General features: G+C 72.7%; 46 protein-coding genes (1 of these 46 running past the window's edge). 17 read left to right on the top strand and 29 right to left on the bottom strand.

Going from position 1 to position 57671, the window contains the following annotated elements:
• Window positions 1-48: the start of a helix-turn-helix domain-containing protein gene (locus ABD331_RS53440; protein ID WP_344494006.1), read on the bottom strand. It extends 912 nt beyond the left edge of the window; the window shows 48 of its 960 coding nt (coding positions 1-48); the start codon lies at window positions 46-48; the stop codon falls past the left edge of the window.
• A gap of 100 nt (window positions 49-148) precedes the next feature.
• Between ABD331_RS53440 and ABD331_RS53435 the strand changes: the two genes are divergently transcribed.
• Window positions 149-1177 (top strand): saccharopine dehydrogenase family protein, encoded by a 1029-nt coding sequence (locus ABD331_RS53435; RefSeq protein WP_344494004.1) that lies wholly within the window; start codon window positions 149-151, stop codon window positions 1175-1177.
• A 34-nt stretch (window positions 1178-1211) separates the two neighbouring features.
• Here ABD331_RS53435 and ABD331_RS53430 read toward each other — a convergent pair whose 3' ends face one another.
• Together ABD331_RS53430 and ABD331_RS53425 are read right to left on the bottom strand one after the other, a co-directional pair.
• Window positions 1212-1859: an NUDIX hydrolase gene (locus tag ABD331_RS53430; RefSeq protein WP_344494002.1), complete on the bottom strand. Its 648-nt coding sequence runs from the start codon at window positions 1857-1859 to the stop codon at window positions 1212-1214.
• 38 nt (window positions 1860-1897) lie between these two features.
• A complete protein-coding gene (locus tag ABD331_RS53425; RefSeq protein WP_344494000.1) occupies window positions 1898-2593 on the bottom strand; it encodes a hypothetical protein in 696 nt (231 codons plus the stop codon).
• Window positions 2594-2734: 141 nt separating this feature from the next.
• Between ABD331_RS53425 and ABD331_RS53420 the strand changes: the two genes are divergently transcribed.
• Complete coding sequence (locus ABD331_RS53420; RefSeq protein WP_344493998.1) at window positions 2735-2989, top strand: hypothetical protein; 255 nt, start codon at window positions 2735-2737, stop codon at window positions 2987-2989.
• 121 nt (window positions 2990-3110) lie between these two features.
• On the opposite strand, the gene ABD331_RS53415 is transcribed toward ABD331_RS53420, so the two are convergent.
• Entirely contained in the window at window positions 3111-4109 is a 999-nt protein-coding gene (locus ABD331_RS53415) for a hypothetical protein (RefSeq protein WP_344493996.1), read from the bottom strand.
• A 208-nt stretch (window positions 4110-4317) separates the two neighbouring features.
• Between ABD331_RS53415 and ABD331_RS53410 the strand changes: the two genes are divergently transcribed.
• Entirely contained in the window at window positions 4318-4725 is a 408-nt protein-coding gene (locus ABD331_RS53410) for a hypothetical protein (RefSeq protein ID WP_344493994.1), read from the top strand.
• Window positions 4726-4792: 67 nt separating this feature from the next.
• Here ABD331_RS53410 and ABD331_RS53405 read toward each other — a convergent pair whose 3' ends face one another.
• Entirely contained in the window at window positions 4793-5635 is an 843-nt protein-coding gene (locus ABD331_RS53405) for an oxidoreductase (RefSeq protein WP_344493992.1), read from the bottom strand.
• Window positions 5636-5782: 147 nt separating this feature from the next.
• Here ABD331_RS53405 and ABD331_RS53400 point away from each other — a divergent pair, with 147 nt between their 5' ends.
• From ABD331_RS53400 to ABD331_RS53375, 6 genes are all read left to right on the top strand, one after another.
• Window positions 5783-6328 (top strand): TetR/AcrR family transcriptional regulator, encoded by a 546-nt coding sequence (locus ABD331_RS53400; RefSeq protein WP_344493990.1) that lies wholly within the window; start codon window positions 5783-5785, stop codon window positions 6326-6328.
• 108 nt (window positions 6329-6436) lie between these two features.
• The gene (locus ABD331_RS53395; RefSeq protein WP_344493988.1) at window positions 6437-6862 is read left to right on the top strand and encodes an organic hydroperoxide resistance protein; all 426 of its coding nucleotides are present in this window, start codon (window positions 6437-6439) and stop codon (window positions 6860-6862) included.
• Between the two features lie 256 nt (window positions 6863-7118).
• Complete coding sequence (locus ABD331_RS53390) at window positions 7119-10010, top strand: ATP-binding protein (RefSeq protein WP_344493986.1); 2892 nt, start codon at window positions 7119-7121, stop codon at window positions 10008-10010.
• Window positions 10011-10059: 49 nt separating this feature from the next.
• Entirely contained in the window at window positions 10060-10224 is a 165-nt protein-coding gene (locus ABD331_RS53385) for a hypothetical protein (protein WP_344493984.1), read from the top strand.
• A gap of 11 nt (window positions 10225-10235) precedes the next feature.
• On the top strand, window positions 10236-13994 hold the full coding sequence (locus ABD331_RS53380) for a carboxypeptidase regulatory-like domain-containing protein (RefSeq protein WP_344493982.1): 3759 nt from the start codon (window positions 10236-10238) through the stop codon (window positions 13992-13994).
• Between the two features lie 249 nt (window positions 13995-14243).
• Window positions 14244-15224: a threo-3-hydroxy-L-aspartate ammonia-lyase gene (locus tag ABD331_RS53375; RefSeq protein ID WP_344493980.1), complete on the top strand. Its 981-nt coding sequence runs from the start codon at window positions 14244-14246 to the stop codon at window positions 15222-15224.
• Here ABD331_RS53375 and ABD331_RS53370 read toward each other — a convergent pair.
• The 6 genes from ABD331_RS53370 to ABD331_RS53345 form a co-directional block, all read right to left on the bottom strand.
• Window positions 15214-16089 (bottom strand): serine hydrolase domain-containing protein, encoded by an 876-nt coding sequence (locus ABD331_RS53370; protein WP_344493978.1) that lies wholly within the window; start codon window positions 16087-16089, stop codon window positions 15214-15216. The genes ABD331_RS53375 and ABD331_RS53370 overlap by 11 nt on opposite strands.
• 34 nt (window positions 16090-16123) lie before the next feature.
• Window positions 16124-16894 (bottom strand): enoyl-CoA hydratase-related protein, encoded by a 771-nt coding sequence (locus tag ABD331_RS53365; protein ID WP_344493976.1) that lies wholly within the window; start codon window positions 16892-16894, stop codon window positions 16124-16126.
• A gap of 67 nt (window positions 16895-16961) precedes the next feature.
• Window positions 16962-17936 carry a YihY/virulence factor BrkB family protein gene (locus tag ABD331_RS53360; RefSeq protein ID WP_344493974.1) on the bottom strand — a complete coding sequence of 325 codons (975 nt, stop codon included), beginning with the start codon at window positions 17934-17936 and terminating at the stop codon, window positions 16962-16964.
• A gap of 53 nt (window positions 17937-17989) precedes the next feature.
• Complete coding sequence (locus ABD331_RS53355; RefSeq protein ID WP_344493972.1) at window positions 17990-19954, bottom strand: S8 family serine peptidase; 1965 nt, start codon at window positions 19952-19954, stop codon at window positions 17990-17992.
• Window positions 19951-20433 carry a hypothetical protein gene (locus ABD331_RS53350; RefSeq protein ID WP_344493970.1) on the bottom strand — a complete coding sequence of 161 codons (483 nt, stop codon included), beginning with the start codon at window positions 20431-20433 and terminating at the stop codon, window positions 19951-19953. Before ABD331_RS53350 ends, ABD331_RS53355 begins: the two co-directional genes overlap by 4 nt.
• A gap of 81 nt (window positions 20434-20514) precedes the next feature.
• Window positions 20515-21534, bottom strand: a complete 1020-nt coding sequence (locus ABD331_RS53345; protein ID WP_344493968.1) for a terpene synthase family protein — start codon at window positions 21532-21534, stop codon at window positions 20515-20517.
• 298 nt (window positions 21535-21832) lie between these two features.
• On the opposite strand from ABD331_RS53345, the gene ABD331_RS53340 reads away from it, so the two are divergent.
• Window positions 21833-22273, top strand: a complete 441-nt coding sequence (locus tag ABD331_RS53340; RefSeq protein WP_344493967.1) for an STAS domain-containing protein — start codon at window positions 21833-21835, stop codon at window positions 22271-22273.
• 14 nt (window positions 22274-22287) lie between these two features.
• Here the strand turns inward: ABD331_RS53340 and ABD331_RS53335 are convergent, their stop codons facing one another.
• The 3 genes from ABD331_RS53335 to ABD331_RS53325 are packed head-to-tail and all read right to left on the bottom strand — an operon-like array spanning window position 22288 to window position 28628.
• Window positions 22288-22938: a tetratricopeptide repeat protein gene (locus ABD331_RS53335; RefSeq protein WP_344493965.1), complete on the bottom strand. Its 651-nt coding sequence runs from the start codon at window positions 22936-22938 to the stop codon at window positions 22288-22290.
• A 42-nt stretch (window positions 22939-22980) separates the two neighbouring features.
• A complete protein-coding gene (locus tag ABD331_RS53330; protein ID WP_344493963.1) occupies window positions 22981-27840 on the bottom strand; it encodes a DUF4132 domain-containing protein in 4860 nt (1619 codons plus the stop codon).
• A 32-nt stretch (window positions 27841-27872) separates the two neighbouring features.
• On the bottom strand, window positions 27873-28628 hold the full coding sequence (locus ABD331_RS53325) for a hypothetical protein (protein ID WP_344493961.1): 756 nt from the start codon (window positions 28626-28628) through the stop codon (window positions 27873-27875).
• Window positions 28629-28714: 86 nt separating this feature from the next.
• Between ABD331_RS53325 and ABD331_RS53320 the strand changes: the two genes are divergently transcribed.
• Window positions 28715-29581 carry an alpha/beta fold hydrolase gene (locus ABD331_RS53320; protein ID WP_344493959.1) on the top strand — a complete coding sequence of 289 codons (867 nt, stop codon included), beginning with the start codon at window positions 28715-28717 and terminating at the stop codon, window positions 29579-29581.
• A 222-nt stretch (window positions 29582-29803) separates the two neighbouring features.
• Here the strand turns inward: ABD331_RS53320 and ABD331_RS53315 are convergent, their stop codons facing one another.
• Window positions 29804-30871, bottom strand: a complete 1068-nt coding sequence (locus ABD331_RS53315; RefSeq protein WP_344493958.1) for a hypothetical protein — start codon at window positions 30869-30871, stop codon at window positions 29804-29806.
• Between the two features lie 298 nt (window positions 30872-31169).
• Window positions 31170-32501 carry a cation:proton antiporter gene (locus ABD331_RS53310; protein ID WP_344493957.1) on the bottom strand — a complete coding sequence of 444 codons (1332 nt, stop codon included), beginning with the start codon at window positions 32499-32501 and terminating at the stop codon, window positions 31170-31172.
• A 215-nt stretch (window positions 32502-32716) separates the two neighbouring features.
• Here ABD331_RS53310 and ABD331_RS53305 point away from each other — a divergent pair, with 215 nt between their 5' ends.
• On the top strand, window positions 32717-33196 hold the full coding sequence (locus ABD331_RS53305; protein WP_344493955.1) for a DUF6229 family protein: 480 nt from the start codon (window positions 32717-32719) through the stop codon (window positions 33194-33196).
• A 49-nt stretch (window positions 33197-33245) separates the two neighbouring features.
• Window positions 33246-36146 carry a type 2 lanthipeptide synthetase LanM family protein gene (locus ABD331_RS53300; RefSeq protein ID WP_344493953.1) on the top strand — a complete coding sequence of 967 codons (2901 nt, stop codon included), beginning with the start codon at window positions 33246-33248 and terminating at the stop codon, window positions 36144-36146.
• On the opposite strand, the gene ABD331_RS53295 is transcribed toward ABD331_RS53300, so the two are convergent.
• Genes ABD331_RS53295 through ABD331_RS53240 form a run of 12 tightly spaced genes read right to left on the bottom strand, consistent with a single transcriptional unit; the run spans window position 36136 to window position 51385 of the window.
• Entirely contained in the window at window positions 36136-36897 is a 762-nt protein-coding gene (locus ABD331_RS53295) for an AfsR/SARP family transcriptional regulator (RefSeq protein ID WP_344493951.1), read from the bottom strand. The genes ABD331_RS53300 and ABD331_RS53295 overlap by 11 nt on opposite strands.
• Complete coding sequence (locus tag ABD331_RS53290) at window positions 36894-38165, bottom strand: MFS transporter (RefSeq protein WP_344493949.1); 1272 nt, start codon at window positions 38163-38165, stop codon at window positions 36894-36896. The genes ABD331_RS53295 and ABD331_RS53290 overlap by 4 nt, the downstream gene beginning before the upstream one ends.
• Entirely contained in the window at window positions 38162-39277 is a 1116-nt protein-coding gene (locus ABD331_RS53285; protein WP_344493947.1) for a ScyD/ScyE family protein, read from the bottom strand. The genes ABD331_RS53290 and ABD331_RS53285 overlap by 4 nt, the downstream gene beginning before the upstream one ends.
• The gene (locus ABD331_RS53280) at window positions 39274-40782 is read right to left on the bottom strand and encodes an AMP-binding protein (protein WP_344493945.1); all 1509 of its coding nucleotides are present in this window, start codon (window positions 40780-40782) and stop codon (window positions 39274-39276) included. Before ABD331_RS53280 ends, ABD331_RS53285 begins: the two co-directional genes overlap by 4 nt.
• Window positions 40779-42875 (bottom strand): aminodeoxychorismate synthase component I, encoded by a 2097-nt coding sequence (gene pabB, locus ABD331_RS53275; RefSeq protein ID WP_344493943.1) that lies wholly within the window; start codon window positions 42873-42875, stop codon window positions 40779-40781. Before pabB ends, ABD331_RS53280 begins: the two co-directional genes overlap by 4 nt.
• Entirely contained in the window at window positions 42872-44242 is a 1371-nt protein-coding gene (locus tag ABD331_RS53270) for an aldehyde dehydrogenase family protein (protein WP_344493941.1), read from the bottom strand. The genes pabB and ABD331_RS53270 overlap by 4 nt, the downstream gene beginning before the upstream one ends.
• A complete protein-coding gene (locus ABD331_RS53265; RefSeq protein ID WP_344493939.1) occupies window positions 44134-45261 on the bottom strand; it encodes a 3-deoxy-7-phosphoheptulonate synthase in 1128 nt (375 codons plus the stop codon). The genes ABD331_RS53270 and ABD331_RS53265 overlap by 109 nt, the downstream gene beginning before the upstream one ends.
• 24 nt (window positions 45262-45285) lie before the next feature.
• Window positions 45286-46083: a DUF3050 domain-containing protein gene (locus ABD331_RS53260; RefSeq protein WP_344493937.1), complete on the bottom strand. Its 798-nt coding sequence runs from the start codon at window positions 46081-46083 to the stop codon at window positions 45286-45288.
• The gene (locus ABD331_RS53255; RefSeq protein WP_344493935.1) at window positions 46064-47764 is read right to left on the bottom strand and encodes a class I adenylate-forming enzyme family protein; all 1701 of its coding nucleotides are present in this window, start codon (window positions 47762-47764) and stop codon (window positions 46064-46066) included. Before ABD331_RS53255 ends, ABD331_RS53260 begins: the two co-directional genes overlap by 20 nt.
• A gap of 28 nt (window positions 47765-47792) precedes the next feature.
• Complete coding sequence (locus ABD331_RS53250; RefSeq protein ID WP_344493933.1) at window positions 47793-48314, bottom strand: flavin reductase family protein; 522 nt, start codon at window positions 48312-48314, stop codon at window positions 47793-47795.
• A 40-nt stretch (window positions 48315-48354) separates the two neighbouring features.
• A complete protein-coding gene (locus ABD331_RS53245; protein WP_344493931.1) occupies window positions 48355-50127 on the bottom strand; it encodes a tryptophan halogenase family protein in 1773 nt (590 codons plus the stop codon).
• 43 nt (window positions 50128-50170) lie between these two features.
• Window positions 50171-51385, bottom strand: coding sequence for an FAD-dependent oxidoreductase (locus ABD331_RS53240; protein ID WP_344493929.1), 1215 nt, complete (start codon window positions 51383-51385; stop codon window positions 50171-50173).
• 304 nt (window positions 51386-51689) lie between these two features.
• Between ABD331_RS53240 and ABD331_RS53235 the strand changes: the two genes are divergently transcribed.
• The 4 genes from ABD331_RS53235 to ABD331_RS53220 all read left to right on the top strand — a co-directional run bounded on the left by ABD331_RS53235 (window position 51690) and on the right by ABD331_RS53220 (window position 56487).
• Window positions 51690-52169 (top strand): carboxymuconolactone decarboxylase family protein, encoded by a 480-nt coding sequence (locus ABD331_RS53235; RefSeq protein WP_344493927.1) that lies wholly within the window; start codon window positions 51690-51692, stop codon window positions 52167-52169.
• Window positions 52170-52275: 106 nt separating this feature from the next.
• Window positions 52276-53337 (top strand): phenazine biosynthesis protein, encoded by a 1062-nt coding sequence (locus tag ABD331_RS53230; protein WP_344493925.1) that lies wholly within the window; start codon window positions 52276-52278, stop codon window positions 53335-53337.
• A gap of 45 nt (window positions 53338-53382) precedes the next feature.
• Complete coding sequence (locus ABD331_RS53225; protein ID WP_344493923.1) at window positions 53383-54156, top strand: aminotransferase class IV; 774 nt, start codon at window positions 53383-53385, stop codon at window positions 54154-54156.
• A gap of 171 nt (window positions 54157-54327) precedes the next feature.
• Complete coding sequence (locus tag ABD331_RS53220) at window positions 54328-56487, top strand: LuxR C-terminal-related transcriptional regulator (protein WP_344493921.1); 2160 nt, start codon at window positions 54328-54330, stop codon at window positions 56485-56487.
• A gap of 50 nt (window positions 56488-56537) precedes the next feature.
• Here ABD331_RS53220 and ABD331_RS53215 read toward each other — a convergent pair whose 3' ends face one another.
• Window positions 56538-56801: a hypothetical protein gene (locus ABD331_RS53215; RefSeq protein WP_344493919.1), complete on the bottom strand. Its 264-nt coding sequence runs from the start codon at window positions 56799-56801 to the stop codon at window positions 56538-56540.
• Window positions 56802-57671 lie beyond the last annotated feature (870 nt).

The following is a 57671-nucleotide window of genomic DNA, read 5'->3' as shown; positions in this document are numbered from 1 at the left end:
CTCGAAGTGCAGCATGCCATCGGTGACGGCCAGCGCGACTGTGTGCATGTCCGGAATTGTATGGGTAATGGCGTTCCGGACGCTCGTGCGCGTGGGAGGGATCTTGCCAGGATGTTCACATCAGAACAGCCGATTGAGGGAGAAACCCATGGCAGCGGGGCAGAAGGTGGCGGTTTTCGGCGCGTACGGGCACACCGGCCGGTTCGTGGTGGCGGAGCTGCGGGAGCGCGGGTTCGTCCCGGTGCTGTCCGGACGTGACGCCGACAAGCTGAAGGCGCAGGCGTACGAGACGGGGCTGGAGGCGCGCCCGGCGTCAGTGGACGACCCGGCCGCGCTCGACCGCGCGCTCGCCGGCACGGCGGCCGTGATCAACGCCGCCGGGCCCTTCGCCGTGACCGGCGCCCCCGTGATCGAGGCGGCCCTGCGCGCCGGCATCCCGTACGTGGACGTGGCGGCCGAGATCGAGGCCAACGCCGACACGTTCGCGCACTTCGCCGACCGCGCCCGCGACGCCGGAGCGGTGGTCGTGCCCGCCATGGCCTTCTACGGCGGCCTCGGCGACCTGCTGGTCACCGCCGCGATGGGCGACTGGACGTCGGCCGACGAGGCGCACATCGCCTACGGCCTGAGCAACTGGCACCCCACCGCAGGGACGCGCGCCTCCGGCGTGATCTCCCGGGAACGGCGCGACGGCCGCCGCGTCCGCTTCTCGGGCGGGCGGCTGGAGTACCGCGACGACAAGGCCCCCACCCTGGAGTGGGCGTTCCCCGAGCCGATGGGCACGCGCGCCGTCATCGGCGAGTTCACCATGGCGGACGTCGTCACCGTGCCCAGCCACCTGCCCATCCCCGAGGTGTGCACGTACATGACGGTCGAGGCCGCCAAGGACGTCGTCGCCCCCGACAGCCCGACGCCCGCGCCGGCCGACGAGTCGGGGCGGTCGGCGCAGACCTTCCTGGTGGACGTCGTCGTGCGCTCCGGCGGGGACGAGCGGCGGGCCGTGGCGACGGGGCAGGACATCTACGCCGTCACCGCGCCGCTGGTGGTGGAGGCGGTCGAGCGCATCCTCACCGGGCGGACCAAGGCGGTGGGGGTGGTCTCCGCCGGTGAGATCTTCGACGCGACCGACTTCCTGCGCGCGCTGTCCGCGCACCTGTCCGTGGACCTGCGCCCGTGACCCCGCTGTGCGCACGCGGGGTCGTGGAGCCCTGTCACGGCGTCCCCTCCTGAAGACGCAGGCGGGCGGCGGACAGCTTCGCCACGAACCGCGACATCTCCGGATCGAACCGCTCCGCCTCCCAGCGGGAACCGTCCCCGAGCCCGAACCAGCGCACCTCGGCGAACTCACGCAGATCAGGCGTGACCGCCGCCCGCTGATCCCCCTCCAGCACGAACCAGAGCGTCACGTCGGTGTGCGAGTCCGCCCCGCGCGTCCGCGTCACGGTGAGGAAGAACGGCTCGCGGCCGAGTGCCGGATGGAAGCGGGCGGCGAGGCCCAGCTCCTCCTCGGCCTCGCGCAGCACCGTCCGGCGCGGATCCTCGCCCGGATCGACGTGCCCGCCCGGCGGCAGCCACGCCCGCGCCTTCCTGTGATCGACGAGCAGCACCGCGTCGCGCCGCTCGTCCACCAGGACGGCGTACACGACGAGGTGGTGAGGCGGCGTCGCGGGCTTGGCCACGCGGAACAGCGGCGCGCCCGAGTCCACCCACTCCAGCGCCCACCGGCGGTCCGCCGCCTCCCGGTCGTCGTGCGGGGAAAGCTCCTCGACCAGGGTGCGGACCAGCCGCTCGGGGCCAGGACGCATCGGAACGGTGTCGCAGGCGACCCTGGGCCGGTGGAAATACTTCGATTCGGTCACGGCCAAGGACGATAGCTCCCAGCACTGACATCGCAGACCTAACTCGTGACGACCTCTTCGTCGCGGCGCTTCATGAAGAAGTGGATGCCCCGGTCGGTCTGCATCGCGGTGTGGAACTTCCTGGCCTTGGACTTCGCCGACGCGTTCGTCGTGACGACCGTGACGACCACGTAGTTCAGGTACGCGCCGGAGTAGACCGCGCCGTAGGCGAAGCTGCTGTGGGCGCTGCTCCTGCGCCAGGCCACCTTCTCGTCGGCGCCGTTCTTGAGCTGGGTCGCGGTCTTCTTGGCGTCCGCCGCCTGCGGGAACCGCAGGATGACCTGCACCGCCTTCAGGTTGCCGCCGTAGGCGGTGTAGGCGAGCTGGACGGCGCTCTCGCAGTCGTTGTCGGCCATCACGCCCTCGGCGTCGAGCGGGTCGCACGAGTCGTACGTCCAGCCGCCGACCTTGCGGGCCGCGTACTTCTCGCCCTTCAGCGAGTAGTTCCAGTTGCCGAACTCCGTGTGGGTGAGCGGGGAATCCGCGCTGCCGCTGGACGTTTCTGACGGCTCGGGGGAGCTGGTCGTGGGGGTGGGGGACGGCTCGGGGGAGGACGACGGCGGGGTGGACGTGGGTGGTGCGGTGGTCGGCTGGGCGATGGGGGTGGGGGGTGCCTCGGTGGAGGAGTTGATGTAGGCGTACGCGCCGAACGCGCCGCCGCCCAGCAGGAGGAGCGCGGTCAGGGCGACGATCATGCCGATGAGCACGGGGTTGTTGCGGTTGCCCGGCGGACGGCCGTAGGGCGGCTGCCCGTAGCTCGGCTGCCCATACCCCGGCTGGCCCGGCTGGCCCGGCTGGCCCGGCTGGCCCGGCTGGCCCGGCTGCCCCGGCTGCCCGTGCGTAGGCGGCTGGCCGTAACCCGGTTGTCCGGGCTGACCGTACGCGGGAGGCGGGCCGTATCCGGGCTGGCCAGGCTGACCATGCCCGGGTGGCTGACCATGCCCGGCGGGCTGGCCATGCCCAGGTGGCTGAGCATGCCCAGGTGGCTGGCCGTGGCCAGGTGGCGGGCCGTAGCCCGGCTGGCCGGGCTGGCCAGGTCCAGATGGGCCGGGGGCCTGTGGGGGGCCGTAGCCGGGGGTGCCCTGGCCTGACGGCGGCCCGTACCCTTGGCTCCCTTGAGGCCCCCAGGGCCCTTGGGGACGGGGCTGCTGAGGGTGTGCCATCACCCCATTGTGGGACACTTTCGTCCCGTCTGCCCCAAGTACCCCCTAACTATGATCCGCACCGCCAGACAGCCGCCGCCGGCAAACTGTTCTGACCACGCGTGGAACCACCCACGGAGTCGTCGTCCCCGACCGTGGTGACGGACTCGGCGCCGTCGAGCTGACCCAGCGACGTCCCGTACCGCCACACCTGGAACGGCGTGCCGGTCAGCGAGGTGACGAGCAGCCCGTTCCGGTTGAGCTGCGTCACCTGCGCGCCCTGGGGCAGCACGTGCGGCACGCCGTCACGGTCCCAGTAGGCGGGCCGGTTGGGGTCGGAGCCCAGCCGCAGCGACCCGCCGACGAGCCCGCCGGCGATCACCAGGGCGTAGCCGTGCTGGGTGTCCGGCGCCTCGGGCAGGCGGGTGACCTGGCCGTCGCGCCACAGGTACGGCCAAGGGTAGGTCGTCCTTGCGCCCACCAGCAGGGTGCCGTCGCCGTCCACGTCGATCAGCGCCATGCCGTCGGGCACGCCCTGCACCTGCTCGACGACGCCGGGCCGGTCGTGCGGCCAGCGCACCACCACGGGCACGAAGCCGGTGCCCCGCCACAGCAGGGCGTTGCCGTAGACGTCGCCGTTGTCGGCGATCCCGGCGGCCCTGCTGGTCGTCTCCGCGCCGGGCAGCGCGGGCAGCATCTCCCGCTGCCCGCTCCGGATGCGGAAGGAGACCACGTGCTCTCCGTAGAGGCCCTTGAGGGACGTCCCGGCGATGGTGCCCGCGCGGTTCTGGCCCACGACGCGGTCGGCGCCCTGGCCGGAGGCGCCGTAGTCGATGACGCGGCCGTCCTTCCAGTACAGGATCCGCCAGCCGGTGGCCGGGAAGTAGGCCCTGCCGGCGTAGCCGCCGCTGTGGTCGGTGGCCTCCACCAGGTGCTGGGTGGTGCCGGCCGGGGCAGGGAGTGGCTGCATCCGCCAGGTGCACGCCGACCGCGCCGCCGCCGCTGCCGGGGGCGTGAGGCCGAGCACGGCGAGGACGAGCACCGCCGCCAACGCGATTCTGCCTGTCATGCCAACAGTCGATCGTGACGGGCGGCGGCGGGCATCTCCCTGAGTGCTCAGGAGCCTGCGATCCGGATCACGGCGCGCCCCGTCAGTCGTGTCAGCGGCCGTGTCAGCACCACGACAGTCCGGTATCAGGCGAGTCGGACATCTTTATGGACATGACGGTGCGGCGCTCGCGGCACCGGAACCGTACACCACCACAGGAGCATCCGATATGTCCCTCAACCTGACCGACCAGGACAAGGCCACCCTCCGCACCGCCGCCTACGGCGCCGTCACGCTGCTGTCCGCCGCCGGTGCCGCCGGCTCGCCGCACAAGATCGCGACCGAGGGCTCGATCGCCCTGGCCTCCGCCACCGGCCCGATCGGGCACGTGCTGGCCGCGAAGTCCAAGGACATCACGCTGGACGGCAAGTCCGTCGCCGACCTGGCCGACCACGTGCTGCCCGCGCTCACGGAGTCGATGAGCCTGCTCAAGCGGCAGGCGCCGGAGGAGGCGGACAACTACCGCAGCACCGTGCTGATCGCGGTCGAGGCGGCCATGCGGGCCCAGAAGGGCGAGCCCGGCCCGACCCTGACCGAGATGGCCCGCAAGATCACCGAGGCCATCGACGCCGCATGATGGGCGGCCCGGCCCGCCACGGGCGTGTCCCGCGCCTCGGCTCTGGGAAGGCTCCGCTCGAAAAGGGTCAGCGCTCGTCGGCGGGAAAGTCGGCGGAGCGGCTGACCTCGGCCCACTTCTCGGTCTCGGCGGCGCGGATCGCGCCCGCCTTCTGGGCGCTGGCGACGGCGTCGCTGCCGAGCAGGAGCCGCCGGGGCGGGTCGTCGTCGCGGACGACGTCGATGATGACCTTGGCGGCGCGGGCGGGGTCGCCGGGCTGGGCGCCGTCGGTCTCGCGGCGGTAGCGGTGGATGGCGCCCACGCTCTGCTCGTAGTCGGGGCCGACGGCGTGCATCTCCATGGACGAGCCCTGCCAGTCGGTACGGAACGCGCCAGGCTCCACGATGATCACCTTGACGCCGAAGGGCGCGACCTCGTTGGCGAGCACCTCGGAGAAGCCTTCGACGGCGAACTTGGCCGTCTGGTAGGCGCCCATGCCCGGGGTGCCGCCGACGCGCCCGCCGATGGAGGAGAACTGCACGAAGACGCCCGACCGCTGGGTGCGCAGGACGGGCAGGGCGGCCCGGGTGACGTTCACGACGCCGAAGAGGTTGGTCTCGATCTGGGCGCGGAAGTCGTCCTCGGCCATCTCCTCGATGGGGGCGCTGTTGCCGTAGCCGGCGTTGTTGACCACCACGTCGAGGCGGCCGAAGGCGTCCACGGCCTCCTGGACGGCGCGGGTGGCCGCCGCGGCGTCGGTGACGTCGAGCGCGACCGCCCGCACCTGGTCGCCGTGGCGGGCGACCAGGTCGTCGAGCTGCTTGGGGCTGCGGGCGGTGGCGACGACGCGGTCGCCCGCTTCGAGGACGGCTTCGGCGAGGCGGCGCCCGAGGCCGCGTGACGCTCCGGTGATGAGCCAGGTCCTTGCCATGACGATCTCCTAGTTCTTAGCTGCCTCATCAATGTAGCACTTATAAAAGTGAAGTGCTCATAAGAGTGACACTATATCTGTGACGTGCCAGACCTATGTAGCGGGTAATGGCGTAACATGCCCATGCGCGGGCGGTACCTTGGGTGCGTGAGAGCAGACGCCGCACGCAACCTCGAACGTGTCCTCAGCACCGGCGCCCGCATGCTGGCGGACGACCCCACGGTGACGATCGCCGCCATAGCCGCGGCGGCGGGCGTGGACCGCCGCACGGTCTACCGCCGCTTCGCCTCCCGTGAGGAGTTGCTGGCCGCCGTCTACAAGGCGCGCTACGACGCGGTCGAGGAGGCCGTCGAGGCGGCGCGGCTGCGCGAGGCGCCGGTCGCGGTCGCGCTGCACCGCTACGTCGAGGGGATCGTCGGCGTCAACCGTAAGTGGCCGGTGGAGACCAGTCGCATGCTGCGCGAGGAGACGCTGCGCGAGCGCCGCCGCCGCCTGATCGATGAGGTGGACGCCTTTCTGGCGCGCGCCACCGACGAGGGCCTGTTGCGCTCCGACCTGCCGCCCGGCTGGGTGGCCACGGTCCTGCCGCCGCTGATGGAGCACGCCGCCGACGGCCTGCCCGAGCTGAGCGCCGCCCAGGCCGCCGACGTGGTGGTGGACACGCTGCTGCGCGGCGCGGGAGCGACGCCATAGCGTCACCGGCTTGACTGGTGACGAGCTGGACTGCCAGAATCGTCACCACTTGAGCCGGTGACGCCCAAAACGGCGCTCCCGGCGTACCGCTCAGAAAGGGAGAAAGCCATGGCTGTCAGCTACACCGGGGTCGTCACCGTCACGGGCGAGGGCCGCAACGGCGGCCGGGTCCAGGCCGACGACGGCCTGCTCGACACGATGCTCGCCATCCCGAAGGAGCTCGGCGGCGCCGGCGGCGCCACCAACCCCGAGCAGCTCTTCGCCGCCGGCTGGGGCGCCTGCTTCCTCGGCGCGGTCAGGCGGGCGGCGGCGCAGCGCAAGGTCAGGCTGACCAGCACCGCCATCACCGTCGAGGCGACCCTGAGCCACGGCGACGACGGCGAGTTCGGCCTCAGCGCGGTGCTCAACCTGGAGCTCGGCGGCGTCGACCAGCGGACGGCCGAGGAGCTCGGCGCGGCGGCCCACCAGCTCTGCCCCTACTCCAAGGCGACCCGCGGCAACATCCCGGTCACCGTCAACGCGAAGGCCGTCTGACATGGCCGTCCCGCCGGAACCGCGCACGCCGGGCCTACGACGAGGACGCGTACTGCCTGTGAGAGCGCTGATGGTGGTCACCATCGCGGTGGCCGTCGCGCTGGCCTGCCTGGCCGGGGTGGTCTGAGACAACGTGGTCCGAACCGGGGGGCCTACCGCGCTGCAACGTTGCAATGGGAAGATCTTCCTGCCGGAACGTTGCTGGTAGGCGGTGCGGGGCCCTCACTCCGCGCACCGCGGAGGGTGAGGCTTGTCGGTGACTGGCGCACGAGAGGAGGCCGTTCCCCTCGTCCGTGTGCCGCGCGTCGTGGGGCGCGACGCGGAGCTGGAGCGGCTGCGCCGCGCGCTGGCGGACCCGTTCGCGCTGGTGCTCGTCGAGGGGGAGGCGGGCATCGGCAAGACCCGGCTGGTGCAGGAAGTGATCAACGGGCGGGAGCGGCTGCTCGTCGCGGTGTGCCCGCCCTTCCAGGACGCCGCCACGCTCGGCCCCGTCGTGGACGCCGTCCGGCAGACCGGCGTGACGCCCGCCGGGCTGGGGCTGAGCGGGCTCGCCGGAGCGCTGCGGCCCCTGTTCCCCGACTGGGCGGGCGAGCTGCCCGCACCGGTCGAGCCGCTGCCGGACGCCACCGCCACCCAGCACCGGCTGCTGCGCGCCCTGGCCGAGCTGCTCGACCGGCTCGGCGTCGGGCTGCTCGTCGTCGAGGACGCGCACTGGGCCGACGAGGCCACCCTCGAACTGTTGCTGCTGCTCACCGCCCGGCGGCCACCGGGCCTCGGCGTGCTGGTGACCTACCGGCCCGAGGACGTGCCCGCCGGGTCGCTGCTGCGCCGCCTGTCCTCCCGGGTCCGCGGCGGCGACGGCCACCTGCGCCTGTCCCTGGGCCCGCTCGGCGTGGCCGACACCGCCGCGCTCGTGTCGTCGATGCTCGACGCCGAGCACGTGTCGGACGCGTTCGCCCGGTTCCTGCACACCCAGACCGACGGGCTGCCGCTCGCCGTCGAGGAGTCCGTGCGGCTGCTGCGCGACCGCGCCGACCTCGTCCGCGTGGACGGGGAGTGGGTGCGGCGCAGCCTCGACGAGATCGCGGTGCCGCCGACCATCCGCGACGCGGTGCTGGAACGCGTCGGCCGCCTCGCGGAACCGGCCAGGACGATCCTGCACGCCGCCGCGGTGCTCGCCGAGCCCGCTGACGAGCCGGTGCTGCGCACGGTCGCCGACCTGCCCGAGCGGCAGGCCCGCGCCGGGATCGTCGAGGCCATCGCCGGCGGCCTGCTGAAGGAGGACGAGCGCGGGCGGCTCGCGTTCGGGCACGTCCTGGCCGCCCGCGCCACCTACGACGCGGTGCCTGGCCCGATCCGCCGGCTGCTGCACGGGCGGGCCGGGCGGGCGCTCGAAGCGGCGGCCCGGCCGTCGGCCTCGCGGCTGGCCCGCCACTTCCGGCAGACCGGCGACACCGGACGCTGGATCGGGTACGCCGAGCAGGCCGCGGACCTCGCGCTCGACGTGGGCGACGACGCCGCCGCCACCGCCCACCTGCTCGACCTGCTCGAAGCGGACCTGCCCGCCGACGCGCTGACCCGCATCGCCGAGAAGATGCCGACCCTCGCCTCCACCGGCTACCTGGACCGCAGCGGCCTGGTGGAGGTGCTGCGCTCGGTGCTCGACAGGACCACGCTGTCCACGCGCCGGCGCGCGGAGCTGCGCACCCAGCTCGGTGCCGCGCTCATCCGCAGGGGCGAGCACGAGGCCGCCGTGGCCGAGCTGGAGCGCGCCGTCCCCGACCTGGAGCACGACCCGCTGCGGCAGGCCCACGCGATGACGGGGCTGGGCATGCCGTACAGCACGGACTGGCCGGCCGGGGAGCACCGCCGCTGGCTCGACAGGGCTGCCGGCGTGGTGGCGCGGGCGTCCCTGCCGCGGCCGGAGGTGCTCGGCCTCCAGGTCAACTGGGCGACCGCCCTGCTGGCGCTCGGTGACCCCGAGGGCTGGGCCGTCGCCGCGCGGCTCCCCGTCGCCGCCGACACCCCGGCCGAGGCCGCCCCGATCGCCCGGGCGGCGCTGAACGTGGGCAATTCGGCCATGCGCTGGGGCCGGTACGACGAGGCGCGCGAGCACCTGACCCACGGCGTCGAGCTCGCCGAGCACCGCGGCTACGTGCGGCTGCACGACATGATCGCCGTGACCTGCGCCCACCTGGACTGGTTCACCGGCCGGTGGGACGGGCTGGCCGAACGCGTTCTCCGGCTCGCCGAGCTCGACGGCGAGCCGGAGATCCGGCTGGACGCGCTCATGGTCGCCGGGCTGCTCGACGCCGCGCGGGGCGACCGCGAGAGCGCGCGGGCCCGGCTGCGGTGGGTGCTGGAGGACTCAGGCAGGCGCGGCCTGGCGCAGGTGCCGCCGGAACCGGCCGCCGCCCTGGCCCGCCTGTGCCTGGCCGAGCAGGACGCCGACGGCGCCCTGCGCCTGACCGACGCGCCGCTGCGGCTGGTCGCCGCCAAGGGCACGTGGTTGTGGGCCACCGAGCTGATGCCGATGCGGGTGGCCGCCCTGCTCGCCGCCGGACGGCACGCGGAGGCCCGCGACGTCGTCGCCCGGTACGAGCACGGCCTGCGCGACTGCCCGGCGGCCGGTGCGCACGCGGCGCTGGCCGACTGCCGCGCCCGGCTCGCCGAGGCGCACGACGGGCCCGCTGCCGCCGCCGGCGTCTACGCCTCGGCCGCCGCGCGGTGGGACGCGCTGCCCAGACCCTACGCGGCGCTGCTCACCCGCGAACGGCAGGCGTCCTGCCTCGTGGCGGCCGGGCGGCGCGACGCCGGGCTGGAGCTGCTGGCCGAGGTGCGGGCCGGGCTGTCCCGGCTTGGCGCCCCCGGTGACGCCGAGCGGGTCGCGGAGGTGCTGCACGACCACGGGGTACGGCGTGGGTGGCGGGGCGGGCGGCGCGGGTACGGCAGCGAGCTGTCGCCCAGGGAACGCGAGGTGGTCCGGCTGGTGATCACCGGGATGGGCAACAAGGCGATCGCCGAGGCGCTGTCCCGGTCGCCGAAGACCGTCGCCGCGCAGCTCAACTCGGCGATGCGGAAGCTGGGGGTGTCGTCGCGGACGGCGCTGGCGGTCGCCGCCGTTCAGGCCGGGCTGGGGGATCTTTAGGTCATCCGCCCAATAGCTAGCGGACGGGCGCGGCTTCGATACTCGCAGCGTGCCCACGACTCCGCAGCCGCCAGACGACCAGCCCGCCGACGAAGAGGGCTCCGCACCAGCCCGGCAACCGTCGGCCCCACCGTCCGATGAGCCGGTGGACACGCCGGCGCAAGGCGACGGCGACACCGGCTCGGAGTCCCGGCCCGGCTACGAACCCCTCTGATCGGAGAACGCATGCGTCTGCGCAGACTCATGTCCCTGGCAGCCGCCGTCAGCCTAGGCATCGGCGTGTTCGCCGCGTCACCGGCCCACGCCACGCCCCGACCCACCCCTTCGCAGACCGCCGAACCGGCACCCGGCATCCCGGCGCCCGACTACACCCCGGTCAGTTGCAACCGCTCGGACCTCCCCGAAGGCCACGCCCGCTGCTTACTCGAGGCCTACACCCCCGCGGACGCGCGGATCGCCCCCAGGGCCGCCGCTCCCCGCCCCACCGCGCTCACCCCTGAGGACATCCGCTCGGCGTACAAGCTGCCCGACGGAGGCGAGGGACAGACCGTCGCCATCGTCGACGCCTACGGCTACGCCGCCGCCGAGAGCGACCTGGCCGTCTTCCGCAAGCAGTACGGCCTGTCCGAATGCACCACGGCCAACGGCTGCTTCCGCAAGGTCGACCAGAGGGGCGGCACCGACTACCCGCCCGACGACCCGGGCTGGGCGGCGGAGACCATGCTCGACCTGGACGCCGTCTCCGCGGTCTGCCCGCGCTGCAAGCTGCTGCTGGTGGAGGCCGACACCGCGTCCGCCGAGAACCTCAGCACGGCGGTGGAGACCGCGGTCGCCCTGGGCGCCAAGTACGTCTCCAACTCCTACGGCATCCCCGGCGAGGCCGACGGCCAGCAGGCGTTCGACAAGCGATACCAGCACCCCGGGGTGGTGGTGACCGCGTCCACCGGCGACACCGGCAACCTCATCAGCTGGCCCGCCAGCAACCCGAGCGTCGTCGCGGTCGGCGGGACGAAGCTGACCCGCGACGCGTCCACCGCCCGCGGCTGGACCGAGAGCCCGTGGACGGGCGGCGGGTCGGGCTGCTCGCGGTTCGAGCCGCGCCCGCTCTACCAGGAGGGCATCGACACCAACTGCCCGAGCGGGCGGGCGACGGCCGACATCTCGGCCGACGCCGACCCGGCCAGCGGCCTGTCGGTCTACCACTCCATCACCGTGGACGGCCGCAACGGCTGGCTGCAGTACGGCGGCACGAGCCTGTCCGCGCCGCTGGTCGCCGCCATGTACGCGCTGGCCGGCACCCCGGCGGCGGGCACCGACCCGGTGACCTACCCCTACGCCTCCGCGGGGTCGGCCGACCTGTTCGACATCACCGAGGGCGGCAACGGCGTCTGCGGCAACGTGCTGTGCGAGGCGCGTCCGGGCTGGGACGGGCCCACCGGCCTCGGCACCCCGAACGGCGTCGCGGCGCTGACGTTCGGCCCGGCGGGAACGGTGACCGGCCGTCTCACCGACCAGGGCACCGGCGCCCCGGTCACTGACGGCACCGTCACGGCCCGCAACCAGGGCAACGGCAAGACGTACTACGCCGACGCCGGCGACCAGGGCGAATACACGCTGCTGGTGCCGGCCGGCGCCTACGACCTGACCGTGTCGCGCTTCGGCTACGCCAAGGCGACCAGGACCGGCGTGGTCGTGCCGGTCGATCAGAAGGTGACCGCCGACGTCGCGCTCCAGACGGTGCCCAGCAGCACCGTGTCGGGCACGATCACCGGCGACGCCGACCACGCCTGGCCGCTGGCGGCCTCGATCAGCATCGACGGCTACCCGCACGGCGAGGTCACCACCGACCCGCGCACCGGCCGCTACACGGTCGAGCTGCCCAGGGACGCCGACTACACCTTCCGCGTCTCCGCCGCCTACCCCGGCTACACCACCAAGGTCCACAAGGTCAGCGTCGGCGGCGAGGACACCACCGTGGACACCGCCCTCACGATCGACCGGGGCTCCTGCCTCGCCCCCGGCTACGCCTACCCGGGCCGCGTCGACTTCGAGGGCTGGACCGGCACCGCGGCCCAGGACGGCTGGACCGTGGCCGGGACGACGCCAGGCTGGGAGTTCCTCGACAAGCCGGCGAACCTCAGCGGCGGCAGCGGCGACTACGGCGCCGCGGCCCCCTTCCTGCACGACGGCGTCGCCCAGGACACCTACCTCACCTCACCGGCGATGGACTTCTCCGGGCAGCGCGCGCCCGAGATCCGCTTCACCGCGGTCTACTTCGCCGGCGCGGACGGCAAGACGGTGGGCGACGTCGAGCTGAGCCTGGACGGCGGCGCCACCTGGACGATCGTCGGCCATCCCGTCAAGGACGGCGTCGGCGCGGCCAGGATCGCGATCCCGCAGGCGGCGGGCAAGCCCGACGTCCGCGTGCGCTTCCACTACGCCGGCGCCGGCGTCTCCGTGTGGGAGCTGGACGACCTGACCATCGGCAGTTGCGCCCCGCTGGCGGGCGGCCTGGTCAGCGGCGTCGTCACCGACGCCAACACCGGCGAGCCGGTGCCCGGCGCGACCGTCGGCGACTCCGTGCCCAGCGCGGCCGACGGCCGGTACTGGCTCTTCGCCGGTCCGGCGGGCAAGCACAAGCTGACCGCGTCGGCCAACCGCTACACGTCCTCGACCGGCACGGTGACCGCCGCGGCCGAGAAGGTGACCGGCCGCGACTGGTCCCTGCGGGCAGGCAAGCTCTCCGTCAGCACCACGGACGTCTCGATCGACGCCACCCTCGGACGCCCGACCGGCACCCGCAGGGTCAGGCTCACCAACACCGGCGGCGCACCACTGAAGGTCACCGTCGGCGAGCACACCGTCCCGGCCGGGTCCGGCGCCGTCCCGCAGGCCACCGCCTGGACCGACATCGCCGACTATCCCCTTCCGGTCGCCTACAACGTGGCGGGCGGCTACGAGGGCAAGATCTACTCGGTCGGCGGCATCACCCCCGGCGCCAAGCTCTCCTCCGGCTATGTCTACGACCCGGCCGCCGGAGCCTGGAGCCCCATCGCCGACCTGCCGCAGCCCCTCTCGAACGCCACAGGGATCTTCCTCGACGGCACCATGTACGTCGTCGGCGGCACGACCGGCCAGGGCGCCGACGACACGGCGGTGTCCACGGTGTACGCCTACCACCCGGACCAGGACGCCTGGACCCGGCTCGCCGACCTGCCGACCACGATCATGAGGGCGAGCGTCGCCGCGCTCGGCAAGCAGCTCTACGTCGTGGGCGGCTGCGTGCGCGACTGCGCCAGGGAGGCGTCGGCGACCGCGTACCGCTACGACGTCAAACGCGACACCTGGACCGCCATCGCCGGCTACCCGGCGCACGCGTACCACCTGGCCTGCGCGGGCGTCAGCGACCGGATCATCTGCGCGGGCGGACGCGACCCGAGCGCGTCCGGCGTCGAGAACCGCGAGCTCATCGCGACCTTCGCCTACAGCCCGCGCCGGAACACCTGGACCCGCCTCGCCGACCTGCCCTACGGCAACCACGGCATGGCCTACAGCGGGGCCAACGGCAAGCTCCAGATCGCCGCCGGCATGAACAGCTCCGCCTCCATCGACCAGGCGGTGGAGTACGACCCGGTCAGCGGCGCCTGGCACGTGCTGCCCAAGGTGAACCACGCCACACACGCCTCCGGCAGCGCGTGCGGCCTGTACAAGATCGGCGGAATGCCGGGCTTCACCGTCACGACCGCCGCCGAGGTGCTTCCCGGCTACGACTCGTGCGGCGGGGACGACGTGTCCTGGCTGAAGGCGGAACGCACCGAGATCGAGCTGGCGCCGGGCCGCTCCACCACCCTCTCCATCAAGGCCGGCGCCCGGGTCAGCGCGCCGGGCCGCTACGGGGCCAGGCTGTCACTCGACACCGACGCGCCGTACGCGCCGGGCGCGATCAACGTCACGATGCAGGTGAAGGCTCCTCACCACAGGTAGCCCATCCCACCTCGGCGCCGGCGCGGCCTCCCGCGCCGGCGCCGTTCTTCATTCGCCGCCCAGATTGCTCACGATGTCGGCCTGACGACCTTCGACCGCTTGCGCGATCACGGTCGCCAGCCCGAGTGCGACTCCGGCGATGACGGCGGTGATGATCACCCATTCGGACGGCCGAGGCGCCTCGGCTGGGGGCGGTGCTTGCGAGCTGAACTGTGCGGTGCCGGATCTTCCTGAAAGTACGCTCTCGGCATGACGATTCCCGCACTGCCGGTCACCCTCGACGACGTCCAGGACGCCGCCGCGCGCCTCAAGGGCGTCGCGCACCGCACCCCCGTGCTGCGCTCACGCACGCTCGACGCCCGGGTGGGCGCGGAGGTCTTCCTCAAGTGTGAGAACTTCCAGCGCATCGGCGCGTTCAAGTTCCGCGGCGCCTACAACGCCATCTCAAGGCTCACACCGGAGCAACTGGACAGGGGCATCGCCGCCTACTCCTCGGGCAACCACGCGCAGGCCGCCGCCCTGGCCGCGCGCGAGCTGGGCTCCGCCGCGGTGATCGTCATGCCGGAGGACGCACCGCGTTCGAAGCGGGAGGCAACGGCAGGGTACGGCGCGGAGGTCGTCACCTACGACCGCTACACCGGCGACCGGGTGGCCATCGGCGAGGCGCTGGCGGCCGAGCGCGGCCTGACGCTGATCCCGCCGTACGAGCATCCGCACGTCATGGCCGGTCAGGGCACCGCGGCGCTGGAGCTGATCGAGGACGCCGGGGATCTCGGCGCGCTGCTCGTCCCGGTCGGCGGCGGCGGGCTCATCGCCGGCAGCGCCACCGCCGCGAAGGGGCTGCTGCCGGGGATCCGGGTGACCGGCGTGGAGCCGGAGGCGGGTGACGACACCAAGCGCTCGCTGGCGGCGGGGGAGCGGGTGTCGATCCCGGTGCCGCGTACGATCGCCGACGGCCAGGCCGCCGAGATCCCGGGCGAGCTGACGTTCTCCGTCAACAAGCACCTGGTGGACGACATCGCGCTGGTGAGCGACGACGACATCCGCGCGGCGATGCAGTTCGCGTTCGAACGCCTGAAGATCGTCATCGAGCCGAGCGGCGCGACGCCGCTGGCCGCGCTGCTGTCCGGGCGGGTGCCTGAGCTGCCGCGCAGGGTCGGCGTGATCGTCTCGGGCGGCAACATCGACGCAGGACGCTTCGCGGAGCTGTGCGCGCCGCTCAAGGAGTGAGCGCGCGGACGATGGGCCAGGCGCCGGGGGAGGTGTTGGACAGGACGGTGCTGGTGGTGCCGGTGCGCGGGTCGTGGGTGGACTTGAACGACGCGCCGGCGTCGTACCCGGCGAGGATCACCGCGTCGGTGCTCTCGTGCAGCCAGAAGCCGAGGCCGTAGCGCAGCGACTCCTCCGGTACGTCGCAGCGCGGACGGACCACCTCGGCCACGTCGGCCACGATGTCCCCGGCGAAGAACGCGCGCCAGAAGGCGGACACGTCGGCGGCCGTGGTGTGGATGCCCCCGTCGCCGGTGGCCAGCACCGGCAGGTGGAAGACGTTGGCGCGATCGACCCCGTCCAGCGGCAGGTAGCCCACGGCCGCGTCGGCGGGCAGCTCGTCGGAGCGCAGGAAGTCGGTCATCGTCATGCCGGCCGGGCGGAGCACCCGTTGCCTGACCAGGTCGTGGTAGCCGACGCCACTGGCCCGCTCCGCCAGCAGGGCGAGCACCACGAACCCGCCGTTGCAGTAGCAGAACCGCTCACCGGCCCTGAACTTGGCGGGATGCCCGTCGAGCAGGGGCAGGAAGGCCTCGGTGGTGGTCAGCTCGTGCGCCGCGCCGATCAGGTACTCGGTGATGTCGGTGTGGACCTCTTCGTCCAGGTAGTCGCCGATGCCGGACGTGTGGGTGAGCAGGTGCTCGACGGTCACGTCCTCCGCGATCAGCGGCAGGTCCTCGCCGAGCAGGGAGCGGGCGGTGGTGCCCAGCTCCAGCACGCCGTCACGGACCAGCGAGAGCACCGCCAGGGCCGTGAAGCCCTTGCCGCCGCTGGCGATGCCGAACCTGGTGTCCGCGGCGATCCCGTCAATGTCACCGTGCGGCATTGGCGCAGACTACGCCCATTCCGAAGCGCGCGCGTCAGTCGCTCCATTTCGGCTGGCGCTTGCTCAGGAACGCCGACATGCCCTCACGGGCCGAGGCCGACTGCGACGACTCGGCCATGACCTTGGTGGCGAGCCGGTAGGCGTCCGTCTGCGGCAGCGAAAGCTGCTCGTACAGGGTGCGCTTGCCGAGCGCCTTGGAGGCGCGGCTGCCGCGCGTGGCCCGCCCGAGCAGGTCGAGGACGGCGGCGTCGAGTTCATCGGCGGGCACCACCCGGTTGACCAGCCCCCAGTCGAGCGCCTGCGCGGCGGTGATGGTGTCGCCGGTGTAGGCCAGCTCGGCGGCGCGCTTGCGGCCGATGTTGCGGGCGATGGCGACCATGGGCGTGTGGCAGAACCAGCCGCCCTTCCCGCCGGGCGCGGCGAACCCTGCCGAGTCGGCGGCGACGGCCAGGTCGCAGGTGGCGACGAGCTGGCAGCCCGCGGCGGTGGCCAGGCCGTGCACCCGGGCGACGACCGGCTGCGGCACCGACTCGATCAGCTCCATGAGCTGGAGGCAGGTGTCCAGGAGGGCGCGCACCGCGTCCTCGTCGGCTTCGGCCACGTCGGCGAAGTCGTGACCGGCGCTGAAGACCGGGCCCGCCCCGGCCAGGACGATCCCGGACGCGTCGCTGTCGCCGGCCGCCTGGAACGCGCCGATCAGGTCACGCAGATGGGCCATGGACAGGGCGTTGCGCCGCTGGGGCCGGTTCATCGTGATCGTCACGAAGTCGGCGTCGCGGTCGACCAGTACATGATCGAGGTTCATGAGCGGGCTCCTGGTGATTGCGCGGGTCGCGTGACCACGATCAGGCCACGTGGCCATTGTTCCCCGCTCAGGGCTTCTCGTCCTCGTCCATCTTCCTGGTGTCACGCGGCTCCAGGTACGGCTCCTTCTCCGGCGGCTGACCGGCGTCGATGGCACGTTCCCTGGCCAGCTCGGCGTCGAACTCCACGCCCAGCAGGACGGCGATGTTCGACAGCCACAGCCAGATGAGGAACACGATGACCCCGCCCATGGCGGCGTACGTGGCGCCGTAGGAGGCGAAGTTCGCCACGTAGAAGCCGAACGCCGCCGACACCACGATCCACAGGATCACGGCCAGCGCGCTGCCCGGCGTGACCCACCGGAACCCGGGCTGGCGCACGTTCGGCGCCGCCCAGTACAGCAGGGCCAGCACGATGATGACGACCGCCACCAGGAGCGGCCACTTGGCGATGCCCCACACGGTCAGCGCCGTCTGCCCGATCCCCAGGAACTCGCCTGCCTGCCTCGCGATGTTCCCGGTGAAGACGACCGAGACGATGCCGACCGCCATCAGCACCACCAGGACGGCGGTGATGCCCAGCCGCAACGGCAGCGTCTTCCAGATCGGACGGCCTTCGGGCATCTCGTAGACGACGTTCGTGACCCGGATGAACGCCGCCACGTACCCGGAGGCGGACCAGAGCGCGACGGCCAGGCTGATCACCAGGGCGACGCCCGCCGCCCGCTGGCTCTGCTCCAGCGCCAGCAGCACCTGCTGGAGGATCTGCTTGGCCGGGCCGGGGGTCATCGGCCCGAGGCTCTCCAGCAGCGGCCGGGTCGCCGACTGCCCGAAGACGCCGAGCAGCGACACCACCGCCAGGAGCGCGGGGAACAGGGACAATGTCGCGTAGTACGTCAGCGCCGCAGCCCAGTCGGTCAGCTTGTCGTCGCCGAACTCCTTGCCGGTCCGCTTCAGCACGCCCCACCATGAGCGGGTGTGCAGCTCGGTCGGCCCTTCCGGTGGCTGCTCGGTGCTGTGCACGGCGCTGGATGTGGCCTTCATGCCTTCTGCGGCTTCCCGGCGCCGGTTGAGGCAAACGACTTCTCGCGCTGGACTTAGGTGATCCGCCACACCAGGGCGTACGGCTGCGGGTGGGTGGTGATTCGGTGGGCGCGGACGGTGACGGTCACCTCCCCCGCGGGCACGCCGCTCCACCAGACCTGCTCGACGTTGTTGTGGCGGTCGTATCCGGGGTCGCCGCCCATGTTGCCGTGGCGTTCCCGCCCGTCGGCGGCGCGGACGACGAGGTCGAGGTCGTTCTGCAGGCCTGCGCCCGGCGGGTCGGTCCACACGAGGGTGACCTTCAAGGTGGCGCCCGGGCTGCGGGGCGGCGCGGGCACGGCGATCGTGGTGGTGTGCTCCTGCCCCTGGCTCAGGGGTTCGCCCTGGTGGAAGCCGGCGTCGCGGGTACGGCCGGGAACGATGATGGCGCGGGCCAGGTCGAGCCGGCCGAAGCCGGAGTCGTGGTTGGGGGAGCTGCCCGCCTCGGTGGGGGAGTACTGGCCGGTCAGCTCGACCGCGCCGTTGACGAGCAGGGCCTTGACCAGCGCGGCGGGAGGGTTCGGGGTGCCGTTGGCGATGAGGCTCTCACGGACGACGGCGGCGCAGCCGGCCGCCAGCGGGCAGGCCATGCTGGTGCCGTGCTTGAACGACAGCAGCGGGTCGCTTGAGGTGCCGGCGTTGGTGCCCGGCTCGGCGACACGGGACTGGGCGGACAGCACGCTGGTGCCGGGGGCGACCAGGTCGGGCTTGTAGCGGCCCTCCTTGGTCGGGCCGCGGTTGCTGAAGGCGGCCATGCCGTGCGCCGCGTCGGCCATCCTGTCGGAGCGGATCGGCTCGGCGGGGAAGGGGTTCTGTTTCAGCTCGCCGTAGGTCCTGGTGAGCTCGGGGCGGGCGTTCTCGCTGGCCCCGACCGTGATGCTGTTCTTGGCCGAGGCGACGCCGCCGATCGTCCCGCGGTCGACGACGCCGTCGCCGTCGCCGTCCGTGGCGTCGTTGCTCGCGGCGAAGCAGATGACCATGTCGGGGTGGTTCCAGACGAAGTCGTCGATCTCCCAGCCGCCGTACTCGTACGGCAGCCCGACCTCGGTCGTGCCCCAGGAGTTGTTGTGCACCCGGACGCCGTCGGCGTCGTAGACGGGGCCGAACAACTGGCGCAGATCTTCGGGCAGGAACCATCCGCCTTGCTCGTCGAGCAGGGACTGCAGCACCAGGCGGGCCTTCGGCGCGGTGCCCTCGATCCTGCCGCCCATCTGCGGGGAGTCGATGCTGCCCAGCAGGGAGCCGGACACGTGGGTGCCGTGACCGTGCGGGTCGTCGGTTTTGTCCGGGCGGCCGAGGGCGTACAGCCTGGCGACCCGCCCGGTGAAGGCCGGATGAACGTCGGTGGTGGAGCCCTTGTCGAAGCCGGTGTCGGCGACGCCGATCACCTGCCCCTCGCCCTGGTAGGTGGTGTCGCCGATGCGGACGTCGGCGTTCAGGATGACCCGGGCGACGTTGTTGGCCGGGCCGTAACGCGGCACCCGCAGCACGGCGCGCACCTCGTCCCAGGAGGCCAGCTCGGCGAGCCGGTCATCGGTCACGGCGAGGCGGGCCTTGCGGGAGCCCGGCCGCGGCCGGCCGGCCGCGGTGCCGGCGACGGCGGCGAGCCGCTCGGCCAGCCCGGACGCGCTGGGGTCGGTGCCGTGCTGGAAGACCACGTCCACGAGCCCGGTCGCCTGCTCCGTGCGCGGCGCGGGCGCGATCTTCAGCTCGGGACGGTAGACGTCCGCCCAGGTCACGTACGGCAGGGCGCGCACGGCCTCCAGGTCGGCGGGACGGTAGCGGCACAGGTACGTGTCGTCCGGGACGTACTCGAGGATCTCGACGCCCATCCCGGCCAGCTCCGTCCTGCACTCGCCGGTCAGCAGGCCGTCGACCTGCACCAGCACGTAGTCCGAACGTGAGGCGTCGGCGGCACGCGACTCGGGGGGCTCCTGGAGCGGGTCGAACGAATGGCCGTTGATGGCGATGCGGGTCATGAGGCGGCGGTGGCGGTCGGGCTCGGGCTCGGGGAGGGCTGCGGGGCCTCCTCCACCGTGAGCTGCTCACGCGACTTGCCGTAGCGCTGCACGATCTTCTTGTTCTCGACCCTGACCAGCTCGGCCTGGACCGCGACCTGGTCGCCGACGTTGAGCACCGCGCCCTTCACGAGCTTGGCGGGGACGTTGGCGTTCTTGCCCTTGCCGTCGCACGTGATGGCGCCGGCGACCGCGGTCGCGTAGTTCGGCCGGTCCTTCAGCGCGATGCCCTGGATGGCGTTCGGGCCGTCCGCGTCGCAGGTGAAGGTGACGTTGATGAGGATCGTGGTGTCGTCCTTCTTCTTCGCGGAGTTGACGGTGATGGTGTTCGCGGCGAGCGCGGGAGCCGCCGGGGTCAGCGCGAGCAGGACCGTTCCGGCCAGCGCCAGGACGCCGGCGCGCAGGCACCGGCGGGTGCGGTGATGGATGGGGGTGGACATGTCCAGCCTTCCTCGGGAGTGCTTTGCTGCGGACAATCCCCATTCCATCACTTTAAGTAGTCAATACACTACATTCTGCGACTACAGGGCAGGGTGTCGGTTTGGCCTACCCGTTCTTACCTGCGCCTTCGCGCCGCCTGGCCGGGGCTGGACGGCGCGCGGGGCGACGTCGGCGCGGACGTCGAGTGTGTCCATGACCGGTTCGTTGCGCGCGGCCCACGCCTCGTACCCGGCGGCGTGGTTGACGCAGTTCGTGGCGCCGACCCTGGCCAGAGCACGATCTTCGGGCCCGAGTTCGAGTAGGTCGCACTCGCGCTCCAGGTGCGCGACGTGCCCGTGGAGCAGGTCGGTGTAGTCGAACAGCAGCCCTTGGACGAGCTCTTCCGCCTCCCGTCTGGTCGTCCCCGCGTGCCTCATGTGCTGGGCGACGGGGTTCCTGTGGTCGCCGTTCCTCTCGTCGCGGACGGCGGAGTGCAGGTCGTTGGTGAGGATGACGCAGTAGGAGGCCAGCCGCCGCATCGCGGTCAGCGAGGACAGCCGGTAGACGTGCGTGGGGATGTAGCGGCCGTTGGCGAGCTCGCCCTGGCTGATGGACAGATGCAGGCCGCCGTTGTCGAGGCGCAGGGACAGGTAGTCGTCGAGGTTCCAGGGATAGTCCGGCTTGCGCATGGCGAGGTAGTGGGTCTGCGTCGCGAAGTAGCCCCGCCAGTGCGCGGCGGTGCGGGTCAGGAACGTCGCGGGGGCGCTCTCCCCGTGCTGCCGCCACAGGTCCTCGAACATGCGGACGGCGGTCGCCTCCGAGCCGGGCTCGCGGCCGTCGAGGACGTCGATCATGGCGTTGGCGAGCGCCCGGCTGGTGGCGAAGTCGGTGCCGTAGGCGTCGTTGAAGTCGTCGTACACGCGGTAGAACACGTAGATGTTCGCCAGGATGGCCTGCCTCTCGGGGACGATGTCGGGGTGCACCCAGGGGACGAGGGTGGCGTAGCGGAGATGGCGGGGGGTGTCGGCGCCGAACCGGCGCGCCCAGTCGCGGCAGGCGGTGAGCGCCTCGGGCGCGAGGGTCGCGGGGGTGACGTTGCGGGCGGGGGAAGTCAGCTTCATCACGATGGTTCTCCCGATCTGTGCGGAGGTGGTTCCGGACGTGCACGGTGAGAGTTCGCAATCACTGAAGTTAGAACAGAACGTTGAGCCCGGCGAGGTAGGAAGGGCCTTGTGTCACGGATTCTTCATTGGTACGGCGATGTGCAGGGCGACTGGTCGAGCCCCATGACGATCGGGTGAAGTCTCCGGCTCCTCATGCGATGGGGAAATGTCGCGCCCCGTCAGCGGGTATGTGGTAAGGAGGATTTCCCGTTCCAGCCACAGCAGCTGCCCCCCGTCGCTCCGACAAGGGAGTCTCATGCCATCGCTGTCCGCACACCACCAGCACCACGCCGGCGCGACCGTGATCACGCTGGCCGGGGAGATCGACCTCGCCGGCGCCCCCGGCCTGCACCACTTCATCGCCCAGGTCCGCCGCCACCCCACCGACCACCTGATCTTCGACATGGCGGGCGTCACCTTCATGGACAGCATGGGCCTGCGCGTCCTGCTCGACGCCTACACCCTCGCCGAGCGGCACGGCGGCGCCGTCCACCTGACCGCCCTGCACGGCGCCCCCGCCCGCCTCCTCTCGATCACCGGGCTCGACCAGCGCTTCCGCCTCCACCCCAGCACCGGCACCGCCCTGGCCGCCGTCGCCGACACGGTCGTGCCGCACCTGCCCGCTCCTGGCGGCGGAGCCGTGGACGTCACGCCTGGCTTCGAGGACGACGACCCCGATCGGGCCGCGTCCGGCTGACACCTGTGGCTTCGTCAGGCCCCATGGTCGTGGCCCGACGCCGTGATCTGCGCTCGCGCCTCCTCGACCTGTGCCATGATGCGCCGGGCTCCGCACGACTCAGCGAGGGCATGCGCCTCGTCCGCCAGCGACAGCGCATCATCCCGCCGGCCTTGCGCCGCGGCGATGTAGATCAGCCCCACCTGGTTGGCGGCCACACCGGCCGGCAGCCCGATCTCCCGCCGCAGCCGTACCGACTCCTCCAGTCGCTGCCTGGCGGCATCCAACCGGCCTGCGGCGTGGTCCGCGATCCCCAGGTGCCGAAGCGCCTCCGCCTGGGTGTGCCGATCTCCGGCCCTCAACGCCAGCTCGTAGGACTGCTCCAGCAGCGGGACGGCCCTGTCGTGATCACTCCGGACCACCTGGTGGAAACAGCCCACCCAGAACACCGACTCGGCCTCGCCCGCCGCATCACCGAGCATCCCGTACAACTCCGCCGCCTGCTCGAACAGCGCCAGCTCACGCGGATCCTCCAACCGGTCATCGAGGAACCGCGCGTGCAGGATGCGGCCCCGGGCCAGAACAAGGTCGGCTTCGACCTCGTCCAGGCCCCTCTCCGCTTCCACCAGTCCATCGATCTCGCCGGCGTACACAGCCCGTTCGTAGGACCGCTTGGCCTCTTCCACGCCGTCCCCTCCTCCTCCACGTCGCGGACGCCGAGTATGCCGCTAACAACACTCGGCCGAACGGAGAAAGCGCAGATCCTCCAGGACCGGAGCGACACCACGACCAAGGGCCGACGCCAGAACGTCCAGGTCAGCCCAGCGGGACGGCCGAAGAAGGACGCGGTAGCCGTCTCCGGCAGGCTCCAGAACCAGAGCAGCGCCGATGGCGAGCCTGCTCTCCGGCAGATGGGTCGCGGTCGCCCCGGCGGCTCGCTCCAGGGCGGAGACCGAGGTGACCCCGGTGGCGATGGCCACGGTCGTGTCCGGGCCTGTCAAGTGTTCGTGCAGGTCACGCAGCCGGGCGGCGACGGTCGTACGAGCAGGGTGATCCTTGGGCAGGCGATCGCCCAGAAGCCTCACGGCACGCGAAACCTGACCCAGCGGCGGCACGGACGGCCGTTCACCGAGCAGAGCGACCAGCGCCCCCAGAACATCCTCCGCACCGGACGCGAGGGTGACCCACTGTTCGGCGCTGAGCGGCGTGAGCCTCGGATGGCGTTCCGTCCAGTACGCGACCGCCCGCCCCACCTCGGGCCCCGTCCGCCAAAGATCCTCCGGTTCGTCCGGCATGAGCAACTCGACGACCTCAACGGCCTCGTCGGCGGTGGTGACCGCCTCCAGCGAGAGCGCGGCGACACGCAGCTCGCGCTCACTCAACCCCGGTTCCCGGACGAGAGCGGCGACGCGCCCCCGCGCCCACCCGTCCGGCCAGCAGAGCGTACGAGCCGAGGTGGACAGCAGGATCAGGCACTGCGCCGGTGACAGCCCGGTGCCCTCGGCGAATGCCCGTAAGATCGCCTCCCGGTCCACAGGCGGCGGCCCGTTCCCGGCGATCAGGTCGAGCGCCCGCCGGAGCCGTCCAGGATCGCCCCAGCCACGACACGTCCGCAGCTCGACGACCCGATTGCGGGTGAACAGCAGCGGATCAGCCCCGTCCGGGGTGTGGAGGAGCGCCGTGACCGCATACCCGTGCCCCACCTCCTCGTGATCGGCGACGGCGGCGATCATGATGGGGCCGCGGCCCGAGCGGATCTGCCCGAGCTCGTGCTCCGGCCGCAGCCGCGCGACGTGCCAGGTGCCGTCGGTACGCAGCAGCCCGGGAGCGGCGGCCATGCTCAGCAGCCGCTCGCGCCCGCCGCCGCCCCACGCGGCCTCCAGGACGGCGGCGCCGAGCCGGCCCAGCGTGTTCTCGACGCCCGCGACGGCGGCGGCGTCGAAGGTCGCGATCTTCTGGTCGTACGGCACCTCGACCGCCGCACGGGCGAAGTGCACGATCCTCTCGTACGCGGACTCGGGCCCCGCATCGTCCGGCTCGAAAGACGTCTCGACCTGGACGGCGGGCACCGCGAAGGCGGGCGCGGGGCGCAGGCCGGCAGGCGGGGTCAGCGCCAGCCGTCTCAGCAGGGCGAACGCGCGCTCGCGGCATTCGACGGCCGTCCACACCAGACTCGCGACGCCCTTCCTCAGCGACTCGTCGGTGATCTCCGGCAGGAGCGGGCGGAGCCGTCCGGCCAACTCGTCGCGGACGGCGTCCTTCTCCGCGTACCCGCTCTCCGGGTCCAGCACCCGCATGAGGTCGGCGGCGAGCTTGGCGTCCACGACGTCGATCAGGGCCTGCGCCTTGCGCACGTCGACGGCGCGCAGCGCCCTGGACCCCGCGGGGTCGCGCGGACGCATCGCCGACCACCAGCCGGGCGGCGCGACCAGCCGGGTCCCGGACGCGTAGCGGTGGTGCTCGACCACGCCGATGTTGTCGGCGCCGTCGTGCTCGGGCACCCTGCCCCAGCCGCGCACGTAGCGGCCGATGGTCCGCCCGGCAGGGTCCCGCAGCTCGATGATGCGGCCCTGGCCGCGCCACACGGTGGCCTCTGCGCCGCCGGGGAAGACGACCCGTTCGCCGTCAAAAGGGACGAAGTGGCGGGCGGCGGGGTGGGCGCTGCCGTGCGGGCAGTGCGGGCCGCCGTGGTCCAGCACGGTCACCCGGCCGTTCACGGCGATCAGGCAGCGGTCGTAGAGGTCGCGCGCCTCGGTCCGTTCGTGGGACCTGCTGGAGACGTGCTCGTACGTGCCGAAGCCGTGCGACGGGCCGACCCCGTCCGGCGTGACGACGGAGGCGCGGAACTGGTGCTCCCAGAGCCGCCCGGACTCGATCAGCAGCAGGTCGGCGCCGCTCTCCTCCAGGTAGTCGATGATGGTGTCGACGTGGCCGGGGACGAACGCGGGCAGCTCCAGCTCGTCGAGGACGCCGCCGCTCAGCGTGGCGGCGAGGGCGCGGGCCGGGTCCGTGCCGGTCGCGATCGCCCGGACGCTGCCCAGCAGCGGGCCGGGAACCCCGGCGACGGTGAACCACCCGGCGTCGCACAGCGCGGCGTGCGCGTCGGGAAGCCCCTGGTCAGGGACGCGCCCGGCATGCTCGGCCAGGATCGCGGCGACGATCCGCGCCGTGCCGGGTGTCGCGGTCAGCGCCCGTACCGTCTCGGGGGCGGTCTGCTTGGGGACGGCGGGCTCGGTGACGTTGAGCTGGTTCGTCACGTTGCCCACGATCGCGTCGTGCAGCAGCGGCGCCCAGTCCGGGTCGGCGGCGACGGCGGCCAGATCGGTGCCCACTCCGGACGCGAGCCGGTCGTACAGCTTGAACGTGTGCAGCAGCCGGGGCCGCGCCAGCGGAACGCCGCACTCCAGGAGCAGATCGAGGAGCGGGAGGTCGGCTGAGGTCTCCTCCCACCGGTTGATCTCGTCCTCGTCCGCGCCCAGCACCGCCTCGTGGCCGTCGCAGGTGAGGCCCTCCGCGCGCAGCCGCGCACCGGCGTCGCGCAGGAGATCGCCGAGACCGGCGACGGGGAGCGCGAGCCCCGCGTACAACTGCAGGAAACGCCCGAGCCAGCTCCGCACCGCCGCCCCTGGGAGCGTGGCGAACGGGGCGGTAAGGCCCGCGCCCGCGAGGTTGGCGAGGAGCAGCGACACCGCCGCGCTCTTCGCCTTGGGGCTGTCGCCGGCGGGCAGCGGCAGGACGCCGAGCAGCGCGCGGCCGACGCCCGCGTCCGCGCGCGCCATCGGGCCGAGGGGCTCGCGGCCGATGCCCGAGTCGGCCCGCGCCATCGGGCCGAGGGGCTCGCGACCGATGCCCAAGTCGGCCCGTGCCATTGCGCCGAGCAGCGGAAGGACGAACGTCCACAGGCCCCGCGGCGCCGACTCCATGCAGCCGCTCCCCAGCAGCGCCCGGACGGCGCGCTCGTCCTCGGGGCCGCCGAGCGCGTGCTTCGCGGACTTCGCCAGCGCCATCCACCCGTCGGCCAGGGCCAGCGCACCGTCCGCGCCGTCCTGGACCTGCTCGCACCACCCGGTGAGCAGGCTGCGCTGCCATCGGTACGCATCCGGGGCGGGATGGCGGGCGGCGAGCCGCTTGGCGTGCTTCTTCAGCGTGGCCGTTCCGGCGGCGTCCGGCCCCGCGACCAGGTGCGCGGCGACGAGCGCGGCCTCGTCCACCGGCAGCGCGTGCGTGTCCTCGGCGGCGCGGGCCTGGTCGAAGAACGCGGCGGCGAAGCGGGCGCTGTCGGCGGCGGCCAGGATCCGCGCGCACTCCTCGTAGAACGGCGGCAGCAGCTCGGGCGCGTGCGCCTCCAGGTCGTCGCCGGTACGGGTGAGCGCCGTGCGCGCGAGGCCGGGCTTGCGGGCGGCCAGGTCGCGGGCGGATCGCAGGTCGGCGTGCGCGGCCAGGATGCGGGGGCGGTGCGATGGGTGGCGGTGCAGGGCGTCCGGGAGGAAGCCGAGGGGGCCCGCGTGCACGGTGCCGACCTCGGTCTCCGCGACCGGCGTCAGGTCGTACAGGGATTTTTCCGCCTTGTCGCCTTCGACGGCCGCGTGCCGGACGAGTTCGATGACCGGTTCGTCCAGGACGGGGTGCTCGTAGCGGACGGCGACGCACGTGTCCTCGTCGGCGCCGGAGGGAGTGCCCGGCAGTACCGCACCGGCGCGCAACAGCACGGCGCGTGCCGGTGTGGTGCCGCTGCTGGAAGGCGCCCCGGTATCGGACTGGCCTTGGTGGGAGCACGCCTCGGCCGCCTCCACCGCCGGCTCCGTCTCATCCACGGTGCGGTCCGCGTACAGAGCCATGAGGATGCGGACGCCCTCGGACCAGGCGATATCACCGATCTCCTCGCCATTCGCCGTGAAGCGCAGCGAAGCCAGGTAGGCCGGGCTCATCGGCCCGCTCCAGTCGAGGTCGATCTCGACGGCCAGCGGCGCGGGCGCGTACACGGTGAACCGCGCCTTCTCCCCCTTGATGCGTCCGCCCAGCTCGTGCACCCGGCGCTCGAACGCGGCGCCGCTCTCATACCGGGCGTAGGCGTCGACCACGCCGACCGTACGGTCCATGCTCGCGGGACGCGTCCAAACCCCGCGCCCCACCTGCTCCACGACCTGCGTGAGATGCCGCCCCCGCCAGACGGCCAGCTCCTTGCCGAGCAACAGCGGGTGCGGGATCGCGAAGGCGTCCGCACCCGTCCACGCCCCCTCGCGGAGGAGCGCGCAGCGGCCGAGGTCGGGCACGCCGCCGACGATCGGCGCGATGACCAGGTCGGTCAGCGTCTCGCGCCACACCGGGTCGTCCCACACGGCGGCGAGCACCGCGGCCGGGACGGGCAGCGACCGCACCATCCAGCACTCGACCTGGTCGTGCACCGCCCGCGCACGCTCACCGAGCCGGTCGCGGAGGGCGGCGAGCCGTACCGCGGCAGGGTCCTTCCTGACGTTGGCGGGCACCTTGGCCAGCGCCCGGCCCGCGGCCGTCCGGCAGGCGAGCACCGGCCGCCGCGTGCCCTCGACGGTGAGCTCGTGGCCTGTCGCGATCACGATCCATCCCATGACACATCACCCCTTCGTGCCTGTAAGGAACGTCAGCACTCGACCTCGAACTCGAGCTCGTCGTAACGCCGCTCCGCGATCTGCTCCCGCGTCCCGGCGATGAAGGTGATGGCGTCGCCCCCGAAGACCTCGCTCTCCGGGATGCCGACGAACAGCACGTCCCCGCGGTCCTCCACCGGGTTGTGCCAGGCGCGGCAGTAACCGCCGAGCTGGATGTCGAACTTCCACCGGACCTCGGGAAGGTCCCCCATCGCCTCCATCAGCTTGGTCACCCGGCCGGCCCGCTCGTCGTCGCCCTCGGCGTAGTCGGCTGCTTCCTGGACGTCGGGCCAGTCGAGAAAGGCGGGCTGGGTCATGCCCGGGACCGCGTACAGCGGGAACGGCTCGCTCGGCTCCGTATCCCTCCGGCAGCGGCGTTCGACGGTCTCGGCTCCCGCCGGCAGGTGGATGACGACGCCTTCCCCCGGGTAGTAGCCCAGCTCGGCGAGGATGACCAGGTGGCCGTCGGCGGGAAAGTCGATGTCGAGGACGCCGGTGGGGATGGCGGCGCAGTCGATGGTCACCACATGCTGCAGCTGCAGGGGCGCTTCCATGTCGGCGGGCAGATGGGCGAGCCCCACGGCCCGAGCGGCCGGACGGGCGTCCTTCTTCAGCTCTTCCGGCAGCTCGTCGTAGGGGGAAAGGTAGACGCAGGGGCGCAGCAGACGGACGAACGCCTCGGCCACCGGCTCGGGCACCCCGAGAGATCGCCCGGCGTCGAGGACGGCTTCACGCACACTCAGACTCATGGACGTCCACAGTGCCATGCGCCACTGACACCTCCGTGCCATTCCTGGGTAGGGCTGCCATCTGACCCCCGGAGGAGACCGAAACCATGCCGGCACCGCTGAGTCACCACACGATCGACGTCGACGGAATCGCGACCTTCTACCGGGAGGCCGGGCCACCGGACGCGCCGGTGTTCCTGCTTCCCCACGGCTACCCCTGCTCCTCCTACGAATTCCGCGACCTCATGCCCGCCCTCGCCGACCGCTGGCGCCTGCTCGCCCCCGACCTGCCGGGCTTCGGCTACAGCGCCACTCCCGACCACTTCTCCTACACCTTCGACGGCTACGCCACCTTCCTCGAACGCTTCACCCACGTCATGGGCCTGCAGCGCTATGCCCTCTACCTGCACGACTACGGCTCCCAATTCGGCCTCCGCCTGGCTCTGCGCGCCCCGGAAAGAATCACCGCACTCGTCATCCAGAACGGCGACATCTACGAGGACGAACTGGGCCCCAAATACGCCTGGCTCAAGGAGTTCTGGGCCAACCCCACGGACGAAGGCCGCGCCAAGATGGCGCAGAACGTCTCCGAGGACGGTTTCCGCGACGAATTCGCCGGCGAACTACCCCCGCACCTTGCCGAGCGCGTACCCCCGGACCTGTGGAAACTCCATTGGGCGCTGATGAACACCCCGCAGCGCCGCCGCAACGTCGTCGGCCTCTTCGAAGACCAGGCCACCACCCTCGGCTGGTTCCCCGAAGAGCAGGCCTACCTGCGCGAACACCAGCCTCCCACGCTGATCGTCTGGGGGCCGCACGACGGCTACATGCCTGAGGGGGCGGCGCGCGCGTACCTGCGCGACCTGCCGGACGCCGAGCTGCACCTGCTCGACGCCGGCCACTGGGCACTGGAGACCAGCCTCGCGGAGATCGTTCCCCTCGTGCGCGACTTCCTCGGCCGCGTCCTGCCCTGACCTCTGACGTCGGTCCGCCTGTACGCGGGCGGCACCCCGGCCAGGGAACGGCCTTCCCAGTCTTCCGCCCGTCCCGGAACCGCACCAGAGTGGGCGAGCGGCCCATAAGGTGCTGAACGTCCCCCGGTTCGGGACGCCTGCAAGATGCACGCCGGGTTTCATCGATGGGCCCGGCCACCTCGCCGAGGTCCAGGAGGCCCATTCCCCGGTCCCGGCTGAGGCTCAGGAACTCCCGGGCGCGGGCCGCCACACGAGAGCGCGCCGCGAGCCGTCGGGAGCCTCGGCCCACCCGGTGATCTCGCCCTGCGCGTTGACGGCGTTGGCCATCGTGGCGGTGCCGGTCGCCGGGTCGGGCAGCAGAGTCGGCGCCGCGCCGGGCCCGGTCCAGACGGCCGCGTGGGCGGTGGTGCCGGCCTCCGTGCAGGTGTGCGTGCCGACGATCACGTCGTCGTCGTTGACGGCCTTGGGCGCGGCCGTACCGCCGGCGTCGGGCAGGCGCCGCATGCCCTCCCCGGCGCTCCAGATGTAGCCGCCCGCGAGCACGCCGTCCGCGCCGAGCGCCGACTGGCCGACGATGTGGCCGTCGCCGTTGATCGCCTCGGCCTGGCTCCACTGGCCGCCGAGCGTGCCGAGCTCGGTGATGACGCCGTCCTCCCAGAGGAACGCCCGGTGCGCCCGCTGGCTCGCCGGGCCGGGCGGCTCGAGGAGGCGCTGGGTGCCGGCGATCTGCCTGGCCGGGTTGACGGCCGCCGCGTTGCTGCCGGAGACGGCGGCGAGGTCGGTCCTGACGCCGTTCTCGATGCGGAACGCCTGGTAGCGGGCCGTGCCGTTGGGCAGCAGGTGCCGGTATTCGCCCACGATGACGCCCGCGCCGACGTCACGGACGCGGGTGGGGATGCTGCCGAAGATGCCGAGGTCGGTCATGGTCCCGGCGCGCCAGTGGAAGGCGTGCCCCTTCTCCGTCGCCGTGTAGCTGTTGCCGACGACGTTGCCGTCCTCGTCCAGGGCGTTGCCGGAGGCGTGGCCGCCGCCCAGACTGCCCAGATCGATCACCTGCGCGCCGTCCCAGACGGTCGCCCGTTGTTCGCCGGTCGCGCTCACGCTGGAGCCGGCGATCTGTCCCAGATCGTTGATGTCGAGCGCGTACCCGGTGACGCCCAGGTCGGTGACCTCCCACTGGTCGGTGGTCGCCGGGCAACCGTCCGCCACGGCCGGCGGCGCGCCCGCCGCCTGCCCGGCCATGAGGAGGATGCTCGCCAGAATGGTCACGTTCGTGCGCGTGGATCTCATGATCACCCCGTGGGTCGGAGAGCCAGCAAACGATCACCAACATAAGCGCGTGATCGCGGGCCGCCAAGGCATGAAGGGGAACGTCACCATCCGTAAGCCGGTGCACGTTCGCGGGCGACGTAGCGCTTCGAGCAGCGGATGATCTTCGCCTTGGACAGGCCGTTCTGGGCGCGACTTCCTCGGCCTGGTGCTCGGCTCGCAGCTCCAGCTTGCCTCTACCAGCGGCTATGCGGCTGAGGACGCTGTCGGTCGCCAAGGCCGTCACCCTGCCCGGCTGATCATCGTCAACACGGCGCGGTCAGGCCGGGCTGCGCGGGGCGGTGGCGGGCCGGGGATCGTCGTCGTTCCTGAGGTTCTCCTCCTCGGTGACGGCGACCCTGGCCATCGCCACCCGCAGGATCGGCGGCGCCATGAGCGAGGTGACGACCGCGACGAGGATGATGATCGTGTACGTCTCCAGGTTCAGGACGCCGAGCCGCAGGCCGACCATGGCGACGATGACCTCTATGACGCCTCGGGCGTTCATCCCCGCGCCCAGCGCGAGCGCTTCCCAGGAGGTGAGCCGGCTGAGCCGGGCTCCGAGGAAGGCCCCGGCGAACTTCCCGGCGACGGCGACGGCCAGCACCAGGAGGCCCGCGCCGAGGATCTCGGGCCTGGCCAGGGCGGTCAGGTCCATGCGCAGCCCCGCGGTGGCGAAGAACACGGGAGCGAGCACGGCCAGGACGACGGCGCGCAGCGGGGCGAGCCCGGCGGGGTCGGGTTTGCCCCAGGCGCCGATGAGGATGCCCATCACGAAGGCGCCGAAGACGGCCTCCAGGCCCAGCGCGTGGGTGCCCGCGGCGGACAGCAGGACCAGCGCCACCGTGACGGCGGTGACGGTGGAGGGGGTGCGTACCCGCCGGTAGAGCCGGGCGATCAGCGGCTTGCCGACCAGTGCCGCGAAGAGGAGCACCGCGAGCACGTACGCGATCGAGAGCACCACGTTCCGCGCGGCCAGCCCGGTCGTGGCCATGACCGAGACGATCGACAGCATCACCCAGCCGAACACGTCGTCGACCATCCCGGCGACCAGGGTGAGCTGGCCGATGTTGCGGTGCAGCAGGTTCATGTCGAACAGGGTCTTGGCGATGACCGGGATGGCGCTCACGCACATGGCCACCCCCAGGAAGAGCGCGAACACCGTACGGTCCGGGCTGCCGGCGGCCAGCGGCGAGGGCAGCAGCCCGGCGCCGACGCCCAGCGCGAAGGGGATGACCAGGCCGAACAGACTGACCTTGGCGGCCGTGGCGCCCTGCCTGCGCACCAGCCCGAGATCCAGGTGGCTGCCGGTGATGCCCACCAGCAGCAGCACGCCGAGCTGGCCGACCACGTCCAGCAGGTGGAACTGCTCGGCGTCGCGTGGCAGCAGCCACGCGCCCAGGGCGGGGGCGGCCTGCTGGAGGAGCGACGGGCCCAGGATGACGCCGGCGCACAGCTCGCCGACCACGGCAGGCATCTTCCACCGTACGGCGAGCCTGCCGAGCGCCACGGCGACCAGGAGCAGTACTCCGACCTGCAGCAGGAACACCAGCAGCAGGTGCGTGCCGAGCGGTGGGACCGGCGGGGTCGCCACGATGGATGGGTTGGTCACAGTGCTGCCTCTCTCACGTCCCCGAAACGTCCTCTACGTGCTCCCGATGCCCCAGGGCAGAGCTCCAGGGTCTGCGAAGTGATACGCCCGGGACGGCGCTGCGGATCACGGGACTTTCCGCACGTCGGCGCCAGGCCGGGACTGCAATGGGACTGCAATGGCCGCTGGGAGCATCTGGAGTGACCAAGAAGACGAGCCCAGGAGGGACCGGTCACATGTCAGTACTCACCCAGTGGCAAGCCGAGGAGGTCGTCGCCGCCTGGCGCGCCGGGCAGCAGACGGCTCAGGGGTTCGACGAGCTGGTCAACCCGGCGGGGCCGCTGTTCGGCGCCGGCGAGGACGACCTCACCTACGAGCCGGTCGCTGCGGTCAACACCCGGAGCCTGGCCAACACCCGGAGCCTGGCCAACACCCGCGCGGTCAACACGCGCACGGTCAACACGCGGGCGACGAACACCCGCGACATCAACACGCGGGTGGCCAACACTCGTCAGATCAACACGCGCACCGTCAACACGCGTCAGATCAACACGCGGACCGTCAACACGCGGACCGTCAACACGCGTCAGATCAACACGCGCGCCGTCAATACCCGCACCGTCAACACGCGCACCGTGAACACGCGCGCCTTCGCGAACACGCGCAGCCTCGCCAACACCCGCACCGTCCGATTCGAAATGACCGTGGTCTCCTAGCCATGAGCATTTTCGATCGGACAGCTCCGCACCCGCGGGCAACGACACCGTGAACGACACCGTGCCGGGCCACCTGCTGGAACCTGCCCTACTCCGGCTGGCGGCCCGGCTCGGCACGGTTCCGGGGCTGGCGGAGGCGGAGCGGGACGTGCTGCACGCCGCCGCCGAATCGGCACTGCGCGACACCGTACGCCGGCTCATCGACCGCGTCCTGCTCCTGGAGCTGCACGCGGCCCGTCTCACCGGCCGGCTCACCGCAGCCGATCCGGCGGCCCGGTGGGCGGAGTGGCAGGCCCAGACGGCCACCCCCGCCTTCTGGACCTCGCTGGGCGGCCACTATCCCACGCTGCTGCCCCGGCTGCGCCGGGTGATCGGCAACAGGTGCGCGGCGGCGCTGAGGCTGGCGCGCCGGTTCGGCTCCGACCGCGCCGCACTCGGCCCGCTCATGGACGGCGGTGGGACCGGGCTGGTCGAGGTGGAGTTCGCGGCCGGGGACAGCCATCGGGGCGGGCAGACCGTGGTTCTTCTAGGGTGCGAGGGCGGCAGCGTCGCGTACAAGCCCCGGCCGGTGACCGTTGACCGCGCGCTGGCGCGGTTCCTGGAGCGGGTGTTGCACGCCGAGCCGTCCGGCACCCGGATCCGGGTGCCGGAAGCCGTGGCCCGGGGCGGCTACGGCTGGGTCGAGTACGTCGAGCACCGCTACTGCGACGGCGACGAGGAACTGCGCGCTTTCCACCGCGGCCTGGGGCACTGGCTCGCGGTGATGCTCCTGCTCGGCGGCAGCGACCTGCATGCGGAGAACCTCATCGCGGCCGGGCCGGTGCCCGTCGTCGTGGACTGCGAGACGCTGTTCACGCCCCTGCCCCCGGCCTTGGAGCTGGGTTTCGGCGACGCGACCGACAGGGCGGCGGCGCTGCTCGGCCGCTCGGTGCTGAGCACCGGCCTGCTGCCGGACCGGGGGGTGGCGCTCGGCTGGCGGGGGATCGACCCGTCCGGGATCGGCTCGCTGCCCGGCCAGCAGCCGGCCGCGGAGCTGCAGGTCATCCTGGACGCGGGCACCGATCAGGCCAGGGTGGGCCGGGCTCGCGTGGAGGTGCCCATGGAGCGGAACCTGCCCAGCCCCGACCCGGTGCTGGGCGCGTACTGGGACCAGGTGGTCGCCGGGTTCACCGAGCTCACCGAGCGGCTTCGGGGTCTGGACGGGGCGGGTGAGCTGGAGCCGATGCTCGCCGGTTTCGCCGACGTGCCGGTCCGGGTCGTCGCCCGTTCCACCGAGTTGTACGCCGAGCTGGGCCGCATGTTGTGGCACCCGGCGTCGCTGCACGACGAGCCCGCCGCCCGCGCACGAGCCGAGGCCGTGCTCGCCCGCCAGGCCGACGACGTGCCCGGCCGGCCGGACGATCCCGCCGTGATCGCGGCCGAGGTGGCGGACCTGCTGGTCGCCGACGTCCCCGTGTACTCCACCACGCCTGGCAGCGGAGTGCTGACCGGGCCGCGCGGGACGACGTGGAAGACCGCGGACGACCTGTTCGCCGGTACGCTGCACCGCTGGCGGGCGGCCGACCTCGGGGTGGAACGGCAGGTCGTCCGGTCCGCCGTGGTCGGCGCGTACCTGAACGACGGGTGGTTGCGCGGTGAGCGGACCGTGGGTCCGCGCCGGGTGCGTGCCTCTGACCTGGACCGGCGCCGCCGTTCGGCGGCGGCCGGCATCGTGCGCGGGCTGGCCGCGTCCGCCGTGCGGGGGGACGACGGCAGCGCCACGTGGATCGGGCCGGTGCTCGACCCGGCCGGCTGGGCGGTGCTGCCGCTCGGGCCGGACATGTACGGCGGCACGGCGGGGATCGCCGTGCTGCTGTCGGGTTACCAGCACGAGGTGGAGCACGGCCGGGCGGATCCGGTGCCCGAGGTGGCAGAGCTGCTGCGAGCCGTGCTGCGCACCCTGCGCGACACCGGGGACGCCCTGCTGTCGGCCGGCGCTCAGGAGGTCGCCGGGGGTTATCTCGGTGCCGGGTCGCGGATCTGGGCCTGGCTGCTGCTGGGCCGGCTCGGTGCGGTCGGGCGGGCCGAGGCGGTGTCCCGGGCGTCGGCCGCGCTGGCCGGCCTGCCTGCCTCGCTGGACGGCGACGCATCGCCGGGGCTCTTCGACGGGCTGGCGGGGGCGGTGGTGCCGCTGCTCAGGCTGGACGAGCACGTCGAGGGCGGGCACGCCGCCGCGGCGGCACTGGCGGGGGAGATCGGGTCCCGGCTGGTGGCGGCGGCGGAGACCCACGACGGTCTCCCGCGGTGGGGGAGCACAGACCCGTCCCACGATCCCGCCGGGGTGGCTCACGGTGCCGCCGGGATCGGTTGGGCGCTGTCCCGGCTGGCGGCGGTCACCGGGAACGCGGCGGTGGCGGCTCTTGCAGCCGCCGCCGTGCGTGAGGCGCCGGAGCATCTCGCCGCCGAACCGCAGCGACCCGGCCACCCGGCGATGGTCGCCGCCACCTGGGCTCATGGGGCCGGCGGAATCGGGGTAGTCGCGGCGGACGAGCTGCGGCGGGCGGCCCCGGGCGACCCGATGGGCGCCGCGCGGTGGCGCGCCGTCCTGGCACGGGCGGCGCAGGTGTGCCGGGCGGACGGCTTCGGCCGCGACCACACCCTGGCCCACGGGGATCTCGGCGCCTGGGAGGTGCTCACGCTCGCCGCCGGCGCCGGCGTGCTCGACGTCGACAGGGAACGGCTGGACGCCCGCGTGCTCAGCGGGATCGAGGAGTTCGGCCCCTCCAGCGGGTTCGCCGGGAACCCGCTGGTGCCGGGGCTGCTGCCCGGGGTCGGCGGTGTCGCGTACCAACTGCTGCGGATGCACCCCGGCTGCCCGCTGCCCTCCGTGCTGCTCCCCGACCCGGGAGCCGGCGACTTGACGGCGCCCGCCCAGCCATCGGCGGCCGGGCTGCCGAGGGTCAGGGGGTGAGCGTGGCGCTGCGGAGGATCGCCACGTGCAGGGCGCTGGTGGCCGGCGTGGGATCGATGCCCAGCTCCTCGGCGAGCGTGGCCCGCAGCCGCTCGTAGGCGGCCAGCGCCCTGGCGGGCTCCCCGGCCAGTTCGTACGCCCGCATCAGCAGGCGGCAGGCGATCTCGTCGAACGGATCCTGCGCCACGGCGGACTGGGCGGCCAGTCGCGCCTCCGGCAGGCGCCGGCGGCGCAGCGCGGCGGCGGCGCTCACGTGCAGCGCCCGCCGCAGGATGTCGGCCCGCGCCGTCCTGGCGGGCTCGGCCCACGTCGCGTCCCCGCCCTCGGGGAACACCTCGGCGCCGGCCACGAGGCGGACGGCGTCGCCCGCCAGCCGCATGGCCCGTGGCGCGTCGCTCGCCAGAGCGCCTTCGGCGACGCCGGCCAGCTCACGCGCCTCCCACAGATCGACGCGGACGTGCCGGCCCAGGCGGTATCCGCTGCGCCCGCCGAGCACGACGCCGGGGTGGAGCGTGGCGCGCAGCCTGCTGACCAGCGTGGCCACGTTGTCCCCTGGCCGCGCCGGCCACGCGTCGCCCCACAACGCCTCCGCGGCGGCGTCCAGGTGCACCAGCCGCCCGTCGGCGACGGCGAGCAGCGCGAGCAGCGTACGAGCCTTGCGGCTGCCCACCTCGGCGCCGGTCAGGCGGCGCGCCCCGACCTGGGCCGCGAGCTCGCCGATGAGCCGCAACCGCACCTCGGCCCCGCTCATCCGGCGCGGTCTGCGAGGAGGGCGTGCACCTGTACGGCGATCAGGCAGAGCACCATGACGCCCGCGCCCACAGTGAGTCCCGTGAAGCCGAACGTGCCGACCACCGGGCCGGCGATCAGCCCGCCCGCCGCCGCGCACAGGCCCACCGTCATGTCGGCCGTGCCCTGGACCCGGAGGCGCCGTGCGGCCGGGACCGACTCGCTGAGCAGCAGCGAACCGGAGACCAGGCAGGCCGACCAGCCCACACCCAGCAGCACCAGCGCGGCGGTGAGGCGCCAGGAGTCGTGGCCCGCTGTGGTGGCCACCACGATGGCCGTCAGCAGCAACGCCGCGCCGGTCACCAGGCCCGCCCGTCGTCCGAACCGGTCGCAGAGCCGGCCGACCAGCGGCGACACGACGTACATGCCCAGCACGTGGGCGCTGGCCGCGGCGCCGATGACGGTCAGGCCGGTGCCCGCCTCCGCCATGTGCACGGGGGTGATCACCATCAGCGGCAGCATGACGGAGTGGCTCACCACCATCGTCATCAGCGCCAGCCGCGCCGACGGGGTGGTCAGGATCAGGCGCGGCACCCAGGCCCCGCCGGGGGCGGGCCGGGCCGGCTCGCCGGAGATCCGCCGGGACAGGAGCAGGGGATCGGGGCGCAGCATCGTCCCGGCCACCGTGGCCGCGATCAGGAACGCCGCCGCTGCGAAGACGTACGCGCCGGTCAGCGGGGGCAGGCCGGCCCGCTCGGCCATCGCGGCGGTGGGCCCGACGAGGTTCGGGCCGATCGCCACGCCGGCCGTCGCCGACCAGACGACGGTGGACAGGGCGCGGGCGCGCTGCGCGGGCGTGGCCAGGTCGGTGGCGGCGTAGCGCGACTGCAGGCTGGTGGCGGTCGCGGCGCCGTACAGGATGAGCCCGGCGATCAGGACGGGCAGCGAGTCCGTCCAGCCGCCCAGGACGGCGACGCACGCGCCGGCGAGCCCGGTGGTGAAGCCCGCGACCATGCCCCGGCGCCGCCCGAACCGCTGCATGACGAGCACGATGGGCAGGGCGAGCAGTGCCGCCCCGGCCACCTGGGAGCCCTGCGCGTATCCGGCGGCGGCCGGATCGCCTGCCACGGACGCGGCGAGCAGCCCGCCGGCCGTCGTGCCCGCCAGCGCGCCCACGCCGCCGACGACCTGTGTGACGGCCAGCACGCGCACGGTCCGCCTCTGCACGCGGGCCACCTGCGCGCCGGCGGCGGCCCTGGCCACGTCGGCGTCGTTCCCGAGGTCGGTCACGACAGCCGGTAGGCCAGCAGCCGGCCGTTGGCCGACACCGAGTTGTCCGCGACGTACAGGGTGTCGCGGGTGAAGGACAGCGAGCTGGGCATGGTCAGGCCCTCGGCGACGACGGGCACGGCCGTCCCGTCGGGTTCGACGCGGGTGACCCGGCCGGCCGGCGGGGGGACGGTGTGGGGGCTGCCGGTGTACTCGACCTCGAGGACGTGCAGCCGTCCCCTGGCGTCGACGTCCATGTCGAGGATGGGGGAGAAGCCCTGCGCGAAGACGCGCGGCTGCTGCCCGGGGACCACGTGCCAGATGCGCGCGACCTTGCCGGTGTACGGGTATCCGGTGTACTCGCCGACGTAGTACGAACCGCGCGGGCCGCGTACCACCGAGGTGGGCACCGCCTGCACCTGCGCGGGTCCGTTGGGGGTGGTCACCGTCTGCGCCGGGAACACCGCGACGACCGAGACGGCGCCGTCCGCGGCCACCCGCAGCAGCGCGTTGGCCCCGGCGTCGGCGACCAGGAACCCGTTGCCGTCCGCCAGCACGGCGTACGGGTGACACCACAGCCCGGCGAAGCCCGCGCCGCCGTCCGGGTTCTGGGCGATCTCGTGGGCGGCCAGGTCGGCGAACGGCCGCAGCCCCTTGCGGCCGGCGTACGCGAGTGTGCCCAGCTCACGGCCGGCCTCGCCGAGCGCCTCGCGTCCGGTGGGATTGTTGGCCAGGCCCATCACGACGACCAGGCCCTTCGGCGTGAGCAGCATGTCGCTCGGCCCGTGCGCGAAGGCGCCGTCCTTGGTGCCGAGCGAGGCGGTGCCGCCGACGAGCGTGGTCTTGCGGCCGTGCGTGAACAGGGAGACGGCACCCGTCCGGCTGAGGCACTGCTCGGCTCCCGCGCTGCCGGGGCTTCTGGGCAGGCACGGCTCGGTGCCCTCCCGCCCGGACTCGGCGACCAGCACCACGCCGTCGGCCAGGGCGCGGATGCCGCGCGGATGGGCCAGGCCCTCCGCGACGACCCGGGGCGCGGACAGAACCGGCGACGACGCGGTGGCGGCGGCCTCCACGGGGAGCGGCAGGGCCGCACACACGATCATGGTCGCCGCGAGAACGACGGCAGGTCTCATGAGGAGACGTCCTTTCTGAGCGGTCCGCCCGCCGCCTCGGCGCCTGCGCGCAGAACGAAGCGGCGGAGTTTGCCGGTGTGCGTGCGCGGAAGCTCCGCGGCCACGCGGACGGACTTGGGCACCTTGAACGCGGCCAGCTGCTCGCGGGCGAGCGCGATCAGCTCCGGCTCCAGCCGCGCCGCGTCCATCCCCGGTGTGCCCGGCACCACGAACGCGCGCAGCGAGGTGACGCCGGCGTCGTCGCGTACGGACACCACGGCGACCTCGCGGACGCCGGGATGCCGGGCGAGCACCGCCTCGATCTCCGCCGGCGCCACGTTGATGCCGCCGACGACCTCGATGTCGTCGGTGCGGCCATGGTGCACGTACCTGCCGTCGGGGTCGCGGCTCACCCGGTCGCGGGTGTTGAGCCAGCCGTCGGCCAGCACCCTCGCGGTCAGCTCCGGCGCGCCGAGATAGCCCGGCATGATCATGGGGCCGCGCACCCACAGCTCCCCGATCTCGCCGTCGGCGACCGGCCCGCCGCCTTCGCCGCGGATCTGCAGCTCGCATTCCGGCACCGGCCGCCCCATGGTGCCGAGGGCGTTGTCCCGGACGGTGTTGGCGCAGTAGGCGTGACCGGCCTCGGTGGCGCCGATCTGCTCCAGCACCGGCGCCCCCAGCGACCGGGTCAGCTTCGCCCCGAGCGCAGGAAGCAGCCGTTCGCCCGCCGAGACCGCGGCGCGCAGCGAGCCGAACCCCTCCGGCGGGCAGTGGTCGAGCAGCTTGGCGTAGAACCCGGGCACGGAGAACAGCAGCGTGACCCCGTACCGCTCGATCGCCGCCGCGACCTCCGCGGCCTTCGGCCGGTGCCCGAACAGCACCGCCCCCGCCCCGGTGAACAGCGGGAAGACCAGCGCGTTGCCGAAGCCGTAGGCGAAGTACAGCTTCGACACCGACAGCAGCACGTCCTCGGCGCGGACGCCGAGCACGCCCTCACCGACGCATCGCTGGTAGGCCGCGAGCTGCCCGTGGGTGTGCACCGCGCCCTTGGGCGCGCCGGTGGTGCCCGAGGTGTACTGGACGTACAGGGGCTCGCCGGGGCCGACGTCGATGGGCGCAGGGGCCGGGCGGGCGCGCCCCAGGGCGAGCAGTTCGCCGGCGGTGACCTGGCGGGCCGCGTCGTGGCGGCCGCTCAGCGCGGCGCCGGCGACGATCGTGTGCGGCGCGCAGTCGGCGACGATCCTGGCGTGGTCGGAGGCGGTGAGGTCGGGGTTGACGATGACGGCCGGCGCGCCGATCCGCGCCGCGCCGAGGAAGGCGGCGACCAGGCCCACGCCGTCGGGGAGCGCGAGCAGCACGCGATCGCCCCGGCGGACGCCCCGGGCGGCCAGCCCGGCCGCGGCGACGGCGGCCGTCCGGTGCAGGGCCGCGTGCGTGTACGGGACGCCGTCGTCCCAGAACGCCGTGCGCCCCAGCCATCCGCCGTCCTCGGCCAGCCGCTCGATCTGCTGGTGGACGTTCACCGGGCCGCCTCCGACAGCCCGCCGCCGGCCACCAGCTCGCCCGGCGCGGGCTCCTCGTCCAGGCCGAGGAGCGGAGCGCACGCCTTGAGCAGCATCTCCTCGTACTCGTCGGCGGGGTCGGAGTCCAGCACGATGGCGCCGCCCGCGCCGATCCTGATGCCGTCGGGGGTGAAGACCGCCGTCCTGATCGTGATGTTCAGGTCAGCGGTCCCGTCGCAGCCCAGGAACCCGATCGTGCCCGAGTACGGGCCGCGCGCCTCCGTCTCCAGCTCGTCGATGATCTCCATGGTGCGCAGCTTGGGCGCGCCGGTCATGGAGCCGCCGGGGAAGCACGCGCGCAGGCAGTCCACGGCCGACGCCTCAGGGCGCAGCAGCCCGCGGATCGTCGAGACGAGCTGGTGCACGGTCTGGTACGACTCGACCTGCATCAGGGCGGGCACGTGCACGCTGCCGGGCTCGCACACCCGGCCGAGGTCGTTGCGGAGCAGGTCGACGATCATGAGGTTCTCCGCGCGGCTCTTCGGGTCGGTGGCCAGCGTGGTGCGCAGGCGCTCGTCCTCCGCCTCGGTGCCGCCACGGGGAGCGGTGCCCTTGATCGGTTTGCTCTCCACGACGCGGCCCCTGTCTATCTTCAGGAAGCGTTCGGGGGAGGAGCAGGCGACCTGGACGCCGCCGGCCGACAGGTACGCCGCGTACGGCGCGGGGTTGCGGGCGCGCATCCGGCCGTAGAAGCGCAGCGGGCTCACGACGGCCGGCAGGCGCACCGCGTTGGTCAGGCAGATCTCGTACGACTCGCCCGCGAGCAGCTCGTCCTGGCAGCGCCGCACGTCGGCCAGGTAGCGCGCGCGGCCCCGCACCAGGCCGGCCTCCGCCACCGCGCGCAGGGCGGGGCCGCTCGCCGGGCCGCCCCGGGGCGGCTGCGGCGCAGGCGTGATTCCGCCCGCGGTCGTGGCCGCCCACTCCAGCCAGGCGGCCGCCGCGCGCTCCGACTCCGGCGTGGCGACGCTCAGGGCCACCAGGTGCAGGGTGTCGTCGGCGTGGTCGATGACCGCGAACCGGTCGGGGAACATCCACACGGCGTCCGGCACTTCGGAGGAGTGCTTGGCCGAGGACCCGCAGTCGGCCTTGACCTCGTACCCGAGGTAGCCGATGAACCCGCCGGTGAAGTCGAACGGCAGCTCCGGCGTGTGCACCGACCGCCGCCGGAGCTCCCGGTCCAGGATCTCCAGGATGGACCCGGCGACCCGCCGCGTGCCGGCGCCGACCGTCTCGATGGCGACCTCCCCCTCGCCGACCTGGTAGGTCAGCACCTCGCCGTGGGCGGGGGACGCCTCGGCCAGATAGGAGAACCTGGCCAGGCCGGGGCCGTGCCGGGCGCTGTCCAGCCACATGGTGTGCCGGGAGCCGCCGAAGAGCGCGTGGTAGACCGGCTCGCTCCCGGCGCGCAGCGGGACCGAGCGGGTGTGCGCGGTGTACTCCAGCAGGCCGGTGACCCGCCCCGCGGGCCGGCCGTGGTGCCGTTCGACGATGCGCCGGAAGTTCGCCAGCAGCCGGGCCCCGTACTCGGTCAGGACCGACTCGGGGTGGAACTGCACTCCCCAGATCGGGCGGCGCCGGTGGCGCAGCCCCATGAGGACGCCGTCCTCCGCCCACGCGGTCGCCTCAAGGTGGCCGGGCAGCGGCTCGGGCACCCGCAACGAGTGGTAGCGCACTCCTCTGAAGTTCTGCGGGATGCCGTGGAACAGCTCGTCGCCTGTGTGACGGACGAGGCTGACGTGTCCGTGCCGGGCGGCCGGGGCCCGCTCCACCGCGCCGCCGCCGGCCGCCGCGATACCCTGGTGCCCGAGGCACACCCCCAGCACGGGTACGGTCGCCTCCCGCAGGACGTCGGCGCACCGGCCGAAGTCCTCCGGGTTGCCGGGGTCGCCAGGGCCTGGGGAGATGACCACGCAGTCCAGCTCGGCGGCCAGCGCCACGCAGCGCGGGTCGTCGTTGGCGACGACCACGGGATCGACTCCGTTGATCTGCGCCAGCAACTGGAACAGGTTGTAGGTGTAGGAGTCGTAGTTGTCGATGAGCAGGCAGCGGATCAACTCCGGCCACCACCGATCACGGTCGTCTTGCGGACGGCGAGCATGTGCATGAGGCCGTCGCCGTACAGGGACGGCGGCATCGTGGCCCAGGGCAGCACGGGGGCGGTGACCACGCGGCCGATGCGAGGCTCGTTCTCCGCCAGGCGGGCCAGGTGATCGTCACCCAGCACGGTCACGACCAGGGAGTCGCGTAAGGGAGCCACGCCCTCGGCCGGGAGCCAGGGCGCGACGACGACGAACGGCGAGGTCAGCTCGGTGTGCACGGCCGGATGGCCGGAGCTCGGCGCCGACAGCACCACCGGGCGCACCGCGTACGAGCCGTCGTCCAGCGCGGCCAGCGGGTCTCCGCCGTAGTGCGGGGCGGTGTGGTCGGCCAGGCCGGCGGCCAGCTCGCCCAGGTGCTTGCGCAGGACGACGGCGCGCTCGGCCGACACGGCGGGCAGCCGCGCCCGGTCGTCGGTGATGAGGTGGGCCGGGGTCGCCGCGAGCCGCTCGGCCAGGGCGTCGGCGAGCGCGCCTGGATCCTCGGTGGTGAGGATGGCCGAGACGTTGTCGCAGCGGACACCGCCGTCGCCGAGGACGGTGTCCAGCAGGTAGTCGAGCTCGGCGGCGGAGGGCTCGTGGTCGATGACGAGCTTGCTGCGGCCGGGGCCGTTCACCCGGACGTCGCGCCGCCGCTCCCACTGCCGGGTGAGCTTGGGCGGCCCCTGCACGGCTCCGGCGTCGGCGTGCTCGACCAGCAGGTGACCGAGCCGGTCCGGGCCCGGCAGCAGGGTGAGCTTCTCCGGCGCGACCCCGGCCGCGAGCAGCGCGCCCATGAGCCGGTGCGGCGTGAACGGATCGGCGCGTCCCGGGCGGATCATGACGCTGTAGCCGATCGACAGGGCCCGCACCCACAACGAGTTGCCCCCGGAGTGGGTGCCGAGGTTGGTGAGCATCGAGAAGAGCCGGCCCCGGGGGATCCAGCGGGCGGCGACGCCGTCGACGTCGGGGATGGGCGGCAGATCGAGCGCGTTGTGCCGCTGGACGTCGGTGAGCACCCGCGCCAGGTAGTGCAGGCCGTCGCGGACGACAGGCTTCGGCACGCCGGTGGCGAGCGCGCAGCGGATCAGGTAGTCCTCGGGGGACTCGCCGTTCACCTCCTCGGTGAGGAGGATCTCGGCGGCACGCGAGAGCGTCTCCTGGCCGGGCGGTACGCCGTCGGCGGCGTCACGGACCCGTTTCACCGCCGGCACCGCGGTCAGCGGCGCGGCCAGGCCTACCTCCGCCACGCGGGCGCCATGCACGCCGACGAGGTCGGAGCGGTCGTGGGTGTCCATGGGCTCACCGGCGACCAGCGGCTGGATCGTGGGGATTGCGGTTGGCATCGGCAGGTCTCCTGCGCGTTCGGTCGGTCAGGTGGGCGGTGGGCACAGAGGCCGCGCCGGCAGCGGCCGGTCGGCGTGGTCCAGGCACTCGGCCACGTCGTCCGGGGTGACCTCCAGGTGCAGGCCCGCTGGGCGTACGCCGTGGTGGCGGGCGACGTGGACGAACGCTCGCGCCTCGGCGACGACGTGATCGACGACGCGGGGTCCAGCGCCTCGACGAGCGCGGCGACGTCCTCCGGGCGGGCGGCCGGGCCGAGTTTCACCGCCACCGGGTTGGCGATCCGCGCGGCCAGCGCCACGTGCGGCCCGTCGGCCTGGCGGGTGCGGTCGCCCACCCACAGGAGGTGCGCGGACGAGGCGTAGGCCGTGCCGGCGACTGCGGCGGGCCGGACCTGCGCGGATGAGGCATAGGCCGTGCCGGTGATCCCGGCGGGCCGGACCAGCGGCTCCTCATAGGGGTGCAGAAGGGCCTCGTGGCTGGTGAAGACGGGGTAGGGGGTGGCGATGGCGGCCAGGTGACGGAGCACCTCGGCGGACTTGTCGTAGGCGAGCAGCAACCGTCCCGCCTGGGGTGTGCGGGCGAGCGGGGTCGCGGCCAGGCCGTTCACCGCGTCGCCCATGTAGATCGGCACGTGCGAGCCGTCGGCGACGGCCTCGGAGGGGTACGACCTCGGCTTGGCGAACTGGCCGGCGATCCGGCCCACCACCACGGTACGGGCGGGGTCGCGTACGCCGGCCAGGATCGCCGCCAGCTCGCAGAGCTGCGCGGCCTTGCGGGTGACGAGGCCGGGCAGCACCTCGGCGAACAGCTCCGCGCAGTCACCGGCGTGCAGGACGAACCCGCCGGCCGTCGCGATCCCGGCGAGCCGCTCGCGCAGGGCGCGGGTGGACTCGAAGGACACGAGGGCGGGCCGCCGCGCGAGCTCCGCCACCACCGCGGCGAGGTCGCCGCCGGCGGACCAGTCGGGCATCGGCACGGCCGAGGCCGCGACCGGCCGGGAAGGCAGTATCGGGTTCACCCTTCTCATGGGATGGAACCGGAGTTACGGCCGGGCCGCGATGCGCTCGGCGATGGCGTCCCACAGGTCGTGCCTGGCCCCCAGCGCGGTGTTCAGCGTGAGCGCGCACTCGTCCCACTTGACCTGGTCGTCGCCGCAGAGGTCGACGAGCATCTGCATCGCCATCGGCGTGTGCTGCTCGCCGTCGACCTCGATGTGCCGCTCCAGGTAGTCGCGGAACGTTCCCAGGGCGCCGGCGTGCCGGTCCATCCGCATGACCCGGTCGAACATCTCGGGGATGAGGTCCTCCCGGCCGAACGCGAACGCGGCGGCCTGGCAGTGCAGCGGCGCCTCGGCGATGATCCGCCAGGTGGTGCTCACGAAGGCGGCGGCCGGCCGGGGGACGTCCGCGTGGGCCAGCCCGTCGGGGACGGTCCCGCCGGAGCTCAGGTGGGCGATGAACGCCTCGATGGCCGTGGTGTCGGCGCCGGCTTGCCGCATGCCGTCGACGTACAGCTCGAAGTGGCTGATGTAGCCGCCGCCGAGAGTGTCGCTCTCCTCCACCAGCACGATCTCGTTGACCAGCCGGCGGCTGGTCTCCGGGCCCTGCGGCACCCAGGGCACGCGTACGCAGGTGAGCTGCCGCTGGAGGCTCTTGAGCAGGGACATGAAGTCCCAGACGGCGAAGACGTGATGCTCCATGAAGGTGACCACGTCGCCGAGGTCGTTGAGTGAGGCGTACATGGGGTGGGTGAGGATCTTGTCCCTGACCGGCTCGATGGCCTGCTGGAGCCCGTCCAGCCCCGGGTGCGAGATGCCCCACTTATAGCGATTTGTCGACATTTAGTGCTCCAGATGGTGTGGTCGGAATCTGAGACGTCATCGGGCGGGGTTCGGGGAGCACCTGCGCAGGCTCCTCCTCGGTGCCCAGCAGCCCGCGGATCTCCAGCCGCTTGATCTTCCAGGTGGAGGTGCGCGGGAAGTCCGCGAAGCGCCACTGGATCGGGCTCTCCAGGCCGGGCAGCCCGGCCACGGCCGCCGCCCAGCGCCCGCGATCCAGCGGCCGGTCGTGCCGGGTGGCCAGGATGGGCGTGGGCCGCCCCGCCGGGTCCGGCACGACCACCAGCTCGGAGATCTCGGGCAGGCGCTCCATGAGAACGTCCTCGAGCCCGAGGTTGCTGTCGATGTCGTTGATCTTGTCCACCTCGCGGTCCGCCAGGTGGACCCGGCCCGCACGGTCTCGCCAGCCCATGTCGCCGACGTACCACCAGCCGTCGGTGAGCTGCGACTGGAAGCGCTCGTCCTCACCCAGATAGGTGCGGATCCGGCCGCGGGTGCGCACCTCCAGGCGGCCGATCGTGCCGCGCGGCGCCGGTCGGCCCGCGGAGTCGACGACGCGCAGCCGCACGAAGCCGGGCAGCGGGTAGCCGATGCAGCGGCCGTCCATCCGCTCCACGTTGCGCCTGGTGTTGAGCCAGCCGGTGAGCGGGCCGGTCTCGCTCTGGCCGAACAGTTGCAGCAGGGCCGGACGGCGGTGCCGGGAGGCCGACAGCAGCTTCTTGACCGTGCCCGGATGGATGGCGTCGAACGTGCTGCTGTAGTAGCGCACGCCGGCCAGGGGGCCGCGGGCCTCGTCCGCGAAGTCCTCCCACAGCACGAAGTTGTTCGGGTGCGTCTCCACGAGGGCCGGCCTGGTCGTCGAGAGCATCCTGCGCACCGTGGGCAGGCCCGTCTCGCTGATCACCGCGAGCGGGTTGCCGTAGGACAGGAACACGCCGAGGGAGTTGAAGAACCGCGAGTGCACGAACGACATCGCCAGGAGCACCCGCGAACGGTGCCGGACCGGCCAGGCCAGCAACTGCTGGGGCAGCAGGCGGTGGGAGAGCGTACGCGCCGTGTGCACCATCAGCTTGGGCACGCCGGTCGTCCCCGAGGAGTGGGTGATGAGCGTCGCGTGATCGGGCGGCAGGTCGATGGGCGCGCGCCGGGGCTCGCCCGCCAGCGCGGCGAGGTCGGTGAGCCGGGTGCCGTCCAGCCCTGACGGCAGGTCCGGCCCCGCCGGCCCGTCGGTGAGCAGGACCCTCGTCCCGGAGAACGCGCCCTCGCCGGCGAGCCCGGCGAGGTGGGCCGCGTCCGTGACGATCCACGGCGACGACAGCCTCGTCAGCAGGGTCCGGACCACGGAGGGCTCCAGCGCAGGGGAGAGCATCACGGGCACCGCGCCCGCCCTCGCCGCGGCGCAGGCCAGCAGGGGCAGGTCGAAGTTCAGGCCCTTGTAGACGGGGACGTACTCCCCTGCTCCCACGCCGGCGGCCCGCAGGCGGGCGGCGAAGTCGTCGACGATGTCGGCCAGCTCGTCGTAGTCGTAGGTGGTCCGGTCGGAGTCGAGCACGCTCAGCGGCCGGTCCAGCTTGACGGTGGCGGCCGGGTTGCGCCTCGCCGCCTCCTCGAACATCCGCCCGATGCGGAACGTCCGCCGCAGCGCCGTACGCAGGATCGGCGCCAGCGCGCCAGCTCCCATCATGGTTGTCCCCCTTGATCGCTCATGGTCGTCATCCGTCCTGATCGGGGCGCCACGCGGCGAAGCGCCGCAGGCCGTAGAGCAGCGGAGCGCCCGCCGCCCGCGTCACGTCGGTGACCTCGCCGAGCACCACCGCGTGATCGCCGACGAGCAGGCTCCTGGTCACCCGGCAGCCGGCGAAGGCGATGGCGTCCTCCACGAGCACCGGCTGGCCGCTGGCCGCCGAGAACGCCCAGGCGACGTGGGCGAACCGGTCGTCCACCGGCCGGGAGAACAGCTCGGCGACGCGGCGTCCCTCGGCCCGCAGCAGGTTCACCGCGAACCTGCCGCTCTCGTACAGCGCCTCCAGCGTGGAGCTGCGGGTGTGCAGGCAGATCAGCAGCGTCGGCGGGCTCACGGCCACGCTCGTCAGCGACGAGCACGTCAGCCCGCGCGGGAAGCCGTCCGCGCCGGTGCTGGTCACCACCGCGACGCCGGTGGGGAAGCTGCCCATCAGCGCGCGGTAGTCATCCTCCGCGCACGTCTGCTCGCCGAGCTCCGAAGAAACGGCCATGGTCCTCGCTCCGTCCACTGCGATCTCCATGGGCCGCCCGTCACGCACCGCTCTGCCAGAGCCAGCGCTCTTCGCCGTATCCGGTCACCCAGCTGTGCGGCCCGTGGACCAGGCTCTGGGTGAGCTCCGGCCGGGCCTGGAAGGCCGCGAGGGCCTGGCGCTGGGTGAGGGCCCTGGCCACGAGGGCGTCGGCGGCCGACTTGCGGGCCTGCCACGCCTCCAGCGGCTCGGTGCCGGCGACGAGCTCGGCCGGATAGTTCTGGCCGAGCAGCAGGCAGTCGACGCCGTCCAGCTCGTAGAAGGTGGGAGCGGCGGCGCGGGCGAGCCTGCGGGTGATCGGGTCGCGCAGGTGCAGCGGCGCGCCGGCGGCGTAGACGTCCAGCAGCGGCTGGATGCCGGAGACGTCGGTGGAGGTCCAGACCTCCCGCCAGAACGGCGTGTCGCGGCGCCGGTTGTAGCGGTAGTGAAGGGCCAGGAACCAGCGCAGCCCGTCCCAGCGGTTCGCGGTCACCCGGTTGAGCGTCTCGCTGGGCACCGGCTGCTTCCAGGACGCCGGCAGCAGCGGCATCATGGACATGATCGTGAACACCAGCATGAGCAGGCTGCTGGACTCGAGCGGCTCCACGAACGCGTAGGAGTTGCCCAGCGCGATCACGTTCCCGCGCCAGGTCTTCTCGTGCCGTCCGACCCGGAAGCGCACCGTCCTGATGTCGCCGACCGTGCCGTGCTGGCGGATCACCTCGTCGGCGGCCTGGTCACCGGAGATGAAGGCCGAGGAGTACACGTAGCCCACGTGGTCCTCTCCAGGGACCGGGATGCTCCAGCACCAGCCGGCGTCCATGGTCGCGGCCGTGGTGTACGGCTCGATCGCCTCGCTCTGGGTGGTGTAACCGGTGACCGCCGTGTCGGTGAACAAGCTGTCGGCGTAGCTGGTGAAGCCGGTCTTCAGCGCGTCGCCCAGCAGCAGGGAGCGGAATCCGGTGCAGTCGACGTACAGATCGAAGTCGAGGCTTCGGCCGTCGGTCGTCCGCAGGGACTCGATCCAGTCCTCGCCGGACAGGCGGACGTCGCTGATCTGGGCGTCCACGTGGTGGATGCCGCGCTCCACGGCGATCTCCGAGAGGAAGGTGACCAGGGCGCGGTTCTCCAGGTGGTAGGCGAACGGGAGGTCGTCCATCAGCGAGACGTACTCACCGTCGTCCGTGCGGAACACCGGCACCCGGTTGTGCAGCATGAACAGCGACTGCAGGGTGTACGCGTTCGGGTCGTTCCTGGTCGCCATCGAGCCCAGCACCCCGATCGAGTTGGCGCCCCAGTCGAAGGGGGCCATGATCCCGTCGGGGTAGGGGCCCCAGTCGAACTTGATGCCCAGCTTCCAGGTCGGCTTGACCCGCTTGAGGAAGTCCAGGGCGTCGATGCCGAGATAGTGGTGCAGGAACGCCAGCAGCGGCGGCGTGGTGGCCTCGCCGACGCCGATGACCGGGATGGCGCTCGACTCGACCAGCGTGACGTCCAGCCAGGGCCGCTTGGCCCGCAGCGCCAGCGCCACCAGGTAGCCGGCGGTTCCGCCGCCGATCACGCCGATACGGCGCACGGCATGCGGATCGTCGGGGTCGGGGCGGGGCGCCTCGTGGGAGAGCGCGGCGCGTTCCCGGTCGGGGACGCGGGAGCGGAACATGCTCGCGCCGTTGACCTCGGGGCCGGGCAGCAGGCTGGACAGCGTCCCCGCCTCGGCCCCCGGCATGGTGCCGGCCAGCAGATTGATCTTCTCCGACCAGGTCAAGCCCTGGCCGGCCGCGGATGTGCTCGTCATCTGTGCGTCTTCTCTCTCGAACCAGCGCTTCGTCCGGGGAACGTCAGTACAAGCCGCCGCGCAGCGTGATGGGCCCGCGCGGACCGTAGGGTGCCTTGTCCAGCCACGCGCCCAGGCGCGGCAGCCGCGAAGCCAGCCGGGCGGCGCCGGCCTGGGCCAGCCGGGACCAGGCGGACTCGGCGCGCAGATGCCGCAGCGCGCCTTCGACCCGGGCCCGGTTGTGCCGCGCCGCCTGCCGCCGCACCGTGTCGTAGTCCTCGACCACGCCTCTGGCCCGCTCCACGCCGGTCGAGCGGAGTGCGAGGCACACCGCCGTCGCCGCCGCCTCGGCGTCCGCGATCGAGCTGTTCATGCCCCGCGCGCCCAGCGGGGCGAACAGATGCGCGGCCTCCCCTGCCAGCAGGACGCGCCGATGCTCGTCGGTGAAGCAGGTGGCGACGCGCTGCAGGCAGGGATAACGCGACACCCAGAGCACCCGCTCCGCCTGCTCCCGCGAGACCACCCGCGGCAGCCACCGGCGGACGGCATCGGGGTCGCTCAGCGCCTCGCCGTCCGCCGGGTCCCGGCACTGCACGTCCACCTGGACGCCGCCGGTGAACGGCACGATCAGCAGGTTCCGGCCGTCGAGCGCCGGGTGCCGGTAGTGCAGGTGCCGCTCCGCCGGCGCGCCGCCCGGGTCCTCGCCGGACAGGTCCACCGCCACCCGGTAGTCGCTGGAGCGGCCACCGTCCATCTCGATCGGGATCGACGTGCGGACGGCCGACCGCGCCCCGTCCGCGGCGATGACGTAACGAGCCCGCCACTCGCCGCCGTTCTCCGCCCGGACGGTCACCCCGTTCGGATCGGACCGGACCGAGACCACCCGGGCTCCCCAGACGGGCTCCACCCCGGCGGCGCGGCACGCGCCGAGCAGGAACCGCTCGGTGTCGAGCTGCCGCAGACTGGCGTACGGCGGCAAGCCACTGACCTGCTCGGTGTCATAGCGACGGGCGTAAACCTCCTTGCCGCGGTAGAAGGTGCGCGCGACCTGCCACAGGATCCCGAAGCCCGCGATCTTCTCACCCAGTCCAGGGGCCAGCCGCCCCAACCGCTCCAGCGTCTCCTGGTGCACGAACAGCGCCCGGCTGCCCGGCCGCTCCTGGTCCCGGGCATCCGCCTCGATCAAGGTCACCTCGACGCCGAGCGACCGGGCGGCCAGAGCGGCGCTCAGGCCGGCCGGTCCTGCGCCCACGACCAGCAACTCCTGCTCATGGCTCATCGATCGGGCCCTCCTAGTCGGTGATCCCCGCCGCTCGCACGGACAGCCCGGACCGCTGATCGGCCAAGGGGGCGAAGAGCCGCTCACCCCCGTGCTCGGGGTGCGGCAGCGGGGCGTGGAGCCGTCGCTCACGCAGTTCAACAGGCGCGAGGCCGACAAGTCCACTACCTAATTGAGTAGTGGACGCGCAGGGGACCGCCTTTTATGGTGAGGCCGAGAGTTCACGAGAGCAGCCGTGTCAAGTCAAATGACTTTCCCCGGTGCGGTGCCCGTGTACATTCCGGCGACCTTCCGAAGGAATTCCATGACGAGTCAATTCGCGCGGCTGCCGCTGTTTCAAATCGCCCGCGAGAGCTATGCGGCCATGGGCCGGTTCGCGCAGACCGTGACGCAGAGTGCGCTCCGGTCAGGGGTCGAGGCGGAGGTGGTCCACCTCGTGAAGATCCGGGTCTCCCAGGTGAACGGCTGCGCGTACTGCATCGACATGCACATCATCGACGCGCACGCCGCGGGGGTCACCGCCCAGCGGGTCTACCTGCTGGACGCCTGGCGGCACTCACCACGGTTCTTCTCCGAGCCGGAGCAGGCCGCACTCGGCCTGGCGGAGGCGCTCACGCTGCTCGGGACCGACGCGGTGGACGACGACGTCTACCAGCGGGCTCGCAAGCACTTCAGCGAGGAACAGACCGCCCACCTCATCTTCGTGGCGACCGTCATGAACGCCTGGAACCGGCTGGCCATCTCGGCGCGGCTGGCGCCCGGTGGCTACAAGGGCCGTTCGTGAGCGGGAACCCGCACCTCCTCAGCCACACACCCGCCTGCAACCCGAATGCCCCCGAGTTCCACGCCCGCAAATCACACGCCCGCAACCCGAACGCAGGGAGTAGAGCATGTCCGCGGTAGACGCGCACGCGCCGGCGACGGAGCTGGGCCGGCACCTCCAGGAGACCCTCGACTGGCACTTCGACCCGGCGACCGGGTCGAGATTCTGGCTGGAACTCGCCGGCGGGCTCGGCTTCGATCCGCGCTCCGACATCCGGTCCATCGCGGACCTGCGGCGTTTCCCCGACGTCGGGGAGCTGCTGCGGACCGTGCCGGCCGAGGACCTGATCCCGAGGGGCGGCACGGGCACGTACGAGGTGTTCGACTCCGGCGGCACGACAGGCGCGCCCAAGCGCGTCGTGGACGCCACCTCCCGGGTCGCCAACGCCGACTGGTGCGCCGACGTGCTCGACCTGCACGGCTTCCCCGCCAGGGGGAACTGGCTGCACATCGCGCCGTGCGGGCCGCACGTGGTCGGCCGTACGGTCCGGCGGATCGCGGCCCGGCGGAACGGGCTGTTCTTCACCGTCGACATGGACCCGCGCTGGGTGAGGAAGATCCTCGCCGACGGCCGCGGCGACCTCGCCGACGAGTACGTCGAGCACGTGCTGGACCAGATGGAGGCCATCGTCGCCACCCAGGACATCCGGGTGCTGTTCATCACCCCGCCGATGCTGGAGGCGGCCTGCGCGCGCCCCGCCATCTACGAGCCACTGTCCGAGCGCCTCGAAGGGCTGCTCTGGGCGGGCACCTCGGCGGGGCCTGAGACGCTGCGGCTCATCGAGGAGACGCTGTTCCCGAAGGCCAGGGTGTGCGGCATCTACGGCAACACCCTGATGGGCATCGCGCCACAGCGCCCCCGCGAGCCCGGCGACGAGCAGCCCTGCGTCTTCAGGCCCTACCACCCGGCCTCGGTCGTGGAGATCGTCGACCCGGACACCCGTGACCTCGTGGCCTACGGCGAACGCGGCCAGGTGCTCATGCACCTGCTCTTCCGCGACATGTTCCTGCCCAACATCCTCGAACGCGACACCGCGCTGCGGATCGCGCCCGGGGCGGGCGACGTGGTCGACGGGATCGCCTCCGTCCTGCCCATCACGACCGAGGAGATCGTCGAAGGGGTCTACTGAGGCTCACCGGTCGCCGGCCGATCAGAAGGAAGGTGCCGTTCTGACATGATCAGTGTCTTCGCCGGAGGCGAGTTCGTCGCGGGCGAGCCGATCGATGACGACCTGCTGGTGGCCGACTCCTGGCTGGTGGCGGACGGTGCGGTGCGTTTTCTCGACGACCACGGCCGCCGCTTCCGCGCGGCCTGCGAAGCGGCGGCCCTGTCAGGAGACCTGGTCGCCGCGATGTGGCGGGCGGCCGTCGCCGCGTTGCCGCGTGACGGGGTCTGGTTCCCCCGCGTCGAGCTGTCCGCCTGCGGCGAGCTGCGGTTCCGCCTGCGTACGGCACCGGCCAGGGGCGAGCCGCTGGCCGTCTGGGTCCGGCCGCCCGGAGACCCTCGGCGGGTGCCCCACGTCAAGGGGCCGGACCTGCCCACTCTCGCCCGCCTCCGGGAGGACGCCCGTCGGCACGGCGCCCATGAGGCACTGATCACCGCTGCGGACGGGCGGGTGGTCGAAGGCGCCACCACCAGTCTGCTGTGGTGGGAGGGCGACACCCTGTGCGTCCCTCCGAGCGAGCTGCCGGCGTTACCCGGAGTGACGACCGCGCGGCTCCAGCGCCGGGCCGCCGAGCTCGGCATCCCCGTGATCCACCGGCGCCGGCGCCCCCAAGACCTCGCGGGCCGCGAGACCTGGCTGGTCAACGCACTGCACGGCATCCGTCCCGTGCGGCGCTGGGTGGCGCCCGAGATCCTCCACCCCGGCCCGGCCGAGAAGGCGCCGTCCTGGCAGGCGTGGCTGGCGGAGCAGGCGGCGCCGCTGCCTTCCCGGCCCGCACAATGAGCGGCGCAAGAGTCACTGAGAAAGAGACGCCTTTTCGTGGTGCCCGGCAAATCCACGTCATCCGTGACGGGCGCTCGCACGAATTGGTGTCAGGACGGGCAGAAAACCGATGGGGGGCGGCACACGATGTCGGTCGGTTTTGACAATAGCGAAAAACAAAGATGGCGCTCGTTGTACGAGGTCCTGCGGCAGGCCGGGCCTGGCTGGACGCTGATGCTCCTGACGCAGGAGGGCGAGCCCGCCGAGACGCTGCACTCGGTGGTGGCCGCGGCCCGCGGGCGGGGCATGCACGTCCTGCACCGCTCGCAGCCCTCCGACGCGGAGCCGGGTCCGGTGGCCGCCGCCGCCGTGGCCCAGCGGAGGGTCTGGGGGCTGGTGGTCGCGCCGCCCGGCCCGATGCAGAACGAGGCGAACCTCGAGACGAACTTCGAGGCGAACCTCAAGGCGAACCTCGATGCGAACCTCGATGCGAACCTTGAGGCCAACCTTGAGGCCAACCTTGAGGCGTCCGCCGACACCCTCGCCTACGCCGTACGCGAGATCCTGCCGGTGTCCGCCCAGGCCGCCGTCAAGCTGGCGGATCGGCTTCTGGACAAGCTGGACTCCCGCAACCCCGCCCTCGCGCCTCACCTGGTGGCCGTGGTGGACGCCCACCTCGCCGACGGCCGGCTGACCGGAGCCGGGGCGTTGTTGCGCGAGAGCCTTCTTCGGCCGCTGCCCGACGAAGTCGCCACGGAGCTGCGTACCCGGCTGGTCCACGTGCTGGTCGCGAGCGGCCGGATCGCCGAAGCGATCACCGTCGCACAGGCCGTGCCGCCTGAGCCCCCTGAGCCGCCTGCGCCTGTGCCGCCTGGGTCGCTTGAGCAGCTCGTACCTGCCGCGCCGCCCGAGCAGGCCCGGCACGGCGGCGGCCGCGACGACGCCCAGGCCGCACTGACGTTCGCTCTCTCCCTGCGCAATCCCGAACGAACCGCACGACGAACGGCGACACCACAAATCCCAGGAACGGCGGCACCGCACACCTCAGGAACGGCGGCACCGCACACCTCGGGAACGGCGGCACCGCAGACCTCGGGAGCCGCGGCGGCGATGACCACGTCCATGCTGGCCTCAAGCGCGTGGCGGCGCGGTGACGCGGCACGGGCCATGCGGCTCGCCCGGCAGGCCGTCGCGATCGCCGACGACAGCGCCCCGCCGGTGTGGCGGATGCTCGTCCGGCTCGCCTACGCCCGCAAGCTCATGAGCGGCGGCCGGTACTCCGAGGCCGGCAGCCACATCGAGCGGGCCGCCGGCGAGCTGTCCCGCCCCGGCGCGCCCAGCGTCTACGCCCCGGCCCCCGCCATCGCCCGCGCTGAGCTGCTCATGCGCACAGGCGACCTGGAGCAGGCGCTGGAACTGGCCGAAGTGGCCCTGCGCACCGCCCGCGAGATGGACGCCGGTCTGCTCCTCCCACTCGCCCACGCGGTCCTGGCCGAGGCGAGCCTGAGGATCGGCGACCTCGACAGAAGCCGCTGGCACGCGGACGTCCCCGACAAGCTGCGCGTGGCAGGCCGGCCCCACCTGTGGCCGGTGCACCCGGAATGGATCCGGGTGCGCATCGCCGCCGAGTTACACGGCCCGCAACACGCGACCCGCCTCTTCGCCGCCGAGCACACCGACTTCGCCGCGTACGGGCCGCTGCTGCTCGACGAGCCGAGCGCGGTCGTCTGGCTCACCCGGCTCGGCATCGCGGCCGGTGACGGCGGGCTCACCGGCCGGATCCTCACGGCGGTGGAAGGGCTGGCCCGGCGCAACCCGCAGTCCCACCGCCTCTCCGTTGCCGCGCGCCACGCCAGGGGGCTGCACGAGAAGGACGTGACGGTGCTGCGCTGGGCAGCCGCCGAACATCCCGACCCCTGGGACCAGGCCGGCGCTCTCGAAGACCTCGGTGCCCGGCTCGCCGCCCCGCCCGCCGCCGACCTCATCGAGGCTGCCCGGCGCTACCAGTCGGCCCTGTGCCTGTTCGAACGGATCGGCACCGTACGCGACAGTGAGCGCGTGCGCGTCCGACTGCGGAGGCTGGGACAGGAGCCGGTGCCGATCCGGCAAGGGCAGTCCTTGTGGCGCGGCTTCAGCGAGACCGAGTGCCTCATCGCGCTGCTGGTGAGCCAAGGGCTGACCAACCACCAGATCGCCGGCCGGATCTCCCTGTCGGCCCACACCGTGAACTACCACCTGCGCAAGATGTTCCGGAAGGTGAGTGTCAACTCGCGCGTCGAGCTCGCCCGCCTCGTCAACGAAGCCGGCCGTGACTCCCTGGCCATCCCCTGCGCTCCACGCGCCCTGCCCTGACGTCGGGACGAGGCAAGTTCGCCTGGTCACCCCGAATGACGCCAGAAATATCAGTGCGCCGCTTGCACGTCATTCATCCTCTCGCGGGCGGCGCGCCGGGTCCGGGCTGCCTCGACCTTGCAAGCCCTGCCGCAATAGCGGGCATTGGCGCGCTTGCCGTGCGGGATGACATGCCCGCACTGGACGCAGCGCGCCTGCGCGACCACAACGGCGGGTCGCTCGGTCCCGGCGAGGCCGCGCCAGGCCCGGCCCAGGGCCGCGACCGCTTCATAGTCGGCGGCGAGCTTCTTACGGGCCCGGTAGGCCTTGGCCACACACGCGGGGCCGCAAAACCGCCGCCTCCTCGGCGCTGAGGGCGGCAGCAGGTTCGGGCACGGCCGCCAGGCACAGCGCCGCCTGCTGCCCCGTCCGGTGTACGCCTTTCCCGCTGTGGTCATCTCCACCTGCTTGTCTGCGTACGGATCAGGCGTCGAGGTCCTCACCCATGCTCCTTAGAACCCCTGTGGCGCACCACAGCCCCTTCATCGCCCATCCCGCCATCCTGCCGCGACCGGGCGCCCGAAGCAGCCCCTTCACCACCAGCAATCACACACCGTAGTGAAATCGTCACCACATGGTCGGCTGGCGGAGGGGCATGACGACCATGCGGGAGTCCATGGTGGGGGCTTCTATCCTGCCGGAGATCACGGCCCTGACAAACGCAATCGCCGGCCCTCCCGAGGGAGAACCGGCGACCGGAAGATAGTCCGTTGTCCTGTGTGCGCCCTGTAGCATTCGAACCTACGCACCCGGCTCCGGAGAGGGCTGCAGCTTTCCTAGGCGGCACCCCCTTGGCATGCGGAAATGCGACCGTACCAGCTCGGTGCGACGCCGCTGGTCCACAATGGGTCCATGCTCGGCCTGTTTCCCTAGCTTCTGGTGCTGCGTGCCTCTGCGGCACCCAGAGGACGGTGGTTCCGATAGAAGATTGATCGCCGATGTCAGGCCGATCACATTCACAGGGTGAAGGCGTAGCGTCTTCTGGGCGTGACGGATGGCGTCCGGTGCGGTACGACCGGGTATGCGGTGCGGGCAACGAGGGCGGGTGCAGCCGCTCGGCTGCCTGAAGCTGTACCCGCTCGCGTCGCTCCTGCTCCAGGGGCGTGGTTCGAGGCCAGGGAGTCGGCCAATACGGTCGCGGCATG

The sequence above is a fragment of the Nonomuraea monospora genome (assembly GCF_039531895.1).
GTDB classification, from domain to species: domain Bacteria; phylum Actinomycetota; class Actinomycetes; order Streptosporangiales; family Streptosporangiaceae; genus Nonomuraea; species Nonomuraea monospora.
The sequence above is the reverse complement of the archived record's forward strand: the minus strand, read 5'-3'. Positions and strand labels throughout refer to the sequence as shown.

Coding starts and splice junctions, on each gene's coding strand:
- ABD331_RS53435 (WP_344494004.1), top strand. CDS start 149: ATGGCAGCGGGGCAGAAGGTGGCGGTTTTCGGCGCGTACGGGCACACC.
- ABD331_RS53425 (WP_344494000.1), bottom strand. CDS start 2,593: ATGATCGTCGCCCTGACCGCGCTCCTCCTGCTGGGCGGCGGCGCGTTC.
- ABD331_RS53415 (WP_344493996.1), bottom strand. CDS start 4,109: ATGACAGGCAGAATCGCGTTGGCGGCGGTGCTCGTCCTCGCCGTGCTC.
- ABD331_RS53410 (WP_344493994.1), top strand. CDS start 4,318: ATGTCCCTCAACCTGACCGACCAGGACAAGGCCACCCTCCGCACCGCC.
- ABD331_RS53405 (WP_344493992.1), bottom strand. CDS start 5,635: ATGGCAAGGACCTGGCTCATCACCGGAGCGTCACGCGGCCTCGGGCGC.
- ABD331_RS53395 (WP_344493988.1), top strand. CDS start 6,437: ATGGCTGTCAGCTACACCGGGGTCGTCACCGTCACGGGCGAGGGCCGC.
- ABD331_RS53380 (WP_344493982.1), top strand. CDS start 10,236: ATGCGTCTGCGCAGACTCATGTCCCTGGCAGCCGCCGTCAGCCTAGGC.
- ABD331_RS53375 (WP_344493980.1), top strand. CDS start 14,244: ATGACGATTCCCGCACTGCCGGTCACCCTCGACGACGTCCAGGACGCC.
- ABD331_RS53370 (WP_344493978.1), bottom strand. CDS start 16,089: ATGCCGCACGGTGACATTGACGGGATCGCCGCGGACACCAGGTTCGGC.
- ABD331_RS53365 (WP_344493976.1), bottom strand. CDS start 16,894: ATGAACCTCGATCATGTACTGGTCGACCGCGACGCCGACTTCGTGACG.
- ABD331_RS53360 (WP_344493974.1), bottom strand. CDS start 17,936: ATGAAGGCCACATCCAGCGCCGTGCACAGCACCGAGCAGCCACCGGAA.
- ABD331_RS53355 (WP_344493972.1), bottom strand. CDS start 19,954: ATGACCCGCATCGCCATCAACGGCCATTCGTTCGACCCGCTCCAGGAG.
- ABD331_RS53350 (WP_344493970.1), bottom strand. CDS start 20,433: ATGTCCACCCCCATCCATCACCGCACCCGCCGGTGCCTGCGCGCCGGC.
- ABD331_RS53345 (WP_344493968.1), bottom strand. CDS start 21,534: ATGAAGCTGACTTCCCCCGCCCGCAACGTCACCCCCGCGACCCTCGCG.
- ABD331_RS53340 (WP_344493967.1), top strand. CDS start 21,833: ATGCCATCGCTGTCCGCACACCACCAGCACCACGCCGGCGCGACCGTG.
- ABD331_RS53330 (WP_344493963.1), bottom strand. CDS start 27,840: ATGGGATGGATCGTGATCGCGACAGGCCACGAGCTCACCGTCGAGGGC.
- ABD331_RS53325 (WP_344493961.1), bottom strand. CDS start 28,628: ATGAGTCTGAGTGTGCGTGAAGCCGTCCTCGACGCCGGGCGATCTCTC.
- ABD331_RS53320 (WP_344493959.1), top strand. CDS start 28,715: ATGCCGGCACCGCTGAGTCACCACACGATCGACGTCGACGGAATCGCG.
- ABD331_RS53315 (WP_344493958.1), bottom strand. CDS start 30,871: ATGAGATCCACGCGCACGAACGTGACCATTCTGGCGAGCATCCTCCTC.
- ABD331_RS53305 (WP_344493955.1), top strand. CDS start 32,717: ATGTCAGTACTCACCCAGTGGCAAGCCGAGGAGGTCGTCGCCGCCTGG.
- ABD331_RS53295 (WP_344493951.1), bottom strand. CDS start 36,897: ATGAGCGGGGCCGAGGTGCGGTTGCGGCTCATCGGCGAGCTCGCGGCC.
- ABD331_RS53285 (WP_344493947.1), bottom strand. CDS start 39,277: ATGAGACCTGCCGTCGTTCTCGCGGCGACCATGATCGTGTGTGCGGCC.
- ABD331_RS53270 (WP_344493941.1), bottom strand. CDS start 44,242: ATGCCAACCGCAATCCCCACGATCCAGCCGCTGGTCGCCGGTGAGCCC.
- ABD331_RS53260 (WP_344493937.1), bottom strand. CDS start 46,083: ATGTCGACAAATCGCTATAAGTGGGGCATCTCGCACCCGGGGCTGGAC.
- ABD331_RS53255 (WP_344493935.1), bottom strand. CDS start 47,764: ATGATGGGAGCTGGCGCGCTGGCGCCGATCCTGCGTACGGCGCTGCGG.
- ABD331_RS53250 (WP_344493933.1), bottom strand. CDS start 48,314: ATGGCCGTTTCTTCGGAGCTCGGCGAGCAGACGTGCGCGGAGGATGAC.
- ABD331_RS53245 (WP_344493931.1), bottom strand. CDS start 50,127: ATGACGAGCACATCCGCGGCCGGCCAGGGCTTGACCTGGTCGGAGAAG.
- ABD331_RS53240 (WP_344493929.1), bottom strand. CDS start 51,385: ATGAGCCATGAGCAGGAGTTGCTGGTCGTGGGCGCAGGACCGGCCGGC.
- ABD331_RS53235 (WP_344493927.1), top strand. CDS start 51,690: ATGACGAGTCAATTCGCGCGGCTGCCGCTGTTTCAAATCGCCCGCGAG.
- ABD331_RS53230 (WP_344493925.1), top strand. CDS start 52,276: ATGTCCGCGGTAGACGCGCACGCGCCGGCGACGGAGCTGGGCCGGCAC.
- ABD331_RS53225 (WP_344493923.1), top strand. CDS start 53,383: ATGATCAGTGTCTTCGCCGGAGGCGAGTTCGTCGCGGGCGAGCCGATC.